This is a genomic window from Paenibacillus sp. alder61 (genome assembly GCF_020179875.1).
In the GTDB taxonomy this organism is placed as follows: Bacteria; Bacillota; Bacilli; order Paenibacillales; family Paenibacillaceae; genus Fontibacillus; species Fontibacillus faecis.
Map to the genome: position 1 here is coordinate 173015 of NZ_JAIUDG010000009.1, position 57671 is coordinate 230685.

The 57671-nt window shown below is 54.0% G+C and carries 53 protein-coding genes (2 of these 53 running past the window's edge); 36 read left to right on the forward strand and 17 right to left on the reverse strand.

Going from position 1 to position 57671, the window contains the following annotated elements:
- The 4 genes from LBW89_RS11560 to sigK form a co-directional block, all read left to right on the forward strand.
- Positions 1-2160, forward strand: partial view of a DEAD/DEAH box helicase gene (locus tag LBW89_RS11560; RefSeq protein ID WP_225039198.1) — the 3' portion only. 1149 nt of this gene lie to the left of the window's left edge; 2160 of the gene's 3309 nt are visible here — the last part of the coding sequence; the start codon falls outside the window, past its left edge; it ends in the stop codon at positions 2158-2160.
- Between the two features lie 118 nt (positions 2161-2278).
- Positions 2279-2545, forward strand: coding sequence for a hypothetical protein (locus LBW89_RS11565; RefSeq protein ID WP_225039199.1), 267 nt, complete (start codon positions 2279-2281; stop codon positions 2543-2545).
- Positions 2546-2828: 283 nt separating this feature from the next.
- Positions 2829-3407 (forward strand): alpha/beta hydrolase family protein, encoded by a 579-nt coding sequence (locus LBW89_RS11570; RefSeq protein ID WP_148451366.1) that lies wholly within the window; start codon positions 2829-2831, stop codon positions 3405-3407.
- Between the two features lie 221 nt (positions 3408-3628).
- A complete protein-coding gene (sigK, locus tag LBW89_RS11575) occupies positions 3629-4327 on the forward strand; it encodes an RNA polymerase sporulation sigma factor SigK (protein ID WP_148451367.1) in 699 nt (232 codons plus the stop codon).
- Between the two features lie 84 nt (positions 4328-4411).
- On the opposite strand, the gene LBW89_RS11580 is transcribed toward sigK, so the two are convergent.
- Positions 4412-4813: a VOC family protein gene (locus LBW89_RS11580; RefSeq protein WP_148451368.1), complete on the reverse strand. Its 402-nt coding sequence runs from the start codon at positions 4811-4813 to the stop codon at positions 4412-4414.
- Positions 4814-4989: 176 nt separating this feature from the next.
- Between LBW89_RS11580 and LBW89_RS11585 the strand changes: the two genes are divergently transcribed.
- The 4 genes from LBW89_RS11585 (at position 4990) to LBW89_RS11600 (ending at position 7919) form a co-directional block, all read left to right on the forward strand.
- A complete protein-coding gene (locus LBW89_RS11585) occupies positions 4990-5862 on the forward strand; it encodes a YitT family protein (protein WP_148451369.1) in 873 nt (290 codons plus the stop codon).
- A gap of 191 nt (positions 5863-6053) precedes the next feature.
- Positions 6054-6908, forward strand: a complete 855-nt coding sequence (locus LBW89_RS11590) for an ABC transporter ATP-binding protein (protein ID WP_148451370.1) — start codon at positions 6054-6056, stop codon at positions 6906-6908.
- Positions 6901-7557, forward strand: a complete 657-nt coding sequence (locus LBW89_RS11595; protein WP_148451371.1) for an ABC-2 transporter permease — start codon at positions 6901-6903, stop codon at positions 7555-7557. The genes LBW89_RS11590 and LBW89_RS11595 overlap by 8 nt, the downstream gene beginning before the upstream one ends.
- Positions 7558-7559: 2 nt before the next feature.
- Positions 7560-7919 (forward strand): GntR family transcriptional regulator, encoded by a 360-nt coding sequence (locus LBW89_RS11600; protein ID WP_148451372.1) that lies wholly within the window; start codon positions 7560-7562, stop codon positions 7917-7919.
- Between the two features lie 318 nt (positions 7920-8237).
- Here LBW89_RS11600 and LBW89_RS11605 read toward each other — a convergent pair whose 3' ends face one another.
- A complete protein-coding gene (locus LBW89_RS11605) occupies positions 8238-9101 on the reverse strand; it encodes an SDR family NAD(P)-dependent oxidoreductase (protein WP_148451373.1) in 864 nt (287 codons plus the stop codon).
- A 176-nt stretch (positions 9102-9277) separates the two neighbouring features.
- Here LBW89_RS11605 and LBW89_RS11610 point away from each other — a divergent pair, with 176 nt between their 5' ends.
- Positions 9278-9724: a MerR family transcriptional regulator gene (locus LBW89_RS11610; protein WP_148451374.1), complete on the forward strand. Its 447-nt coding sequence runs from the start codon at positions 9278-9280 to the stop codon at positions 9722-9724.
- A 347-nt stretch (positions 9725-10071) separates the two neighbouring features.
- Here LBW89_RS11610 and LBW89_RS11615 read toward each other — a convergent pair whose 3' ends face one another.
- Positions 10072-11562 (reverse strand): glycoside hydrolase family 43 protein, encoded by a 1491-nt coding sequence (locus LBW89_RS11615; RefSeq protein ID WP_148451375.1) that lies wholly within the window; start codon positions 11560-11562, stop codon positions 10072-10074.
- Between the two features lie 168 nt (positions 11563-11730).
- Between LBW89_RS11615 and LBW89_RS11620 the strand changes: the two genes are divergently transcribed.
- Positions 11731-12654 carry an ArsR/SmtB family transcription factor gene (locus LBW89_RS11620; RefSeq protein ID WP_148451376.1) on the forward strand — a complete coding sequence of 308 codons (924 nt, stop codon included), beginning with the start codon at positions 11731-11733 and terminating at the stop codon, positions 12652-12654.
- A gap of 35 nt (positions 12655-12689) precedes the next feature.
- Here LBW89_RS11620 and LBW89_RS11625 read toward each other — a convergent pair whose 3' ends face one another.
- Both LBW89_RS11625 and LBW89_RS11630 read right to left on the reverse strand, forming a co-directional pair.
- Positions 12690-13970 (reverse strand): glycoside hydrolase family 27 protein, encoded by a 1281-nt coding sequence (locus tag LBW89_RS11625; protein ID WP_148451377.1) that lies wholly within the window; start codon positions 13968-13970, stop codon positions 12690-12692.
- Positions 13971-14079: 109 nt separating this feature from the next.
- Complete coding sequence (locus LBW89_RS11630) at positions 14080-14961, reverse strand: helix-turn-helix domain-containing protein (protein WP_148451378.1); 882 nt, start codon at positions 14959-14961, stop codon at positions 14080-14082.
- Between the two features lie 308 nt (positions 14962-15269).
- On the opposite strand from LBW89_RS11630, the gene LBW89_RS11635 reads away from it, so the two are divergent.
- From LBW89_RS11635 to glpX, 7 genes are all read left to right on the forward strand, one after another.
- A complete protein-coding gene (locus LBW89_RS11635) occupies positions 15270-15989 on the forward strand; it encodes a response regulator transcription factor (RefSeq protein WP_148451379.1) in 720 nt (239 codons plus the stop codon).
- Positions 15986-17071, forward strand: coding sequence for a sensor histidine kinase (locus LBW89_RS11640; protein WP_148451380.1), 1086 nt, complete (start codon positions 15986-15988; stop codon positions 17069-17071). Before LBW89_RS11635 ends, LBW89_RS11640 begins: the two co-directional genes overlap by 4 nt.
- Before the next feature lie 93 nt (positions 17072-17164).
- Positions 17165-18037 (forward strand): ABC transporter ATP-binding protein, encoded by an 873-nt coding sequence (locus tag LBW89_RS11645; RefSeq protein WP_148451381.1) that lies wholly within the window; start codon positions 17165-17167, stop codon positions 18035-18037.
- A 1-nt stretch (position 18038) separates the two neighbouring features.
- Entirely contained in the window at positions 18039-19610 is a 1572-nt protein-coding gene (locus LBW89_RS11650) for a Tat pathway signal protein (protein ID WP_148451382.1), read from the forward strand.
- Between the two features lie 283 nt (positions 19611-19893).
- A complete protein-coding gene (locus LBW89_RS11655) occupies positions 19894-20511 on the forward strand; it encodes a helix-turn-helix transcriptional regulator (protein ID WP_148451383.1) in 618 nt (205 codons plus the stop codon).
- A 40-nt stretch (positions 20512-20551) separates the two neighbouring features.
- Positions 20552-21355: a pyruvate, water dikinase regulatory protein gene (locus LBW89_RS11660; protein ID WP_148451384.1), complete on the forward strand. Its 804-nt coding sequence runs from the start codon at positions 20552-20554 to the stop codon at positions 21353-21355.
- A 30-nt stretch (positions 21356-21385) separates the two neighbouring features.
- Positions 21386-22366, forward strand: a complete 981-nt coding sequence (gene glpX / locus LBW89_RS11665) for a class II fructose-bisphosphatase (protein ID WP_148451385.1) — start codon at positions 21386-21388, stop codon at positions 22364-22366.
- 472 nt (positions 22367-22838) lie between these two features.
- On the opposite strand, the gene LBW89_RS11670 is transcribed toward glpX, so the two are convergent.
- Positions 22839-24233 carry an MFS transporter gene (locus LBW89_RS11670; RefSeq protein WP_148451386.1) on the reverse strand — a complete coding sequence of 465 codons (1395 nt, stop codon included), beginning with the start codon at positions 24231-24233 and terminating at the stop codon, positions 22839-22841.
- A 116-nt stretch (positions 24234-24349) separates the two neighbouring features.
- Here LBW89_RS11670 and LBW89_RS11675 point away from each other — a divergent pair, with 116 nt between their 5' ends.
- A complete protein-coding gene (locus LBW89_RS11675; protein WP_148451387.1) occupies positions 24350-25240 on the forward strand; it encodes a LysR family transcriptional regulator in 891 nt (296 codons plus the stop codon).
- Between the two features lie 73 nt (positions 25241-25313).
- Here LBW89_RS11675 and LBW89_RS11680 read toward each other — a convergent pair whose 3' ends face one another.
- The 6 genes from LBW89_RS11680 to LBW89_RS11705 all read right to left on the reverse strand — a co-directional run bounded on the left by LBW89_RS11680 (position 25314) and on the right by LBW89_RS11705 (position 32811).
- Complete coding sequence (locus LBW89_RS11680) at positions 25314-26192, reverse strand: sugar phosphate isomerase/epimerase family protein (protein WP_148451388.1); 879 nt, start codon at positions 26190-26192, stop codon at positions 25314-25316.
- Positions 26189-26923: a rhamnogalacturonan acetylesterase gene (locus tag LBW89_RS11685; RefSeq protein WP_211373276.1), complete on the reverse strand. Its 735-nt coding sequence runs from the start codon at positions 26921-26923 to the stop codon at positions 26189-26191. Before LBW89_RS11685 ends, LBW89_RS11680 begins: the two co-directional genes overlap by 4 nt.
- A 31-nt stretch (positions 26924-26954) precedes the next feature.
- Complete coding sequence (uxaC, locus tag LBW89_RS11690; protein ID WP_148451390.1) at positions 26955-28343, reverse strand: glucuronate isomerase; 1389 nt, start codon at positions 28341-28343, stop codon at positions 26955-26957.
- A gap of 401 nt (positions 28344-28744) precedes the next feature.
- Positions 28745-30247 (reverse strand): UxaA family hydrolase, encoded by a 1503-nt coding sequence (locus LBW89_RS11695; protein ID WP_412067000.1) that lies wholly within the window; start codon positions 30245-30247, stop codon positions 28745-28747.
- Complete coding sequence (locus tag LBW89_RS11700; RefSeq protein WP_148451391.1) at positions 30235-31668, reverse strand: tagaturonate reductase; 1434 nt, start codon at positions 31666-31668, stop codon at positions 30235-30237. Before LBW89_RS11700 ends, LBW89_RS11695 begins: the two co-directional genes overlap by 13 nt.
- Before the next feature lie 144 nt (positions 31669-31812).
- Positions 31813-32811, reverse strand: a complete 999-nt coding sequence (locus LBW89_RS11705) for a LacI family DNA-binding transcriptional regulator (RefSeq protein ID WP_148451392.1) — start codon at positions 32809-32811, stop codon at positions 31813-31815.
- A 166-nt stretch (positions 32812-32977) separates the two neighbouring features.
- Between LBW89_RS11705 and LBW89_RS11710 the strand changes: the two genes are divergently transcribed.
- Positions 32978-35230, forward strand: coding sequence for an AraC family transcriptional regulator (locus tag LBW89_RS11710; RefSeq protein WP_148451393.1), 2253 nt, complete (start codon positions 32978-32980; stop codon positions 35228-35230).
- Positions 35231-35316: 86 nt separating this feature from the next.
- On the opposite strand, the gene LBW89_RS11715 is transcribed toward LBW89_RS11710, so the two are convergent.
- Positions 35317-36201 (reverse strand): carbohydrate ABC transporter permease, encoded by an 885-nt coding sequence (locus LBW89_RS11715; protein ID WP_148451394.1) that lies wholly within the window; start codon positions 36199-36201, stop codon positions 35317-35319.
- 354 nt (positions 36202-36555) lie between these two features.
- Here LBW89_RS11715 and LBW89_RS11720 point away from each other — a divergent pair, with 354 nt between their 5' ends.
- The 7 genes from LBW89_RS11720 (at position 36556) to LBW89_RS11750 (ending at position 45328) form a co-directional block, all read left to right on the forward strand.
- On the forward strand, positions 36556-37452 hold the full coding sequence (locus LBW89_RS11720; protein ID WP_412067001.1) for an ABC transporter permease: 897 nt from the start codon (positions 36556-36558) through the stop codon (positions 37450-37452).
- Between the two features lie 126 nt (positions 37453-37578).
- Entirely contained in the window at positions 37579-39123 is a 1545-nt protein-coding gene (locus tag LBW89_RS11725; RefSeq protein ID WP_148451395.1) for an extracellular solute-binding protein, read from the forward strand.
- A 79-nt stretch (positions 39124-39202) separates the two neighbouring features.
- Positions 39203-40375 carry a glycoside hydrolase family 105 protein gene (locus LBW89_RS11730; protein ID WP_148451396.1) on the forward strand — a complete coding sequence of 391 codons (1173 nt, stop codon included), beginning with the start codon at positions 39203-39205 and terminating at the stop codon, positions 40373-40375.
- A complete protein-coding gene (locus LBW89_RS11735) occupies positions 40362-41723 on the forward strand; it encodes a glycoside hydrolase family 28 protein (protein ID WP_148451397.1) in 1362 nt (453 codons plus the stop codon). Before LBW89_RS11730 ends, LBW89_RS11735 begins: the two co-directional genes overlap by 14 nt.
- Before the next feature lie 9 nt (positions 41724-41732).
- On the forward strand, positions 41733-43334 hold the full coding sequence (locus LBW89_RS11740; protein ID WP_148451398.1) for a glycoside hydrolase family 43 protein: 1602 nt from the start codon (positions 41733-41735) through the stop codon (positions 43332-43334).
- A 72-nt stretch (positions 43335-43406) separates the two neighbouring features.
- Positions 43407-44333, forward strand: coding sequence for a dienelactone hydrolase family protein (locus tag LBW89_RS11745; protein WP_148451399.1), 927 nt, complete (start codon positions 43407-43409; stop codon positions 44331-44333).
- Positions 44333-45328 carry a pectinesterase family protein gene (locus tag LBW89_RS11750; protein ID WP_148451400.1) on the forward strand — a complete coding sequence of 332 codons (996 nt, stop codon included), beginning with the start codon at positions 44333-44335 and terminating at the stop codon, positions 45326-45328. Before LBW89_RS11745 ends, LBW89_RS11750 begins: the two co-directional genes overlap by 1 nt.
- Before the next feature lie 601 nt (positions 45329-45929).
- Here the strand turns inward: LBW89_RS11750 and LBW89_RS11755 are convergent.
- The 3 genes from LBW89_RS11755 to LBW89_RS11765 form a co-directional block, all read right to left on the reverse strand.
- Positions 45930-46271, reverse strand: coding sequence for a hypothetical protein (locus LBW89_RS11755; RefSeq protein WP_148451401.1), 342 nt, complete (start codon positions 46269-46271; stop codon positions 45930-45932).
- A gap of 1 nt (position 46272) precedes the next feature.
- On the reverse strand, positions 46273-46872 hold the full coding sequence (locus LBW89_RS11760; protein ID WP_148451402.1) for an ImmA/IrrE family metallo-endopeptidase: 600 nt from the start codon (positions 46870-46872) through the stop codon (positions 46273-46275).
- 130 nt (positions 46873-47002) lie between these two features.
- Positions 47003-47365 (reverse strand): helix-turn-helix domain-containing protein, encoded by a 363-nt coding sequence (locus LBW89_RS11765; RefSeq protein WP_148451403.1) that lies wholly within the window; start codon positions 47363-47365, stop codon positions 47003-47005.
- A gap of 260 nt (positions 47366-47625) precedes the next feature.
- Here LBW89_RS11765 and LBW89_RS11770 point away from each other — a divergent pair, with 260 nt between their 5' ends.
- Positions 47626-48111 (forward strand): ArpU family phage packaging/lysis transcriptional regulator, encoded by a 486-nt coding sequence (locus LBW89_RS11770; protein WP_148451404.1) that lies wholly within the window; start codon positions 47626-47628, stop codon positions 48109-48111.
- A 44-nt stretch (positions 48112-48155) separates the two neighbouring features.
- Here the strand turns inward: LBW89_RS11770 and LBW89_RS11775 are convergent, their stop codons facing one another.
- Positions 48156-48641 (reverse strand): RNA polymerase sigma factor, encoded by a 486-nt coding sequence (locus tag LBW89_RS11775; RefSeq protein WP_170287064.1) that lies wholly within the window; start codon positions 48639-48641, stop codon positions 48156-48158.
- A 231-nt stretch (positions 48642-48872) separates the two neighbouring features.
- Here LBW89_RS11775 and LBW89_RS11780 point away from each other — a divergent pair, with 231 nt between their 5' ends.
- From LBW89_RS11780 to LBW89_RS11820, 9 genes are all read left to right on the forward strand, one after another.
- Positions 48873-49583 (forward strand): response regulator transcription factor, encoded by a 711-nt coding sequence (locus tag LBW89_RS11780; RefSeq protein ID WP_148451406.1) that lies wholly within the window; start codon positions 48873-48875, stop codon positions 49581-49583.
- Positions 49580-51049 carry a sensor histidine kinase gene (locus LBW89_RS11785; RefSeq protein WP_148451407.1) on the forward strand — a complete coding sequence of 490 codons (1470 nt, stop codon included), beginning with the start codon at positions 49580-49582 and terminating at the stop codon, positions 51047-51049. The genes LBW89_RS11780 and LBW89_RS11785 overlap by 4 nt, the downstream gene beginning before the upstream one ends.
- Positions 51036-52175 carry a hypothetical protein gene (locus tag LBW89_RS11790; RefSeq protein WP_148451408.1) on the forward strand — a complete coding sequence of 380 codons (1140 nt, stop codon included), beginning with the start codon at positions 51036-51038 and terminating at the stop codon, positions 52173-52175. The genes LBW89_RS11785 and LBW89_RS11790 overlap by 14 nt, the downstream gene beginning before the upstream one ends.
- A 709-nt stretch (positions 52176-52884) precedes the next feature.
- A complete protein-coding gene (locus tag LBW89_RS11795) occupies positions 52885-53604 on the forward strand; it encodes an ABC transporter ATP-binding protein (protein WP_148451409.1) in 720 nt (239 codons plus the stop codon).
- Positions 53601-54977: an ABC transporter permease gene (locus tag LBW89_RS11800; RefSeq protein ID WP_148451410.1), complete on the forward strand. Its 1377-nt coding sequence runs from the start codon at positions 53601-53603 to the stop codon at positions 54975-54977. Before LBW89_RS11795 ends, LBW89_RS11800 begins: the two co-directional genes overlap by 4 nt.
- Positions 54978-55019: 42 nt before the next feature.
- Positions 55020-56096, forward strand: coding sequence for an efflux RND transporter periplasmic adaptor subunit (locus tag LBW89_RS11805; RefSeq protein ID WP_170287065.1), 1077 nt, complete (start codon positions 55020-55022; stop codon positions 56094-56096).
- Positions 56097-56572: 476 nt separating this feature from the next.
- Positions 56573-56749, forward strand: a complete 177-nt coding sequence (locus LBW89_RS11810) for a hypothetical protein (protein WP_170287066.1) — start codon at positions 56573-56575, stop codon at positions 56747-56749.
- A gap of 8 nt (positions 56750-56757) precedes the next feature.
- A complete protein-coding gene (locus tag LBW89_RS11815) occupies positions 56758-57651 on the forward strand; it encodes a hypothetical protein (protein ID WP_148451412.1) in 894 nt (297 codons plus the stop codon).
- 18 nt (positions 57652-57669) lie between these two features.
- A protein-coding gene (locus tag LBW89_RS11820) for a hypothetical protein (RefSeq protein WP_225039200.1) crosses the window boundary here: on the forward strand, positions 57670-57671 show a 2-nt sliver of it. It continues 223 nt past the right edge of the window; a 2-nt sliver of its 225-nt coding sequence is all that appears in the window; the start codon is cut by the window's right edge — 2 of its three bases fall inside, at positions 57670-57671; its stop codon lies off the right edge, out of view.

Genomic DNA, 57671 nt, shown 5'->3' on the forward strand with positions numbered 1-57671 from the left:
CGCAAAATAGGCAACCTATCAATCGGAACTGACATCTCCGGGCGGATTGTTGAACCGAAGTTGTACCCGAAGCTGTATCTGGATATTCAGGATGAAGTACTGACCGCGCGTCTGGAGCTTGACTATGAGGGGACAATCATTGTCCCGGATCTGAAGGACAGCGTGCCGACCGGACAAGCTCTTGCAGAAAACACGGATCAGATTCTGATGAGGGACATCCAGGCGGAGCAGCGGCTGATCGGCATGCTGGATCAGTCCCCGCTCAAGCGGTCGGACAACAGCTGGTCCGCCGAAGGTGCGGATGTAATTTATGAAATGTTGTTCTATGTTCTGCCGCGACTGGAGGACGAGATGGAGATTTATTTGTCCTCGGCCGTCAAGTCGATGTTCACGGACCGGAAGAGCCGCCCGAGAATCAAGGCCGACCTTGGCAGCAATCTGGATTGGCTCGAAATTTCGTTCGAGCTGGACGGAGTCGATGAGAAGGAATTGCGCCGGATTATGCGGAGTATCGTGGAGAAGAAGAAATATTACCGGCTGAGCAGCGGCGCCTTTCTGTCCCTGGAGGAGGAAGAGTATGCCAGCTTCGGCCAAATGGCCGACCAGCTGGGTCTCGGCAAAACCGATCTGCGCGGCAACAAGATCAAGGTTCCGGCGGTTCGGGCTTTGCAATTGCCTGACCGCGGCGAATTGAACAAAAGCGTGAGCTGGGGCAAGGCTTTGCGCAAATTCCTCAACGATGTCCGCGACCCGGAACGGATGGAGTTCGAGGTGCCGGAGGAGCTCGGGAACGTGCTCCGCGACTATCAGGTACAGGGATTCCAGTGGCTGAAAATGCTGGCGCATTACCGCTTCGGCGGCATTTTGGCGGATGATATGGGACTGGGCAAAACGCTGCAGAGTATCGCCTATATTGTTTCCGAACGCCAAGAGGCTGCCGGGAAAGAACGGACTCAGACACTGATCGTGGCACCTTCCTCGCTGACCTATAATTGGGAGAATGAATTTGCCCGATTTGCTCCGGATTTACGTGTTCTGGTCGTAGCAGGGCTGAAGGCGGAGCGGAATGAGCTTCTGAAAGATATCGATGAAGCCGACGTTATCGTCACTTCCTATCCCTTGCTGCGAAGAGATATTGAGGTTTATCGGGATCGGACGTTTGCCAGCCTGATTCTGGATGAAGCACAGGCGATCAAAAATGCTGGCTCCCAGACGGCGCAAGCGGTCAAAGAACTCCAGGCGACCCGGAAATTTGCTTTGACGGGGACGCCGATTGAAAATTCGATGGATGAACTGTGGTCCATTTTTGATGCGGTATTTCCCGGTCTGTTTCCGAGTCAACCGTCTTTTCGCCAGCTGTCTTCCGAGCGGGTTTCGCGGATGGTGCGTCCGTTTATTTTGCGCCGGATGAAAAAAGATGTGCTGACCGAGCTGCCCGACAAGATTGAAACCGTGCAGCGTCCGGAATTGACGCCGGAGCAGAAGAAACTGTACGCGGCCTATCTGGCCAAGCTTCAGGAAGATACGGCCAAGGATTTGGCCGAGGAAGGCTTCCAGAAAAGCCGCATGAAAATTTTGGCCGGGATTACACGGCTGCGCCAGCTGTGCTGCCACCCCGCCTTGTTTGTCGAGGGCTATACGGGAGATTCCGGCAAGATGCAGCATTTGGAAGAAACCATCGGGGAATGCCTGTCTTCTGGAAAAAGGCTGCTTGTTTTCTCGCAATTTTCCAGCATGCTGCAACTGATTCGCGCAAGGCTGGAAGCGGCGGGCAGGAAGTTGTTTTATCTGGATGGACAGACCCCTGCGGCCGATCGGGTTGATATATGCCGGCGGTTTAATGAGGGGGAGGGAGACATTTTTCTCATTTCGCTGAAAGCGGGTGGAACCGGACTCAACCTCACCGGGGCGGATACGGTAATCCTGTATGATTTGTGGTGGAATCCGGCTGTGGAGGAACAAGCGATCGGCCGGGCACACCGGATGGGACAGAAGCATGTGGTGCAAGTCATTCGTCTCGTTACCGAAGGTACCATCGAAGAGAAGATGCTTGAGCTCCAAAAGCGCAAAAAAGATCTGATTGAGGAAGTTATCGAATCCAACAACAATACGGCGGGCACCCTGACGGAAGAGGATATCCGGGAACTGCTGATGGTGTAGGAAGACCGGAGACAAATGGACATCGATTCTCTTGCGAACGCCGGAGAATACCCCGTATGTCGCTACTCACGAATCGGGGCTCCATCACAACTATTATTTCGGGCGGAATGAGGCGGATTTGACGCCTTGGTTGGAGTTCTTTATTGATGGTTTGGCAGAGGTTTTTCAGGAAGCCGCGGCGATCGTAACGGAGAAATCTGTCCAAATGACGAAGATTGAACCCGATCTGATTCGTAGGTTAGATCCGCAACAAAGAATGGTGTTCGCCCAATTATCCTTTAAACAAGACACCCTGACGACAAGCGAGATGAGGGATCTTTCTTCGTTTGTCGGATCGTTCAATAAGAGAAAAGATAAGCCATTGGCGGGAAATGGGATTCATTGAGCCTCGCGATCAAGATGCCAAAAGAGTTCGTTCGATCAAGTTATCCGCGGAATACGAGAAGTTGGCACAAGATATCCGGAATGCGCCGGATAAGTTCGCCCATTTTCTTAAATGAATGGAGCACTGCGATCTCAACCTGAGATGCCGTAGTGTTTTTTTGCGGGAAAGGGAGGATTTTTTTTAGAAGTTAAAACTATGTACCCGAATTCTATTGAATCTACTGATATGAGAAGGATATGATAAATTGGTATATTCCGGTTGTGCGAGAAACAGAGCATTTCTTTTGATTCTCGTTATAATTATATGGATTGCAGCCACGTTATCCAGCTGTAAAGCAACTGATCCACCAGAGAGCGATATAGAGATTATCTCTAAAGAACTAATAGAAGTGCCTGGTCAAAATCCGAATATTGATATATACAAGTTATTTTATAAGAGTGATAACATCAAAGTCCTAACATATATGACGGTTCCCAAGGATGTAAATTTACGCTGGTTAGATGAGCATCCGGACGTAAATTCACCTGAAATTGTAGCGGAGAACAGGGAGACGGCAGGTTATGTAAGATATGGCTTAATTAATGTCAATCCCGAATCGAAAGGGGATTATTCGATACTGGATCGAGTTCCCGATATTCAGGCACCGGTGCTTCTGTTGCAAGGGACTGCCGATGAAAGTCTCATTTGGCAAACCGTTCAAGATTTTGCAGATGAAATGGAAGAAGCGGGTAAGACCGTGAAACTCGTTTTATACCCGGATGGTCGGCATGGGTTAGCGGACAAGTATCAAGACCAGAGGAACCAAGAAGTGATGCAATGGCTTCATAAGTATGGCGTACCCCAATCATTTGTCATGCAGTAGGAGTCCTGTTCGATTTGCTGGCTATTGTCTATCCAAATTATGCGTTTTAGAAAGGTTCGTGCTTGCCTAAAATACTGATGGAATACGCATCGGAAGATACGGAAGGGTCGATTTCTTTTCCCCGTACAGGCACGGTTGGGCCCCTGCCCACATACAATGAAATGATCCCACATGGAGATGGGTTGTTTTATTGTCATGAGATTCAGCAGGAGGTGTCTTCTTTGCCCGGATTGTTTACTGCCATAGCCTTATTTATCAAACAGCTGACTCTGCTTGTGTCGTACGTGAAAAATAATGCGTTCCCCCAGCCCCTCACAGAGGAAGAAGAGACGAGGCATCTGCAGCGGATGGCCGAAGGCGACGCGGTTTCCCGCAATTTGCTGATCGAGCATAACCTGCGGTTGGTGGCGCACATCGTCAAAAAATTCGATAACACCGGCGAGGACCTGGAGGATCTCATCTCCATCGGAACGATCGGGCTCATTAAGGCGATCGAAAGCTTTCGGCCGAATAAGGGCACGAAGCTGGCCACGTTCGCGGCCCGTTGTATCGAAAATGAAATCCTGATGCATTTGCGCAGCTTGAAGAAAACCCGCAAGGACGTGTCGCTGCACGATCCGATCGGAACGGATAAGGAAGGGAACGAAATCACGCTGATTGATATCCTGGGCACGGAGGCCGACGATGTCGTGGACCGGGTTCAGCTTAAAATGGAGAAAAGCAAGATTTACCGCAACCTTGACATTTTGGATGAACGCGAGCAGGAAGTGATCAAGGGACGGTTCGGCCTGGAGCATGGGGGCGAGGAGCGGACGCAGCGCGAAATTGCCAAGGAGCTCGGCATCAGCCGGAGTTATGTGTCACGGATTGAGAAAAGAGCGCTCATGAAGCTGTATCATGAGTTCTATAAGAAGAAATAGCAAGGGAAGTTGAGTTTCACGCTATAGGCACAATCGGATGGAAAGCAAAGGCGATGGAGAGATCCATCGCCTTTGCTTTCCATATTAGCGTTTCGGCATTTTGCTCTCATCCATGTACAGCAGGTTCCAGCGATGACCGTCCAGGTCGGCGAATCCTGCGCCATACATCCAGCCGTCCGTTTCACTCGGCTTGCCAAAAATACTTCCTCCGGCAAACTCAACTTTTCGGATAAAATCATCTACTTCTTCTCTGCTTCCGGCCCCAATGGAAAATATGACCTCCGCGCTATGGGAAGTATCTGCGGTTTTTGAACCTGTAAATTTCTCAAACGTTTCATCCGGGAACAGCAGAATCGTGGTTTGGCCTATGACCAGCTGGGCTCTCTCGCTTCCAACGCTCACCGCATGAAATCCGATTTCATTGAAAAATGCGGTTGACCTCACAACATCTTTGACCGGCAGGTTAATCCAGATTTCCTGTGACATGGCGGCAGCCTCCTGGAATGTATTTTCAACTACTCCTACTATAACTTACTTCCGGCAGCAGAAGCGAGCGAATCTTAAAATTGACAGCCCAGGCTTCCATTTGCTTTTTTTATGAAAAATATTATAGACTGTTTTTTAGCAGCTTTTGGTGTATTTATTCTGAAAGGGGAAGTAGCATGAATGCAAGCAGCAAACACAACTCGAATATTCTGAAAATCATATCAAGAGGATTATTGATCATCATAGGTGCTCTTGTAGCGGCGTACGGTCTGGAAGCCGTGTTGATACCCAATAAAGTATCGGATGGCGGTGTGACAGGCCTGAGTATCGTCGGTTCGAAGCAGTTTGGATTACCGTTAGGGCTGCTGATTGCTGTAATTAATATCCCTTTTGTATGGCTCGGTTATAAACAAATAGGTAAAAGCTTCGCCTTTTATTCCGTTCTCGGGATTGCTTCGTTGGCAATCGGCACGGTTGTTATGCATGATGTACCGACAATTATTCATGGCGATACATTATTGGTTACCGTTGTCGGCGGGATTATCATCGGCTTCGGAATGGGTTTGGCCTTGAGAAATGGCGGGGCGTTAGACGGGATCGATATGCTGGCTGTGTTGCTGTCGCGAAAGCTGCCTTTTGGGACAAGCGACTTGATTCTGTTCTTAAATGCGTTTGTTTTCATTGTGGTTTCGACCGTATTTGGCTTACAAGGGGCCATCCTTTCGGCACTCGCTTATTTTATTGCATCCAAAGTCATACATATTGTTGAAGAAGGCTTGAGCGGTTCCAAGACCTTCAAGATCATTACCACGCAACCCGAAAAAATGGTGGAAACGATACGTGACCGGTTAGGGCGCGGTTCGACCTATACGGATGCTTACGGCGGCTACTCCAATGAACAATACAAAGAGATCACTTGCGTTATTAACCGCCTGGAGGACAGCAAGATCAAACAAATCATTCAGGAAATCGACCCGAACGCTTTTGTGGTCGTCTATGATGTAGCCGAGGTGAAAGGCGGCAATTTCAGAAAGAAGAATATACACTAAAATTCAAAAGAGCCTGCTGCGAGCGGGCTTTTTTTATCATATGCAGCTCGACATTTATAACCTGCCGACTTTAAAGTCCGGCGGGTGTTTTTACATTTTTTAACCTGCTAGGTTCTAGTGGTATTGACGATGCCAACTTTTGGTGATATATTGTGCATGCACGGTATACACAATTTACGAGGGGGTACAGCATGCTGACGTTAGATGTGCGGAACATAAACAAGAAATATCCGAGCTTTGAGCTCAAAGATGTTTCGTTTCAACTGGAGAAGGGTTACATTATGGGTTTTATCGGTGTCAACGGTGCAGGTAAAACTACGACGATCAAGTCGATTTTGAATATGACACATATCGATAGCGGCGAGGTTCATATTCTGGGCAGAAGCATGGCCGAACATGAACTTGAATTGAAGCAGGAGATCGGATTCGCCTTCGGGGGCATCGATTTTTATACGCGCAGTAAAATGAAGACGTTGACCGAGACCATAAAGAAGTTCTATCGGAACTGGAATGATGAGACCTATTACCACTACCTGCGAAGATTCAAATTGGACGAGAACAAAAAAATCGCCGACCTGTCGACGGGCATGAAAGTAAAATACAGCCTGGCCCTGGCCTTATCCCACGGGGCTAAGCTTCTCGTCCTCGACGAGCCGACCAGCGGGCTTGATCCGGCCTCAAGGGACGATTTGCTGGATATTTTCCAGGAGCTTATCGTGGACGGCGAAGTTAGCATCCTTTTTTCGACCCATATTACCTCCGACTTGGAGAAGTGTGCGGATTTCATTACGTTTATCTCGGGTGGGCAAATTATTCGTAGCTGTGAGAAGGAAGAATTCAAAGCCTCTTATCTCCTGCTGAACGGTACCGCGCGCGAACTGGACCGGGTAAAGGACCGGTTGATTTCCTATAAAACGAATTCGTTCGGCTTTACGGGGCTGATTCACGCGAGCGACTTCGATTCATCCTATGGCATAAAAGCCGCCACGCCGAGCCTTGAGGAGATCTTGATTTTTTTTACGAAGAAGGAGGAAGTCCATGTATAACTTGGTGATGAAGGATATTAAATTAGGTGTGCACCCTCTGTTTTTTGCCATGCCTTTGTTGACCGGCGCTTTAATGCTTATTCCCGGCTGGATCTACTTCATTGTTCTACTGTATTTTTGCTGGATTACGGTACCGAATATGTTTAACCAATTCAGATCGCAGAACGATCTGATGTTTACCTCGATGATGCCCGTCACTAAACGCGACATCGTAAGAGCCAGGGTAACCGTAGTCGCCGGGCTGGAATTGCTGCATATCGGGATTGCCATGGTTTTTGGTCTGGTCACGTTGCGGATATATCCAAATTTTGATTACTATTTCTTCCCGCCCAATTTGGGTTTTTGGGGTCTGTGCTTTGTCATGTTAGCGATTTTTAACCTGATCTTTATTCCTATGTATTACAAGACCGCGTACAAAATCGGTGCGGCGATCCTCTATTCCATAACGGCTGCCATGCTGTTCGCCGGGGTTGTCCAGTGGATCGGAATCCAGAGCCCGGTTTTGTCTGGTATTTTCTATGGTACGGATGCCAACAGCAGGGTGATTCAAACCTGTATCCTGATTGCGGGGATCGCGATATTCTTTGCACTCACTGCCATTGCGTATCGCATTGGGGTCAAGCGATTCCTTCAAGTGGAGATCCAGTAAACATGGCGGTCTCGAACAACGCTGAAAAACCGATGTATCAGCAGCTTTTTGAGCAAATTAGCGCTCAAATTCTGAAAGGGGAACTGGAAAGCGGCTATTGTCTGCCGCCGATCCGGCAAGCCGCCCATGAAATGCGCGTTAGTGTCATCACCGTCAAGAAGGCATGGGAAGAACTCGAACGGTGCGGTTTGATCCACTCGGTACCAGGAAAAGGATGCTTCGTGGCCGATTTCCCGCCCGGCGAAATGCAACGAATACGCGATGAAATGATTACGAAACAAATGGCTGGCGAGGTGCCCTACTACAAGTCCTTTGGTCTCACCTTGGATGAGATGATCGAACTGTTGAAAAAGGTTTATTGACGTTGATTCCCTTGTATTTGAGGCCTTATTGTTATAAATGATCGCAGATGAGACAATATCTGCGATCATTTTATATAGAAAAAGGATATCAACGGAATTCTAGTAGTATCTCATCAGGCATCGTAGCAGGAAACTCCAAAAAGATGCAAATCTGCAGGCATTTCTAGCGATTTTAGAAAAGCGGGCCTGATTCGTCAAAAATTCCTGCAGATTTGCAGGAATTTTAAAATTTTTGTTCCGAACAAGAAAAAAACATGCATAAATGCAGGAATTCTGTTATCCAGGTGGTCTGATGGGACACTAGATTTAATAGCCATCTCATGAGCTAAAATTCCCCCGCAAAAATTCCTGCTCATAAATCGCTTGAATCCTGTCCAAAACGTTCCGCGCCTGTTCTTGAAATTTTAATTCCGCAACCCGACCTTTCACCAAAAACACGCCGGTTTTATTCTGATGTTCCCCAAGTGCTCCATCATACAACCTGTCGGCGCCGTGAGTAGGCGGGGAGAAAAACAGCTTCATGATTATTTTCACTAGAAGAGGCAATCCGGACCGTTTTCCTTTTCTCAGCGTATTGTTGGCGCCAGGGTCGACGCTGCGGATCTTGATGTCGTCCTTGGCAAGCTGCGCCGCGATGGCCTGGGTCCACAGCGAAAGTGCCAGCTTAGAGGTGGCGTAAGGACCGATCAGCTTACGGAAGGTTTTGGGGTGTTCCAGGATTTCGACGGAAAACGACTTTGTCGATCTAAAGGCTGATGATGAGGTGTTAATCACCGTTTTTAACCGACCGAGGGTTAAGAGTTCCTTCAACTCCATCAGAATAATATAAGGAACGACCGTCAACAGCTCATAATGCTTCTCGCGCCCTTGTTGCGAATAGCTCAGCTCGGGAAATGACCCTCCGGCGTTATTGAACAAAAGATCGATCCGCCGCTCCCTGCTTTTGATCTCTGTCAAAGCACGTCTCAAGCTGGCATAGTCGGCAAGATCCTCTGTTTTATAAATTCGAAGTGCTCCACTCTGGATCGCATTTTGGATGCTCGCATCTTCCCGGGGAAAGTCGGAACGATTTAATGCAACGACCTGCCAGTCCTCCGACAGCAATTTCCGGGTTAATTCCAATCCGATCCCGGCACTTGCTCCTGTAATCAATGCGATATGTTCACTTGGGCTCTTACTCATTGTGCATCTCCTCCTGATAACGGGATAATCTCTGATAGCGCACATTCTATAACTTGAAGCCGACTCCAAGTCAAGGCGCATAAAAAGAGATTTTCCCCTGCAAATAAGAGACTTGACTTGGAGTAAGCTCCAAGATGTATAATGCATGAAATACAATTCGTCCGGGAGGGAACAGGGTGAAGGATGAGCGAACCTTTACGATAAAACAAACCGCCGAGCAAACCGGAATGACTGAGGATACGATTCGATATTACGAAAAAATCGCGCTGCTGCCTCGTGCCGAGCGAAAGGACAACGGGCACCGCATCTACCGTCAGGAGGATATCCATACCCTCCGGCTGATCGCATGCCTGAAAAAAACGGGGATGCCGCTGGAGGAAATGCGGCCTTTTTTGGCGGTCTCCGCCGATACGGATCCCGGGGAATATCCCGAACTGGTGGAACTCCTAAAGAGTCACCGGGAAAATATCTCCAGACAAATCGCCGCGCTCCAGCAGGTCGTCGATTTTATCGACCTAAAGCTGGAGGAGGGGAGATACCGCCGCGACTGCCCGGATGAAAAGCCGGGGGGAAAGCGCGTCTCTCCGGCCGAGATGAGTTATTTTTCCGTGCCCGCCAGGTAAATAAAGGACTTTTACGCCGCTATTTTGTCGAATTTGGCTTGGCGGTGTGAAATAGCGGCTTTTTGGGGGCTTATTTTGGGAAAAAGCAGCCCATTTCCTGATTTTGGTGCCCGCAACAAGGAAATAAGCCCTTTTTTGACCGCTATTATCCCCGTGGAGCCCAAAAGGGCCGGAATAACGTCCCAAAAGGCCGCTATTGTAGCGGGCGGCTCGGGAAATTGCGAGGCGGGGGCGATTCAGCCTGCTTCGCCCGCCGAGGGTTCCCCCACTACATGGCTGACGGGGTACTAGCTAAGCCGGTTCCCAGGCTGCTCCTGAGGAACCGGCTATCTTTTTAACCGAGAGGGTTACATATATTCGCATTTAAACCTGGAGAATTCGGCCGAAGCGCCTTCTCCGACGGCATATAAACCGATGAGAACCCCCGTAAACCCACCCGCCACTTCAGAGGAAAGATATCTGGTTTGTGCCGTGCCTAGGAGGATGTCCTCGCCATTGACGTGAAGGAGAAAGCTATAACGTTCATGGGCTGCCCGGATCAGCAGAGTAGCATGATTGCCGCTTCCCAGGTCAACTTCATGCTCAACGGATTTAATATCACCGATATTCAGACGCTCAATAACTTTATATCCATTCCCATCTTTACGTACAGCTAAATCATAATGATGATGCTCGTCCATATAGAGCGTGATGCCGGCTTCTCCGCTTGCAAGCCGAACATCGCAGGAGATCTCGGCGCGGAAGTCCCTTTGACGCAGGCCTATAAAAGTAGGGGATGTGGGCGTATCCAGCGTTACGCCGGTTCCTCTTAATATCGCTTTGTCGGATTCCAACAGGTAGTTATCCGCGACAGGATGACGAAGATGGCACCAGTCCAGATTCCAGTCCGTGTTCTCAAACGTATACGTCTTTTTCTCCTGCTGAATGACCTGGCTTGAGATCCGGCCGGTCTCAAAACTCATGAGGGCGGTTCCGCTATGACCTGCCGTAAACCAGCCATCCCCGCCAAAGGTAACCGGCGTAAGAAAAACTTCGCGGCCCAGGTGATGGTAGGTCAGCCATTGGCCGGTTTGACGGAAGCCCAGATGGAGCATCCACCAATTTCCGTCGTGGTCTTGAATCAGATCGCCATGGCCCACTCCCTGCAGCTCATAGCCGCCCAGATTCCGGTTGGTCAGTACGGGATTGTTCGGATAGGCCTCGAACGGACCGGAAATCGTCTCACCCCGTGCATAAACCACCATATGGCCATACTCCGTTCCTCCTTCAGCCGCCATCAAATAATAACGCCCGTTAATTTTATACATATGCGGGCTCTCCAAATAGCGCCCGCCCGTTCCTTGCCAAATCGAGCGGCTTGGCGACAGCTTGCCGCCCGTCTCAATATCAATTTCGCACTGAACAATACCGCTAATCCCGTTATCGTCTTTGCCGTTGCTCATAAAGAAGACCTTGCCGTCTTCAAAATACAGATCGGGATCGATTCCCCCCTGATCCACATAGATCGGTTCCGACCACTCCCCGTAAATATCGTCGGTCCATACATAAAAGTTCTGATGCGTGGTGTCGTTGGTCGTAGTCATGTAAAATTTCCCGTTATGATGCCGTATCGTGGGAGCGAAGACGCCGCCCGAGCTGCTCACCTTGCCGAGCTGAATCTGGCTCTCCCGGGTTAAACAATGCCCGATTTGCTTCCAGTTTATCAGGTCTTTGCTCTCAAAAATCGGAACGCCGGGGAAGTACTGAAAGGAACTGCACACCAAATAATACGTATCCTCTACCTTACATACACTGGGGTCGGGATAAAATCCTTTGATGACGGGATTATTGTATTTCATAGTTTCGCCTCTTTCGTCATTTGTGAATTCACATAAACATAAATCTAAGGGACTCAGTAGTTAAGAAAATTAAACACCAATGTTTTACTTCTTACAATGGATGAGGCTTAACGATTTATGTTAAATTAATATATATATGAATTCAAAAGATGTAGATAGGAGCAAAGGATGATCATCAAAGCGAACGGGGAACCGAAATTTATACCTTTATACGAAGCGTTGTCCAGTGCAGTAAGGTGGAAAATCATGAGTCTCCTTGCCGATCAAGAGATGAATATGAAGGATATCGCGAATCGTTTGGAACTCAGCCCTTCGATCGTCACCATGCATATCCGAAAACTCGAACAGGCCGGGCTCGTTGGAAGTCACCGGGTTCGGTTAGGCGGAGGGACGCACAAAATGTGTTTCCTCAAACAAAAATCCGTCGAAATCGAACTGCCGACCGCCGGTCGCACGGCCAAGATCAGAGAGCAGAGCATTTCGGTGGGGCATTATACCGCTTTTGAGGTTCATCCTACCTGCGGCCTCGGGACGCGCGAGAAAGAAATCGGAGTTTGGGACGATCCGCGTTACTTCCTTGATCCCGAACGGGTCCAAGCCGCCATTCTATGGCTGGGGTGGGGCTATGTGGAATACAAAATGCCTAACTATTTGCTTGCCGATCAAACCGCGGAAGCCGTCGAAATTTCAATGGAGATCGCCTCCGAAGCTCCCGGGCTAAGAGATTATTGGCCTTCGGATATTGAATTCATCTTCAACGGAGTCTCGCTTGGCACCTGGACAAGTCCGGCCGATTTCGGAAGAGCCGCGCGGGGGAAATATACCCCCGAATGGTGGCATCGAAATGTGAACCAATACGGACTACTGAAGACGATCCGCATCGACGAATCGGGCACATTTATCGATGATGAGCGGATGTCGGAGGTGACCCTTGCGGATCTCAAGCTCGGAGAGCCGTTTTGGACGCTTCGTTTCGCGGTCGACGAACATGCCGTTAACGTAGGGGGATTGACGCTCTACGGATCGGGATTCGGCAATCACGATCAGGATATCATCGTGCGAGCTTATCTTAAAGACGATACGAAGATGTAAAGAGCTCTGCCTCATCCCGAGGCAGAGCTCTTTCTCTAGAGGAACCGATAAAGGCGTACCCCGTGCGGCGGCACATGGGTCCGCAGCATGCCGGCCGCAACCTCGGCCGGCGTTCCGCTCCACAGCTCGGTGCCTGCGGTCCAATCTGTCAGGCCGATCTGCGGGGCGGCCAGTTCCAGATCCATCGGGCTCTCGCCCACGTTGAATACGGCAGCGTAGCGGGGGCCTTCGCCGTCTTCGGCCGTCCAGACGATGAGGTCTCCCATGCGGAGCGTTTCCTTGGCTCCCCGGCTCTCCCGGTGCATGCGCAGAACCTCGCGGTTGGTCAGCAGAGAGAGCGTCCAGTCGTCGCAGTCCCGCAATTCACCGCCAAAAATGAGCGGCGAGCGGAAGATGCTCCAGAGCGACATCATCGTTAACTGCTCGTCGCGCGTGAACCGGGTCCAGCGGTCCGAACCGCCGCCATCCACGGAGCGAATGCCGATGTGACCGAGCGGCAGCATGTCGCAGTCCGGCCAGCAACCCGGCTGCGGCACGCCCTGCCAGGCCCGGCAGCGGTCGAACATATCGCGCAATAGCGGCCACTGGTCCCAGAAGTCGTCGGTGACGCGCCACATATTGGCATGCTCGGCGAAAAACGGCGCGTATTCCACCGGAGCGGGTCCGGGGGAGAGGCTTAGCACCATGGGCCGGCCGCAGCGTTCGATCGCTTGCGAGATCAGGGCGATCTCCGGTTGATGGGTGTCGTACAGCCGGGAGGCCGCGATATCGTCCACTTTTACCAGGTCGACGCCCCACTGCGCGTACAGTTCAAAGAGAGAATCGTAATAGCGCTGAGCCCCATCTTTGGAGGCGTCCACCCCGTACATATCCGTATTCCACGGACAAATCGAGTTCGTATGCGCAATATCGCGCGCCGTCGCGGACGTCCCCAGAATCGGAGTGGCGGCGTGGACGGCCTGCCTGGGAATGCCGCGCATGATATGAATCCCGAATTTTAATCCCAGGCTGTGCACCTCATCAGCTAACGGCTTGAAACCCCGGCCGCCCGCCGCGGAGGGAAACCGGTTTTCGGCCGGCATGAGCCGGGAATATTCATCCATTACGAGCGGAACGAACGGCCGATATTGTGAGGAATTCGCATGAGGCTCATACCACTGAATATCGACGGTAATGTAGTTCCAACCGTATGCCTTGAGATGCTTCGCCATGTATTCCGCATTGCCCCGAATCTCTTCTTCCGTGACGGCCGCGCCGTAGCAGTCCCAACTGTTCCAGCCAAGCGGCGGAGTAGGCGCTATAAGTTTATGATCCATTGCCAAGCTCCTTTACTGATTAATTATTGCTCTTGTTATGTTCATCATAATAAAGGGAGATTAGCAATATCTACAGTAATCTTGATAGCTCAATGGTACAATATTGCGGTTAATCGAAGAACAGCTTGCGATAGGCGAGGCTTTCGCCGCCGCTGCGAAATTCGCCCGGCGTCAGCCCGGTCAAGCCGCGGAACGCCTTGATAAAATAACTTCCGCTAGAGTAGCCGATCCGCTCGGCAATGGCCTCGATGCTAAGGGCGGTTCCCCGCAGCAGTTCCATCGCCTTCTCGATGCGGACGCGGGTCAGATACGCGCCGGGTGTAAGGCCCGTGCTGGCCGAAAACCGGCGGATCAAGTGGTACTTGGACAGGGAGACATGCTCGGAAAGCTGTTCGATGCTGGTCATCCGCGCATAATGGAGCTCTATAAATTCGGCTGCGCGCCTGACGTTCTGAGGCCAGTTCTCCCGATTGCGCAGGGATGCGACCTGCATTCTGGCGAGTTCCGTCACGAATTGATAGACGCAGGACGAAGCGATCAGGGGGTCGGAGATCCGGCCGGCGGCCGCGTCGACCACAATCATTCGCGACAAGCGGACCGGCGCACTGTCTAAGGGAAGATGAGGAACTTCCCCCGCTTCGCGCCGGAACTTGCGCCAATGGGGCAAAATAAGCTGGGGGCGGAACAGCAGGAACAGAAACTCCCAAGGCTCTTTGGATTCCGGGTGATAATAATAGCGATGGGGTCCCGGAATTTCGGCAAGAAAAGCTTGTCCGGCGGTGACACGGTGAATTTGGTTCTCCGACTCATAGACGCCTTCCCCCGAGAAAGTGTACTGGAACAGCAGAAGCGGCCCGTCGGTCCGCTCCAGCCCGTCCCAGCGATAAGTAGGGGTGGTGATAGAATCACAGCCGGCCGCAAATAAGACGCAAAGCTGGAGCTCCGGATCTTCGGCGAACCGAAAGCCGTAGGTGCCTTTGGGGATGTCCATAACTAATCCTCCTTATAGTAAAGCTTAAGTGGCGAGAGCTCTTACAGGTTGTCTTGCCGGTAGCCTTCACCTCATACATATAACCAATCATACGACTTAGCCATGACTTACGCTATGTACTTGGCGAAAGAGGGCCTTTCCGTAACGGTTTTGAGCGAGGGACCTTCGTTGGAGAATGGATTGCTCGCAACCGCAAGCCCGCCCATGCGGGCTTCTTTCTATTGACAAATCTCGTTGACCAAATCGGAAATTACTGTCATATTTTTAAAGTCAACTCAACTAAATATCGCAAGAAGGTAGTGGCTTTAATGAGACAAGAACATCTATTGTTGGTAGATGACGAAAAAGGAATTTTAACCATGATCCAAAAATTGCTCCAAAAAGAAGGCTTTCAGCGGATCGCTACCGCAGCCTCGGCGGGCGAGGCCCTTCGCTTGATGGAGCTTCATGATTTCGATCTCGCCGTATTGGATGTGATGCTTCCGGATATGGACGGGTTCGAGTTGTGCCGGGAAATTCGCAGCAGGACGAATATGCCGATTATTTTCGTTACAGCCAGGTCAGGGGACTTGGATAAAGTGATGGGACTCGGATTCGGCGGAGACGACTATGTGACCAAGCCTTTTAACCCTTTGGAACTGGTGGCCCGGATTCAGGCTCATTTGCGAAGAGAGCGGTTCTACAAAAATCAACCGGCCGTCAAAAGCAAAGCTATGAATTTCGGCTGCTTCCGCATCGATAAAAGCACGGGCCAGCTCTTCATCAACGGTCGGGAGACGCCTTGTCCGGCCAAGGAGTTCGAACTGTTGACGTTTCTGTGCGAACACCCGAATCAGGTTTTTACCGCCCTGCAGCTTTACGACCAGGTATGGGGGACGGCGTTTACAGGGGATGAAAAGACGGTAGTCATCCATATCTCCAGATTGCGAAAAAAACTGGAATCCAACCCTTCGAATCCCCAAATCATCATTAATATGCGCGGAATCGGCTACCGCTTTATCCCTCCCGAAATGGGCGCATCGGTATGAGGCTGAGCATTAGATTTTTTTTGCGGCTCACCGTTCACTTCTTGGTCAGTCTGGCGCTGCTTGTCGCCTGTATCAGTCTCGGCTTGGCGGTGGTCGATGTCCTGATTCCCGAGGGAGGCGCGCGCCAGGATAACGGGGTCATACTGTGCGTGGCGATTCTTATTGCGATATACGTTCTCGTCAGCGGCTGGTATTTCGGGCTCCCGCTAATTTATGTCATCGGCAAAATTCAACGTTTGGCGGACGGGATTTACCGGGACCCGGAGAAATATCGGTCACTGAACACCGGCGAGGGGAAGAAAATCAAGGCGCCGTACAGCCTTTTGAAGGAATTGATTCTGCAACTGCAAACCCTCGCGGAAGCTTTGGAGAGAAGCGAACGGGAGCGGAGCCGGTTGGATGAGCTGCAAAAAGAGTGGATAGCCGGCATTTCCCATGACTTGAAAACTCCGCTGACCTACATCAAAGGATACGCCGATATGCTCCTTTCTCCGCACGAATGGACGTTACGGGAGCAGGCGGAGTTTATCACCGAAATCCAGACGAAGGCCAGCCATATGGAGGAACTCATCGGGGATTTGAGCCTGACCTTTCGGTTGGAAGGGCAGGAGATGCCTTTGCAACTGGTCAAAAGAGAGCTTGTCGAGTACGTGCGGCGTATCGTGGCCGATGTGGCCAATGATCCCCGGGCCGCTCATTATTATCTTGGGTTCGAATCCGCTGTTTCCAAAGTTAATGTGCCGATTGACGAGAAGCTGCTGCAGCGCTCGCTGCACAATCTTATTATTAATGCTGTACTGCATAATCCGCCCGGGACCCGGGTACAGATTGAACTGCTGAAGCAGGCTTCGACGCTGGCAATTCGGATTGCCGATGACGGATCGGGCATGAGTGAAGAAACGGTAGAACGTCTATTTAATAAATATTACCGGGGGACCACCACGGAAAGATACTCGGAGGGAACGGGACTTGGCATGGCGATTGCCGATTCGATCATGCGGGCTCATAAGGGAGGCATTGAGGTTACCAGCAGCGAAGGGGCAGGCACGATCGTGACAGTCACACTTCCCTTAGGGAAATAATTAGGATACAAGTTGCTTTTTGTTTACCTCGATTTTATTTCCATGCTCTAGAATGCTTTGTGAGACAGGGAGAAATTGGGGAGGACATTCAAGATGTTAGAACTGCACAATGTAAGCAAACGCTATAAACAAGGGAAATGGGCGTTGCAAAAAGTAAGCATGACGCTGCGGCCGGGTATAACCGGCCTGCTCGGACCGAATGGAGCCGGGAAATCGACGCTGATGCGCATGCTGGCCACGATCTCGCGGCCGACAGCGGGGACCATTACCTGGGATGGAGACAGCATAAGCAAACGAGCCGATGCTTTTCGTGCCCAAATGGGCTATTTGCCGCAGGATGTCGGGGTGTATCCCCAACTGAATGCGGTCGAGTTTTTGCAATATGCCGGTGCCTTGAAAGGACTTGGCGGACCGAAACTCAAAAAACGGATATTAGAGCTTCTTGAACTCTTGAACTTGCATGAAGTCCGCCAGCGTCCGCTCGGCAGCTTCTCGGGCGGGATGCGTCAACGCATCGGCATCGCCCAAGCTTTACTGAATGACCCGCGGCTACTGATTCTCGACGAGCCTACGGTCGGATTGGATCCGGAGGAGCGGGTCCGGTTTCGAAGTCTGCTGACGGATTTGTCCGGGGAGAGAATCGTTCTCCTATCCACCCATATCGTTTCGGATATCGAAGCCACCGCCGATCAAATCGCCATCCTTTCCAAGGGGAGCCTGTTGATGAAGACAGATCCGAGCGAGGCGCTGCGCACGGTGCAGGGAAAAGTATGGTCGCTGCTGATTCCGGAGCACAAGCTTCAGGAGGCCCGGGCGGCCTGGACGATTAACGGCACGATAAGGAGAATGGAGGGACTGGAGCTTCGCATCATTTCGGAGTCACCGCCCGATGTTCTGGCGTCCCCGTTGACGCCCAGCCTGGAAGATGCTTATCTTTACGCCAGGATGTGCGGGGGAGGGGAATAGAATGCGGGGGGTTGCCACGATTTATTGTATTGCCCGCGCCGACCTGCGGGAACGGACAAGGCATTTTTCTTTTTTGGCCACACTCGGCTTAGCGATGATGGCCGCTTATTTTTGCGTTCCTCCTGCGGATGCAGGCTATGTAACGGTGCATCTGGGCGGTGTATACCGCGGTGTATATAATTCCGCCTGGGTTGGGGCGTCCGTTGCCATTTCAAGCTTGTTTTTTCTCAGCTTGTTTGGTTTTTACTTGGTCAAAAACAGCATTCAACGTGATGAGCGTACCCGCGTAGGTGAAATTATCGCATCCGCCCCGGTGAAAAAGCTCTACTACCTCACGGGCAAGGCAATGAGTAATTTTGCCGTTTTATCCATCATTGCGACTGCCGTTATGGGAGTGTCCGCCGTGATGCAGTGGAGCCGTGGAGAGGTCCGGCGGATTGAAGTTTGGGATCTAGTGTCTCCTTTCCTTTTCATGGTGCTGCCGATATTGTCGGTCGTTGCGGTATTGGCGGTGCTGTTTGAGACCTGGAAGCTGCTTCGGGGCGGACTCGGAAATGCCGTGTATTTCGTGCTGTTTATCTTGTTCGCCACAATGATCGATTCGTTCCCCTTTGGGGTTTCCGTATTTACCTCGGATATGATGCGGGAATTGCGCGAAATCGATCCCGCCTTTTCGGACAACTACGGTATCGGAATCTTATTTCCGCATGCCCCAATCCAGCGGTTCGAGTATCAAGGTGTGGCCTGGACAGGCCACCTGATTTTACAGCAACTCATCCCATTGGCGGTGGCTGCGGCATTCCTCCTGATCGCTGCGCTTCTGTTCCGGGGCTTTAAAGAACCGGTGCGGGCAGGAGCAATCGAAATGGCTTCTGAGGAGATCTCCGGAGCGGACTGCGAGGCGGTTCGAAGCGAGCCAGCGGCTGTGCGTGCCGCTGAGCTTACGTCTGTGCCTGTTGTGGGGGCGTTTTGGCCGCTGCTTGCCGGGGAATTGCGGCTCCTGAGGAAGGGGGCTTCTTTGGGTTGGCTCATCGTTACTCTCCTGCTATCGCTCTTGTGTCTGTTTCTGCCGACCGAGGTTTCGCGTACATGGTTGATTTGGCCGCTCGTCTGGATCTGGCCGCTGACGATGTGGTCCGGCATCGGGAGCCGGGAAGCACGCTACCATACGGAATCCATGGCCTTGTCCAGCCCTTATTTTGCGACTCGTCAACTTTTGGCGGTTTGGCTTTCCGGCGTTCTTGCGACTTTGTTTGCGGGAGGCGGAATGCTGATTCGGTTAATGCTGGAAAAGGATATCGCGCATTTGATTTATGCCGGCTCGGCGGTCCTGCTCATTCCGTCCTTGAGTCTGGTTTGCGGTGTATTGACGCGTACTAATCGTACCTTTGAAGTGCTGTACATGCTGATCTGGTACCTGGGTCCGTTTAATAAAACCCCGTATCTCGATTTTTTAGGGGGGACTCCTACGGATTGGACCGCTGTGCAAGCGGGTGGAATCTATATTCTTTTGAGCCTGGGAATGACGGGTACGGCTTATTTGGCAAGAAGCGGGTTGAAAAACCATTTCTAAGGAGTAACTCTCTGCGTGAACCCTAAATGGCCTTGGCCGCTGGGGCTCACGCTTTTTTGCTGTCAAAAAGCAGCCTCAGTATCACTTAGCCGAGCCATGCCGGCTGGCAAATAGAACACCTCAATAAAATATAGTGTGTATTATATATTGATTGTTTTTTATATATGACGTACTATATATTCAATAAAACCTTCCAAGCGAGAGGAGGAACCCCAATTCGCCCGGCGATCGGGCAGAACGAAAAAAAGCGGAGGGATCCACTATCAAACTGACATCCCGTCAAATGGAAATTGTAGATATCGTAAAAAAACATGCCCCCATCACCGGGGAGCAAATTGCGGAAATGCTCAACTTGACCCGGCCGACCATCCGTTCGGATCTCTCGGTGCTGGTCATGCTCGATTATATCGACGCCAAACCGAAGGTCGGCTATTTTCTCGGAAAACGGGCGCTTTCGGAAAATGAGAACAGGCTTAAGCTGCTGGATATGAAGGTCGGCGACGTCCATGGGGTCCCGGTGGTCGTGCGGGAAACGACGACGATCCACGATGCGGTCGTGACGCTGTTTCTCGAAAACGTCGGCCATCTGATCGTCACCGACGAAGAGGGCAGGCTGGCCGGCATCGTCTCGAGAAAGGATCTGCTGAAGGTGACACTGGGCAATGCTTCGGCTTCGACCATGCCGGTGAGCTTCATCATGACCCGCCGGCCGAACGTGATCACCGTGTCCCCCGAGGATACGGTTCTGGAAGCGGCCCGCATCATCATCGCCCACCAGGTCGACAGCCTGCCGGTGGTCGTGCCGGCCGCATCCGGCGGAGAAGGGGAATTGAACGTCGTCGGGCGAATTTCCAAAACGAACATCATTAAGATGCTGCTCGACACGCTGGAAGAAAAATAAAGAAATAAGATCAAATCAACGGATATCTGGGAGGAATGGGATGAACCAGGGGCAGGCACACTTCATAGCTATTTGCTCGGACTCGATCGGCGAAACCGCCGAAGCGGTCGTCCGGGCGACACTGCGGCAGTTTGAACTGCCGAACACGGAAATCAAACGCATCATGAATGTCCGCTCCGAAGACGAGGTCAGCGCGGTCATGGAAGAGGTGGCCAGCCGGGGAGGCTTCGTCGCTTATACGCTGGTGCAGCCGGAGCTTCGGGAGGCGATCAGGGAGGAGGCGGTTCGGCTCAACGTCCGCGCCGTCGATATCATGGGACCGATGATGCAGGCGTTCATCGATACGTTTAACGATACGCCGAAGCGCACGCCCGGCCTGCTGCACCGGCTGGACGAGGATTACTTCAAGCGGGTGGAGGCCGTGGAATTCGCCGTCAACAACGACGACGGAAAGGACGTCGGCGCCATTTTGAAGGCGGACTTGATTCTATTAGGGGCTTCCAGGGTGTCGAAGACGCCGCTGTCGATATTTTTGGCGCACAAAGGTTTGAAGGTGATGAATTATCCGGTGGTACCGGAGCTTACGCCCCCAACTCAGCTGCGGGAGGTTCATCCGGGCAAGATCGTCGGACTGACGGTAAACCCGGAGCATTTGGTGAAAATCCGCTCGGCGCGCCTGCAATCGATGGGGCTGCCGGACGACGCCCACTATGCCTCCATGCAGCGGGTCCAGGACGAACTGAAATATGCGCAGGAATTGTTCGCCGACTTGGGCTGTCCCGTGATTGACGTCACGGATAAGGCGATTGAAGAAACCGCCGCTTTGATCATGAAGCAATTATAGAGAACGGGAAACCGAAACGGAGGGAAAATCATGGAACGTCATATGGCATTGGAATTGGCGCGTATTACAGAAGCGGCCGCACTGGAAGCGGCCCGATGGACGGGAAGGGGAGACAAGCACAGCGCGGACGAGGCGGCAACGGTCGCGATCCGCAGCTTGTTCCATTCCGTCGATATGGATGGCACCGTCGTGATCGGCGAAGGGGAAATGGACGAAGCCCCGATGCTCTATATTGGTGAAAAAGTCGGCAACCGTCGCGGCCCGAAGGTGGATATCGCCGTCGATCCTTTGGAAGGCACCGAAACGGTGGCAAACGGCCTGAACAATGCGATTTCCGTGATCGCCGCCGCGCCTCAGGGAAATCTCCTGCATGCGCCGGACATTTACATGGCGAAGCTGGCGGTCGGACCGGCGCTGGCCGGGAAGCTGTCGCTGGACGACCCGATCGGCGTTACGCTGGCGAAGGCTTCCGGCATTCTGAGAAAGCCGCTGCAGGACATGACTGTGTCCATCCTGGACCGGGAACGCCATCAGGAGATGATTCAGGCCCTGCGCACCGCAGGGGTGCGGATCAAGCTGCTGGGCCACGGCGATGTCATGGGGGCGATCGAGGCCGCCACCGAGGGCGGCGTAGATCTTCACGTCGGCTCCGGCGGCGCCCCGGAAGGCGTGCTGGCGGCCGCCGCCCTTCGCTGCCTCGGCGGGGAGCTGCAGGGCCGGCTGCTGCCGGGAACCCCCGAGGAAGCCGCGCGCTGCCGGGCGATGGGGCTCGGCGATCCGCGGCGGCTTCTGACGATGGAGGACATGGTCGGCGACGGCAACGTGTTGTTTGTGGCCACGGGTGTGACCCCGGGAGATTTGCTGAGCGGGGTTCGATATCTGCCGAACCAGAAAGCCGAGACCCATTCCGTGATTATGCATTCCTCCAACCGGACGGTCAGTTATTTGCGGACCATCCATCATCTCGCCGGACGAGGGCGGATGGATTTGCTTGCGGAACAAGCGATTTAAACGGCGAGCGGAGAGTAACCTTTGTTTCGTCTCTTGATGGACCGGCCCTGGGGCCGGTCTTTTTCGGTTGGCCCGTTCGAAAGCGCGCTTACCGGTTCGGAAGCGCACTTACCAGTTCGTAAGCGCCCTTATAGGTAGGACAAGTGCATGAGAGACCGGGATTAGTGCCCCCCCCATCTGACAATCTTCATTAAACGTAAAATTCCTGCAAATCTGCAGGAATTTTTCCGATTCTGAACCCAAATTTCGAAATGCCTGCAAATCTGCAGGAATTTTCAGCGAAGTCGGCTCGTTCCTCTCAAATCGCCAGAAATACCTGCAGATTTGCATTTTTTTTCGCAAAATGCTCGTGAACCGGCTTAAATTCCTGCAGATTTGCATCTTTTTGGAGCTGGGGGTGTCGGGAACTCGTCTGGCACTTTGATCGCCCGGTGCTTAATACGATTTAGGTTCCCTTCTGGTCAGGCCCTAATCACGAGCGACCGGATGTCTCTTGTACAAGGCGCGCGCGAGAAGTCCCGCCGCCGAAATGCCGGGAAAACAGCAGCATCGCGCAAATTTGCACGGCGGCAAGCACCAAGTAGATGTTGCTGTAAGTCGCCGAAGCCGGAAACGCATTGATCGGGTTCCAGGCCTGCGAAGTTCCGAGGTCTACGATTCGGCTGTAAGTCGCCGAAGCCGCCGCGCCGGCCAGGAAATTAAGCATCGACAACAGCCCCATGCCGACCCCGGTCTGTTCCTTGGGGAGCGACAGCGAAATCGTTTTGGTCATGGAAATCTGCAGGAACATCTGCCCGACATTGCCCAATATTAAAAAAGCGGCGATCCCGATCGGCGTTATCCCGGCGAACGAGGATAACAGGACGAAACAGAGCAAATTCAGCAAGACGGCGACGCGAAAAAGAACGGCTGTCCCCCGGCTGTCCGCCAGTTTGCCGCCGGTGCTTCCGAGCATCGCCGTAGCAAGGGCTCCGGGTACCATCGTAAATCCGATCCATCCCGGTTCCAACCGGTTCAGGTCGGCCAACAGGTACGGAGTCAAAAAGGGCAGCGAATAGCTGGTCCCCATCGACACTACGGCCAGGACAAGGCCCCAAACATAGCTTTTGTTTGAGAACAGACGAGGCGGTAGGAAGGGATCGGCGGCCATCCGGATGCGCAGGATAAACAAAATCAGAAAGGCCAGACTTGCCAGCCCCGAAAACCATCCACCGCTTTGGGTGACCGCCAAGAGAAAGAGCGCCACCGCTCCCGCCAGCAGTCCGCCTCCCGGCCAATCGATGCGTCCTTTGGCCACGGGCTCGTCGCGCAGCAGTTTCCGGTACATGGGCAGGGTCAACAAAATAAGCAGGGGAATCATAAACAGCCATCGCCAATGGAACACGCTGACCAACAGGGAGGATACGACAGGGCCTACCGCACTCCCGATGGCCAGCCCCGTGGCGGTAATGCCAAGGGCTCGGCCGCGGCGTTCCGCGGGAAAATAGCGGACCGGGATGATCATCGCCATCGCCGGAATGACGGCGGCCCCCATGGCTTGCAGGATGCGGGCGAGGAGGACCATCCAGTACGCGGATGAGATGAGCCCGATCATGGAGCCGACGAAGAAAACGAGCAGGCCGAAGGTGAGCAGGTTTTTAGGCTTGAACCGATCGGACACTTTTCCATAGATGACGGACCCGATGGCGTATATGAGCAAATAGATCGAAGTTACCCAGCTTACTTGGGCAAAAGTCAGTTGAAATTGCTTGCTGATTTCAGGCAGTACGATGTTGAACATCGTCGCGCTCATCGACGAGAGCACCATCGTAAATGCCAGGACGCGGATCAGCCGATCCGCCGCCGACAGGTTGCGGTCGAAACTCATAACAATCACCCCTTTGATGTTTTCAAGCAATATCTTATAATTCATTTATAATAAATAAAAATATATATTTTGTTATGAATTGATATACTCGAGGTTATGAATGGAGAGAGAAGGATATGGAGCTGCTTCAACTGCATTATTTTCAAACGGTGGCGCGAATGGAACATATGACCAATGCCGCGAAGAAACTGCAAATCGCCCAGCCTGCGTTGAGCAAAACGATCGCCCGCTTGGAGGAAGAATTGGGAGTTCCGCTGTTCGACAGGCAGAATCGGCAAATCCGGCTCAATCCGTTCGGAAAGGCGTTCCTAAACAGCGTCGAGACGGCCTTGTCGGTGCTGGAAGAGGGGAGAAGGGAAGTTACCGATCTCGCCGGGATCGAGCGGGGGACGATTCGGATTGCCACCACGACATTGAATCGTCTGTCCAAAGCGCTGGGCGCGTTTCGCGAACAATACCCGGAGGTGAACTTCCGGATTGTCCAGGTGGCCCCCGGTTCCATGGCGGAAATGGTCCGCATGTTGGAGAACGGAGAGGTCGACTTATGCTTTGGGGCGGCCTCCTTGGACCATCCCCGCATCAAGGAGGCGGACGTGCTGCATGCCGAGGTGCGTCTCGCGGTACCGCACGGACACCGGCTCGAGGAACGAGAGCGGATTCATCTGCGGGAAGCCCGGGGCGAGGCTTTTATCGAATATAAGGAGGGCCACCCGTTTCGGCGTATGAACGATGCTTTTTGCGAGTCCGCGGGGATTCAAAGGGAAGTGGTGTGCGAGGTGGAGGAGCCGTCGGCTCTTTCCGGTTTGGTGGCCGCCGGGTTGGGCGTTGCCTTCATGCCCACTTGCAAAGGGGATGAGGAAACGCAGGCATACACGCTGATCCCGATCGCATCTCCGGATTGCCACCGGGCCTTTTCGCTCGCCTGGCTGGAATCCAGATATTTGCCGCAAGCGGCCAGCCGGTTCCGGGAATTTCTCGCGGAGTACTTCAAGGAAAGCCGGGCATAACGGGGTAATCAGAGCCTGCTCTGGACATGGAAAAAACCGGCCCGGGCCAAGCCCGGCAGCCGGCCATAGCTGTTCATAATTGTTCATACAGCCGCTTCAAATAAGCAACGCTCGCCTCCATGTCTTCTTCCGGCGTGCTTTCGAGCAGGCCCTGGATGTGGGGGCGCTTGTACTTCATATAATGCAGTAAGGGACGGAATTGCATGTCCCCCTGACCGACGGGAACGATCTCCAGGCGTCCTTGTTCAACCCTGAAGTCTTTCAGATGGAGGACGGCGATGCGGTCGCCGAGCAGATCCAGAGCTTCGGCGATAATGTCTTCCTGCCGCAGGTAGTTGTCCGGCGACAGCAGGTTGGCACAATCCAGGATGACCTGGAGATTCCGTGACGGAACTTCCTCCAGAAGCCGGCGGGTCAGCCCTGCCGTATAAAGCGGATGATTGAGGCCGGCCTCGATCCCTACCGTTACGCCAAAACGCTCGGCTTCGGCCACCATCCACCGGACCGATTCCACCACGCGCTGAAACGCCTCTTCCGTGAAATTATCCGGCGTGTAGCCATTCCCTACGCTCCCGGTTTCGGTTCCGACGAGACTGGCGCCGAAATCCCGGGCCAACCGAAGGTGAACGGCAAAGTCGGACAGCGCCCGGTTCCGCTCGGCCGGGTCGGAGGCGACGATGTTGACGTAGCATCCCAGCACGGCGAGGTGAATGCCGGCTTGGCGGAAGGCGCCGCCGAAATAGGCGGCCGTGCCGGGACTCAATGCGGAGAAGTCGGGAACGCTGTCCGGGAACGATTTTTTCACCGCAAACTGAACGCAAGTAAAGGAATGCTGCCGGATTTTGGCAATCAACGCGTCCAATGGGACCTGACCGAAATCATGGGCCCTTACCCCAAGATTAAGCGGAGGATAGGGGGAGGCGGTTGCCGCTGCTTCTTCGTTTGTATTCATGGGCGCTGCACCGCCTTCCCGGGAAAGAGGCTCTCTGCCGGCGTACTCTTGAGGCAGGTCCGAAGCTCGGCCAGTTCAGGCGATTGCCGGATCGCCTGGGCGACCAGCCGGGCCACCTGACGGGCGCCGACATCGGAGAAATGCGTGTCGTCCCGGAGGCCTTCCGGATAATTGGGATGAGCTCCCGGCGGCAGATGCATCACAAGGTGCCTGGAGCCCGTGTCGCCGAGCGCCCGGAAGAGCTGCTGCGACGCCGCAAAAATATCGAGCAGCGGCGTCCCCGTGTCCGCCGCGACCTGCCGCATCGCGTCAGGGTAGGGGCCGACCGCCTCCGGATCGGGCGTTCCGTCCGGCAGAAAGCGGCGGCGGCTGACCGGCGTCAACAGCACCGGCGTCGCGCCCGCCCGCCGGGCGGCCTCCGCGAACTGCCGGAGATTGTCTTGGTAAGCCCGCTCGGGATCGGCGTAGCGGGCCGGATCCTCCTGTTTCCCGTCGTTATGGCCGAATTGGATGAAAAGATAGTCGCCGGCCTGGAGATCCCGCTCGATATGCGCCAGCCGGCCTTCGGCCAAAAACGATTTGGTGCTGCGTCCGTTCACCGCCCGGTTGTCGACCTCTACCGCTGAACCGAAATGCTCCGGCAAATATTCGCCCCAACCGGTCATCGGTTTTTCCGCCGCTCCCTTCAGCGCCGCCGTGGAATCCCCCGCTATAAACAGCTTGAAAGACATCGCTGATTTCGCTCCTTCCCCGTTGAAATAGTCAAAATCCGAAGTACGACGCCGCGTTGTTGTAGGAGATGTCTTCGACGATCCCCCCGAGGAAAGCCGCGTCATCCGGCGCCTCGCCGCGGGCGGCCCATTCGCCGAGCAGCTCGCACAGCACGCGGCGGAAATACTCGTGCCGCGTATACGAGAGGAAGCTGCGCGAGTCCGTCAGCATGCCGACGAATCCGGACAGCAGGCTGTGCTCCGCAAACAGGGAGAGCTGCTGGCGCATCCCGCTGCGCGTATCGTTGTACCACCAGCCCGAGCCGAGCTGAAGCTTGCCGGGCACTTCTTTTTGATAGCAGCCCATCAAGGTCAGCAGCACGGGGTAGTCGTTCGGGTTCAGCGAGTACAGAATCGTCTTCGGCAGCCCGGCTCCGAGCTCGGCCCGGTCCAGAAGCTGCGAGAGCGGTCCGGCAAGGGGCAGATCGTTCAGAGCGTCGTAACCGGTATCGGGCCCGAGCCGCCGGAACATCGGCGTATTATTGTTGCGCAAAGCGTGGATATGAAGCTGCATCGTCCAGTTGTTCTCCCGGTACATGCCGATCAGCGCCGACAGCAGTTCGGTGCGGTACACCGTAATCTCGTCCGGAGTCAGGGATTCGCCGGCGAGCCGCTTGGCGAAGATGGCCTCGACTTCGGCGGCGTCACCGGCCCGGTACTTCAGCACATCGAGCGCGTGGTCCGACAGGCGGCAGCCTTGTTCATGGAAGAAGTCCACGCGTTCTTTAAGCGCTTTCAGCAAGGCCGCATAGGAATCCACCTTTCGTCCGGCCGCTTCCTCGAGCCGTTTTATCCAATCGGGAAACCCGGGCGCGTCCAGGTTCAGCGCTTTGTCCGGACGGAAGGTCGGCAGGACGCGGAAGTCTTGCTCTTCTTCCCGCAGCAATCGGTGGTATTCCAGCGTGTCGGCGGGATCATCCGTCGTGCAGACGAGCTTCACCCCGGCATGCTTGATGATGTTCCGCCGTTTGAAACGCTCGCTAGCCAGTTGGGCGTTGACTTCGTCCCAGATTCGCGGCGCCGTTTCTTCGTTCAGCAGCTCCCGAATCCCAAAGAATCGGCGCAGCTCGAGGTGCGTCCAGCTGTACAGCGGATTGCCCACGGTTCTCGGCACGGTTCTCGCCCAGGCGAGGAACTTGTCGTAATCGGAGGCGTCCCCCGTAATATGGGATTCCGGCACTCCGTTAGCACGCATCAGCCGCCATTTGTAATGGTCACCGGCAAGCCAGGCTTCGGTCAGGTTGCGAAAAGGCTGATTTTCGTAGATTTCCTTCGGGTCGAGGTGGCAGTGATAATCGATGATCGGCATATTGGCGGCGTGTTCGTGGTAGAGCGTCTTGGCCATATCGGTGGATAACAAAAAATCGTCGTTTAGAAACATGGGATATGCTCCTTTATATGGTTTAGGATTCTGGTTTAGGATTCCTATGGGAATGAATATAATCGAAAAGATGCAAATCTGCAGGTATTTAGCTCGATTCCCGAGCGGATGCGAAAAAAGATGCAAATCTGCAGGCATTTTTAGCGATTCTAGAGAAACGAGCCGGTTTCGTCGAAAATTCCTGCAGATTTGCAGGAATTTTGAAATTTTTGTTCCGTACAAGAAAAAAACATGCACATATGCAGGAATTCACTGTTATCCCGGTTGTCTGACGGGGCACCAGACAACTGCCGAAGCAAATAGCCGGGAAACTTCCCGCTAATTTGCCGGAAACGGCGGCGTAGATCCGCTGATGGCCGCAAAATAGACGGGATTTTCCCCAGCTAACCAGCTAAACCGGTCTACAACGTAACTCCCGTTTTAAAGATCGCCAGCTCCCGCACCTCGTTTTGCTCGTTCCGCGTCTTTTGCCCGCTGGCTACGGCGATGATGTACTCGATAAACTCCTCCAGCACCTCGCTCATCGGGGTTTCCAGCAGCGGTCCCGCGTTGAAGTCCATCCAGTGCTTCTTGTTGTTGTACAGCTCGTTGTTTGTGGCGACTTTGACGGTCGGGACGAAGCTGCCGAACGGCGTGCCGCGCCCCGTGGTAAACAGGACGAGCTGGCAGTCGGCCGCCGCCAGGGCGGAGGAGGCGACCAGATCGTTGCCCGGGGCCTGCAGAAGGCTCAGGCCTTTTTTGCGCAGCTTCTCGCCGTATTGCAGGACGTCGACGACCGGTGCGGTGCCCGCTTTTTGGGTGCAGCCGAGCGATTTGTCCTCCAGGGTGCTGATGCCGCCCGCCTTGTTGCCGGGGGACGGATTCTCGTAGACCGGCTCGCCGTAGGACAGGAAGTACTGCTTGAAATCGTTGATCAGGGCGACGATTTGCTCGAAGACTTCCCGGTTCTCCGCGCGGGCCATCAGCATTTTCTCGGCGCCGAACATCTCGGGCACCTCCGTTAACACGGTCGTTCCGCCTTGGGAGATGAGAAAGTCGGAAAAAGCGCCCAGGAGAGGGTTGGCGGTGATTCCCGAGAAACCGTCCGACCCGCCGCACTTCAGCCCCACGTTAAGCTCGCTGATCGGCACGGGCTCGCGCCGGTCTTCGCGGGCCGCTTCAAAAATCTCTTCCAACAGCGCCAGCCCCGCCTCGACCTCATTGCCGACCTCTTGGGCGACGAGAAATTTGATTCGGCTTTCGTCATACTCGCCGAGGAGGCCGCGAAACTCGGAAACGATGTTGTTCTCGCAGCCGAGGCCGAAGACGAGCACCCCGCCGGCATTGGGGTGGGTGACGGCATCCAGCAGGATACTGCGGGTCATCCGATGATCGTCGCCGAGCTGCGAACAGCCGTAAGGGTGCTTCAGCACCGTCACGTTGTCGAAGCTTCCGAGGTCGGGATGCTTCGCCTTAAACTCGGCGATCATCATTTCGGCGACTCCGTTCACGCAGCCGACGGTCGGGACGATAAACAGGTCGTTGCGGATGCCGACCTTGCCGTTCTTGCGCCGATAGCCTTGGAAGGTCAACTGGCGGCGCGGATAGACGACGGGATGGAGATCCGGTTCGTACGTATAAGTTTCCTCTCCGGCCAGGTTGGTCTTCAGGTTATGGGTGTGCACCCATTCGCCTTCCTCGATCTCGGCCGTCGCGTGCCCGATAGGGTAGCCGTATTTGGTGACGACATCCCCCGCCCGGAACCCGGTCAGCGCGATTTTATGGCCTTGCGGAACGGGCTGTTTTGCCGTGTATACCCGGTCCTCCACGGTGATTTGCTCCCCGGCTTCGATCGGGCGCAGGGCGACCGCGACCGTGTCCCGGGCGTTCATTTTCATCACATCCATCTTCATCACTCGCTGCATACGATTTCGCCTCCTAAACTTTGCTCAAGGGCCGCGCGGCTTCCCGAGGCTTCGAGCAGCTTCAGCATGGAAGACAGCTTCGCCTCAAGGCCGGGCACGGCAGTAAGATCCTGTCCCCAAAACTCCGATTTGCGAAGAATCGCGGTTATAAACTCATCCGGCCGGCTCCACGCTTCCCGGAAGGCGTCCAGTACTTCCGGGCTGTCCTGCGGCTTCAAACGATCCGCCCGATACCCGAGAAGCAGCGCGGCAAAAGCCAGCGTCATCAGCGGCGGCAATTCTCCCCGTTCCCGAACGTAGCGAAGGAGGACCGGCAGAAGGCGCGTCTTGAATTTGGAGATGCTGTTCAGGTATATGGAGGTCAGTTCATGGCGGATAAACGGGTTTTTGAACCGTTCCAACACCGATTCGGCATAGGACTCCAGCTCCGGCCGCGGCAGATCCAGCATCGGGATCAGTTCGTCCTGGAGCAGGCGGTCGACGAATGCAGAGAACACTTCGTCGTTCATGACATCCTCGACGGTTTCAAGCCCGGCCAGCAAGCCCAGCGATACCATCGCCGTGTGCGGCCCGTTGAGCAGGTGAACCTTGCGCTCACGGTAAGGGGTCATATCCTCCGTGACGACGACGTTCAAACCGGCGGCGGCAAGGGGGAGGCGGTCGGCGAGCCAGGCCGGCCCTTCGATGACCCAGAACAAGAACGGTTCCGCGGTTACCATAAGGCTGTCGCGATAGCCCAGTTCCTGTTCCAGCTCCGCCGCTTTGTCGCGCGGATAGCCGGGCACGATGCGGTCGACCAGACTGCAGCAGAACGTATTCTCTTGCTCAAGCCAACGGATGAAGTCCTCGCCGAGGTTCCAGTCCTCCGCATACTTGTGCACGATTTCCTTCAGCTTTTCGCCGTTTCGGTCAATCAGTTCGCAAGGGATGAGCACAAAGCCTTTTTTGCCAAGCTGAAATCTCCGGTATAAAAGCGCTGTCAATTTGCCCGGAAAGCTGACCTGCGGCCCGCCGTCCAGCGTATCTTCGGGGCGGTAAGCGATGCCGGCTTCCGTCGTATTCGAAGTGATGAATTCCAATCGGTCGTCTTCGGCTAGGGCGAGAAAGGCTTCATAATCCGTATAAGGGTTGATCAGGCGGCTGACGCTGGTGACGATTTCGCGGTCATTGACCGTTTTCCGATCATGGATGCCGTTCAAGAGCACGGTGTAAAGATAGTCCTGCTCGGCCAGCATGCCTCCCAGGCCGTTCTCCAGCGGCTGAATCAGCACCGCGCTCCCTTGAAACAATCCCTGCTTGTTCATTTGCTGCAGCTGCCAATCCACAAAGGCGCGCATGAAGTTGCCTTCGCCGAACTGGATCATCTTTTCGGGGTAACGGGGCAGATCAGGATAAGCGGTGCGGGATAGTCGTTGTGTCATGGGTTATGTTTCGCTCCTTTTTGAAATAGAATAGATTATGCACACGTGAACATTTTTATTTAAAAAAAGAGGAAAACCTCTTTCTTTAAATCGATATGCGGTCTCTTTCCGCTTCATCCCACCGTTTCGAGTCCAACGTGAGATTTAAATTTGCGCCACCGAGTGGCGGACCATTAACGCGGTATTCACCAGAATCTGTTCGGGAGCCGTCGTTTGCGGTTGCTGGATCAGCTCGATCAGCTTCTTCGTGCCCCATTCGCTGATATCGACGACCGGTCTGCGGACCGTCGTTAAGGACGGGTTGGTATATTGGGCGAATACGATATCGTCAAACCCGATCAGCGACATCTGCCGCGGAATCTGGATTTCGGCGGCGAAGCAGGCGTTCATGGCTCCGATAGCCATGTCGTCGTTGGAGCAAAACACGAACGTCGGGGGCTCGGGAAGCGTTAGCAGCTCCGTCATCCGCCGAAAACCGCTTTCGATGCTGTAATCCCCGCCGACGAAATAATCGGCACGGGGGGAAAGTCCATGAGCCAGCATGCTGTCTAGGAAGCCCTGCTTCCGTTCCGAGGTCGACTTGAACCCCGCTCTGCCTTCAATCATGGCCAGGCGGCGGTGCCCCCGGGCGATGGCGTAGTCGATCGCCTCCCGTACACCGTCCCGGTCATTGGCGACGACGTTCATGATCCCCGGATCCTCGAGATGCCGGTTCAGCACGACAAACGGGATGCCCGCTTTCTTCACGTGGTAGATGAAATCGTTATCCGCGTCGCTCTGGCTCATGACCAGAATCCCGTCGAACCGCCGGGCGGAGATGCCGTCCAGATGCCGGATATTATCGATTCCGTGCACGGTCAGGCTGTAGTTCTCATCCAGGATATGATGGATGCCTTTGATAACGTCGACCAAAAAACTGGCCGAAGTCCCTTGGTCAATACTGGAAAAAAACAAGCCGATCGTATACGATTTCTTCATGACGAGACTTTTGGCGCTGAAGTTGGGGACATAATTCAATTCCGACGCGATTCTCTCGATGCGGTCCCGCGTTTCCTTCTTGATGAGCGGATTTCCGTTTAGCGCCCGGGATACCGTCGTATGGGAAACCCCGGCGACTTTTGCAATGTCTTTAATCGTGACCATAGGACCCTCTGTTTTCCGGATATGTTAGTTTCACGTTTTCATTATAGTTTTTATATCCTGTTTAAATCAAGGAAAATATATCATGCACACGTTAAAATAATCATTGTCAGGGAATTCATGTAAGCGCTATAATAACACATACCATACGGTCAAAGGAGCAGCGCCAATGAACAAAGGGAGCATGTTTTACAAAATTTTTATCCCCATTCTCGTGCTTGGAGTTGGCCTTGTAGCCAGTTTTGGAAGTTACATCTATTTCAGCACCGTAAACTCCGTCCATGAGCGGATCGCCGACAGCAAGCAGAATTTCATCACCCAGACGAAAAATAACCTGGAGAACAAAATCCAATCCATTGAATACGCGTTCGATACCTACAGCACGACCACTTCGTTCCGCGATACGGTGACCCATCCGATTACGGAAGAGGACTTTATCGCTTACCGGAACGTCAATTCCCAACTGAATTATATCGCGACCATGGGCATGGAAGGGACGGAATATTCGCTGATCAGCCTAGAGCAGGACTGGCAAATTTCCAACGGCAAACTGTCGAAGCTGACCGCCGAGGAACGCGAGGCTTTGGTCCGGGCTTATATTGAAAATAAAGATCAGAGCCTGTTCTGGATCAAGACGGATAAAGGCATACGTTTCGTCAACACACTGCCGGTCTTCTCCAAGAACAAACAGGCGATCGCCCTTTCGGACATTTCGCTCCGCTCCCTGGATCAAACGATTCGAACGGAGGATCACAGCGATGTGTTTATCCTTAATCGGCAGGGGGATCTGATGTACCAGACCAACCCGGAGCAGGATTTGCTACAAGCCGCGGACCTGAAGAACATCGCCTTAAAGATGGAGGGGGCGAAACCGACGGGCATGCTGACGCTGGACAGAGCCGGTCATTCGTCCGTGCCCGTGAAGGTCATTTACGCCAAGTCGGAGTACAACAATTGGATTTATCTCACACTGCTCGACCGGTCGGAAATCGCCGATGCCCTCAAGCTGACGCGGTTCGGACTCATGACGATGGGAGCCGTGCTGATGCTTCTCATTGTGGTCGTGGCTTATGTCTTCTCCGTCTACTTTACGAGACCGATTCAGCGCATCAAGCGAAGTCTGCCCGATGACGGACCCGCCGCGTCCGCGAATGAGGTGGAGTGGATCCTCCGCTCCATCGACACGATCATTACGGAAAAAGAAAGCCTGAAGAACCTGATGGAGGCGGAAAAACCGCAACTGGAGACGCAACTGATCCTCAATTTGTTCCGAAACCGGGTCACCCCGGAGGAACTGGCATGGAAACTGCCTCGTCTCGGGTACCGGGAAACGGACGACAAGCTGTACGTGGCGATGCTGACCCAACTCGACAGCCTGGGCGAGCGCGAAGCTTCCGACAAGGATGTGCTCCTCCTGGCGATCAACAAGTTGGCCGAAGAGCAGATTCCGCCGGAGTGCCGCATGCTGCCGATCATTCTGAACGATAAGACGCAGGCGACCATCCTGGTGTTCGACAATAGCATGAGCGAGCAGGACATCCGCAAACGGACGCTGGATCTAGCCACCAACTTAATGAAGCGTGTTCGGGAATATCTAAAGATATCCGTCAGCATCGGCATCAGCCATTCGTACGGCAGCCTGCTGGAAAGCAAGGAAGCCTGCGAGATGAGCAAGCTGGCGCTGCATCACCGGCTGAATCTGGGCAAGGAATCCATCATCTTCTATGAAGACATCTCGAACGTGGTTTCCGGTCCGGTGCTGCTTCATTATCCCGTGGAGCTGGAGTCCAAGCTGTTCGACGCGATCCGCCTCGGGGATGAGGAACAGGTCAGCCGGACCCTATACCTGCTATTGGCCGAGATGATGCGGAAGAACAAATATTCGATGAATTTCGAAGTGGCCCTGGTCCGGTTCGTCAACAACCTGATCCAGCTGGAGCAGGTGCTCGGGATTGAGGTCCTGCTGACGCAGGACAATTACGCGCTGTATCACGTCCTGCTCGATACCCGCAATCCGGAAGAAATCGAACGGATGCTGGTCGAGGAAGTTATTTTCCCGATGGTCCGGAGCATGAAGCACAAAACGAACCAGCAGTTCCGCTGTTTGTCGGAAGAGATCGCGGCTATCGTCAGAGCCGAGTACGACCAGGAACTGTCGCTCGATATGATCGCCGAACGCTTACATTATAATCCGAACTACTTAAGCAGCATTTTCAAAAAAGAGTACGGCACGACCTTCACCGAGTATTTGATGAGCTACCGGCTGGATATGGCCAAGAAATGGTTGACCGAAACGGACATGACCATCAAAGAGATCGCCGAACGGCTGCAGTACCATAACCCGCAAAATTTCATCCGCTCGTTCCGCAAGCGGGAGCAGGTTACGCCGGGATCGTACCGGAAGATGAAGCAGGCGAACTAGGGCCGGGTTAAAAGGGAAACGGAGAAGAAGTCTTGCTACCCTCCACGATGGGGACAACACAGACTTCTTCTTTTTATGCCGTGCCGTCAGCCTTTGACCGAGCCGAGCAGCGCCCCTTTGACAAAATGCCGCTGTACAAACGGATAAGCGATCAGCATCGGCACGGTGGCGATGACGATGACGGCCATCTTGATCGTTTGCGCCGGCGGAATGATATCCACGGAGCCGCTGTCACCCTGCATTCCGCTGGAGACGATAACGATTTGGCGCAGCAGGACTTGAATCGGCCACTTGAGCGAGTCGTTAATGTAGAGAATGGCGTTCATATACGTGTTCCAATAAGCTACGCCGTAAAACAGGGAAATGGTCGCGATCGACGGCAGCGCCAGCGGCAGCATGATTTTGAAGAAGACGCCGAAATCCGTGCATCCGTCGATTTTGGCCGATTCCTCCAGGCTCTCCGGCAGCGCCTGAAAGAAATTTCGCATGATGATCAGATTGAACGCATTGATGGCCACGGGGACGATCATGGAGGCATAGGTGTCGATTAGATGAAGGCTTTTGACCACCAGAAAGGTTGGGATCATCCCGCCGCTGAACAGCATGGAGAAGACGACGATAAAATTGATCGTATTTCGGCCGAGCAGATATTTCCGGGATAACCCGTACGCCATCAGCGAGGTCAATGCCATGCTCAGGACCGTCCCGGCGATGGTGACTCCAATCGATACGCCCAATCCTTTAAAGATGGTCGGTGTCGAGAAGATATACTTATAGGCATCCAGCGAAAACGTAGTGGGGAACAGGATGAACTTCTTGGCTACCATTTCCTGCGTGGAGGCGAAGGAGCTGGCAATGACATTCACAAAAGGCAAAAGACAGACGAGAGCGAGCAGAGCTAGCAGGGTCGTATTGACCGTCGTAAAAATGATGCTTCCAATAGAACGTTTTTTTCGTAATGTTTGCGCCACGTGATTATCCTCCTCGAAATCGTTTACAATTCAACCTTAGCAAGGAGTCCGGATTTCGTATATAATCCAGATCTGAGATGATCATGTATAATGAGGAAAGGTTTGGAACACGGCCGATGCTCATTAGATTAGGGCGTAATCATTAAGTTAGTAGTCGAGGCCGGGAAGGCCTGCTGTACTTGAGTTTTGTAACCGCTATCATGTAATGATTATTTGCGGAATGGGATGAATCGCTTACGCTGGAAGGGTAAATAGGATAGCGCCAAGGAGGTTGCCCCAGTGAAAGCGTCAAATGCCGCACCGTTGGATATGAGAATGGAGCCCGGGCTCCAGAGCAAGAAAAAAACGTCTTCGATGCTCAACCAGTTAAAGCGCAACAGGCTGTTGTACCTCATGATTTTTCCCGGACTGATTTACTTCATCGTATTTAAGTATTTGCCCATGGGAGGGCTCGTGATCGCCTTTCAGGATTACCAGTCTTTTCTGGGAATCACCGGCAGCCCGTGGGTAGGCTTCAAGCATTTTGCCCGGCTGTTTACGGAGCCTACCTTTTTTATGCTGCTGAAGAACACGCTCATTCTGTTTGCCATGAATCTGATTTTCTTCTTTCCGCTGCCGATTATTGTGGCGCTGATGCTCAATGAAGTCAGGGTCAAATGGTTCAAGAACGCGGTACAAACCATCATCTACATTCCGCATTTTATGTCCTGGGTCATCATCGTCTCCATCAGCTATGTATTCCTGAATGTGGACGGCGGGGTGCTGAATGAACTGCTCGCCGCGCTTGGATTTCAAAAAATCAGCTTCCTGACCTCCCCCGAATGGCTTCGGACCGTGTATATCGGCCAGATCATCTGGAAGGAGCTGGGTTGGTCGACGATCATTTATTTGGCGGCGATTACGGTCGTGGATACGCAGCTTTACGAAGCGGCGGAAATGGACGGTGCCGGCCGCTTGAGAAAGACGTGGCATGTCACCCTGCCGGCGATTCGCCCGGTCATCATTACGCTTCTGATTCTCAAAATCGGCAGTACCCTGGATTTGGGCTTCGAGCATATGTACTTGCTGCTCAATTCCTTGAACCGCGAAGTGGCCGAGATTTTCGATACATTTATTTATACGGCGGGGCTAAAGAACGGGCAGTTGAGCTTCAGTACCACCGTCGGCCTGTTTAAGGGGCTGGTCGGTTTGCTGCTCGTCATGGCTTCCAACCGGTTGGCCAAAAAATTCGGGGAAGACGGCGTGTATTGATTTACCTGAGTCTTAAATTCTTGCTTTCGCCATTGCCGGCGGGAGAGGAAGATACAGAAGTTGAATCGGACGGCGGAAAACCGTTCGACCGATGCAATTCATCTTAATGAAAAAGGGGTAGAAAAGATGAGTCCAAAGTTCAAGTCATGGGGAGTCCTGATGTTAGCCGGTGTCTTATTGCTGTCCGCCTGCGGCGGAGGTAAAGGCGGGGAAGGAGCCGCGGGCACCGGCGGAAACGCCCAGAGCAGCGGAGCGGGTTCGGGCGCCGAAGGGCCGGCGAATATCAGCTGGCTGAACATTCTGCACACGCCATCCACGCCGACGGGGCCGGTTCTTCCCAAAATCGAGGAGATCACGAATACGAAACTCAAAATTTCCTGGATTCCCGATGCTTCCAAGGAAGAACGGATCAATACGGCTCTCGCCTCCGATTCGTTGGCCGATATCGTGACGCTGACGATCCTGGACAATTCCTCCGTGCGCAATGCCATCAAAAACGGCATGTTCTGGGATGTGGAGCCTTATCTGGACGAGTTCCCGAATCTGGCGTCCATCCCGGAGGACACCCGGCGATCCGCCTCCATCGGCGGCAAGCTGTACGGGATTCCTTTCCAAAAGGACTTGGCCCGCAACGGCGTTGTCATCCGCAAGGACTGGCTGGATAAGTTGGGGCTTCCCGTTCCCAAAACGACGGATGAGCTGATGAATGTCGCCAAGGCGTTCACCGAGCAGGATCCGGACGGAAACGGCGTTAAAGACACGACCGGCTTCGTCGACCGGAGCGATCTGATCTACGGAGCTTTCAAAACGTTAAGTTCCTACTTCGGTACGCCGAACAACTGGAGAGTCAGCGAGGACGGAAAAATGACTCCGGAGTTCGACACCGAGGAATACATTAAAACGATGGATTACATGAAAACGCTTTATGACAACGGCTATATCAACAAGGATTTCGCCGTCACGGCCAAAAACGACCAGCAGCAGGCCTTCGCCCAAGGCAAGGCGGGCATTTACGTGGGCGCGTTGTTCGATGCCAAGAACCTTTTGATTCTGTCCAAAGGGATCCAGGACAATATGGAATTGGCCCTGGTGAACAACATCACGCCGACCGGTAAAGAAGAGGAACGCGCTATTTGGGCGGCCAACAACGGAATCGGCGGACTGCTCGCCTTCCCTCGTTCGGAAGTCAAGGACGAGGCGGAGTTGAAACGGATTTTGAAATTCGTCAACGACCTGATGGATGAGGAAATTTTCACGCTGATGACCTATGGCGTGGAAGGCGTCCATTTTACAGCCGACGCGCAAAAAGCGGTGACCATCAAGGATTCCGATGTTTGGAAACAAGAGGTTCAGCCGTTCGCTTCCTCCCGTCCGAAGGAGTTCGGCTATGAAATTCACGATGCCGACCCGCTCAAGGTGGAATCCACCAAGCTGATCGCCGAGAACGCCAAGTATGCCGTTTTGAATCCGGCGTATTCGCTGGAATCCGAGACGTATACGACGCAGGGATCCGAACTGCAAAAAATCGTGATTGACGCCACCTACCAGTACATTCTCGGCAAGATCGATTTGAACGGGTTCAAAGCGGCCGTGGAGAATTGGAAAAAATCGGGCGGTGCGCAGATCATCAGCGAGTACGAAGCCGCCTATAAGGCGGTAAGCTCGAAGTAATCCGGCAAATTTCAAAGGGTCCTTTCCATGTACCGTGGTAAGGACCGTATTTTTTCAAAGACGGGGAGGAGTGTTCGGAATGAATCGGATCGGTTGGGCGCAAAAAACGGCGGAATCCGTGATGGAGCGGACGCCGAAATTATATGAAGATAAAGGCTACGGCGGAAAGTGGTCCTATGATTACGGCGTTGTGCTGAAAGGCTTCGCGCTGCTGTGGAGCCAGACGGGCGAGCGGAAGTATTTCGATTTTATCCGCGACAATATGGATCATTTCATCCTGGAGGACGGAAGTATCCGGGGATATGCGCCTGAAGAGTACAATATCGATCATATCAATACAGGGAAGCTCTTGTTCCCGCTTTACCGGGAAACCGGGCAGGACAATTATCGGCAGGCCGCAAGCCTGCTGAGGAGCCAGCTCGCTTCGCATCCGCGGACTTCGGAAGGGGCGTTCTGGCATAAACAGATTTATCCGTATCAAATTTGGCTGGACGGTTTGTATATGGGCGCTCCGTTTTATTTGGAATATCTGCTGACGTTTGAAGACGGGGCCGGGTTGGAGGATGTAACGAAGCAGTTTATCGTGTGCGAACGGCATACGCGGGATGCCGGGACGGGCCTCCTGTACCACGCATGGGACGAGAAAAAAGTACAGCCCTGGTGCGATCCGGCAACCGGACTTTCGCCGAATTTCTGGGGCCGCTCGCTGGGGTGGTTCGCCATGGCCCTGGTCGATGTCCTTGAGCTGCTGCCGAAAGAACAAACGGATTATCCGAAGCTTGCCCGGATGCTCCAAGATTTGATGCGTGCGCTGAAGAAAGTCCAGGATACGGACAGCGGCGTTTGGTATCAAGTCATAAATAGGGGAGGGGAAAAAGGAAATTATCTGGAAGCTTCCGCATCGAGCATGATCGTGTACGCGATGGCCAAGGGAATCCGCCTTGGACTGCTGGACGGGGAGTGGTTCGGCACGCTGGATCGGGCCTATGAAGGGTTGATTCGGGAGTTTGTGCTGGAGACGAAAGAAGGCTGGGTCAACCTGATCAAGAACTGCCAAGTGGCCGGATTGGGCGGGGCGGACCGGCGGGACGGCACGTACGCTTATTATCTCAGCGAGCCGATCGTGACGAATGACCAAAAGGGAGTCGGCGCGTTCCTGCAGGCTTGCGGCGAGTATGAGCGGCTGCGGAGCGGTTCAGGTTCCGGTTCCGAAGACGGGCAAGGGAGGAAGAACATCGATGCGGCTGTATGATATTAGTGACTACGGAGCCGTCCCAGGCGCCGGGGAGCTTGCGACCGCGGCGATTCAGTCGGCGATCGATGCGGCCGGAGCGGCCGGGGGCGGGACGGTGTTCGTGCCGGCCGGCACGTTCCGCTCCGGCGCCCTGATGATGAGAAGCCATGTCGAGCTTCGATTAAGCCCGGGCGCCGAGTTGTCTTTCGACCCTGATCCCGCCTTGTATCCGGTCGTGAAGTCGAGATGGGAGGGCGTGCTGCGGGAGGTTCACGCCTCCTGCATCTTTGGCCAGGACCTCGTGAACGTCTCGATTACGGGAAGCGGCATGCTCAACGGGAACGGACAGCCGTGGTGGGACAAGAAAAGGAACGCGCCGGAGGAACTGGAATTCCCCCGCCCGAAGCTGATCAGCTTTGACGGCTGCCGGCGGGTGACGCTCCGAGATTTGAATCTGATCAACTCCCCGAGCTGGACGGTGAATCCGATTCAATGCTCCGACGTTACGATCGATAACTTGTCGATTCTGAATCCCGCCGACTCGCCGAATACGGACGGCATTAATCCGGAATCGTGCCGGAACGTGCGGATCAGCAACTGCCATATCGATGTCGGGGACGACTGCATCGCGATCAAAGCGGGGACCGAGGATACCGCGGAGCGAATTCCTTGCGAGAACATCACGATTGCGAACTGCACGATGGTTCACGGACATGGAGGCGTTGTCCTGGGCAGTGAAATGAGCGGCGATATCCGCAATGTTACGATCACCGGCTGTGTATTTCAGCATACCGACCGCGGTATTCGCCTAAAATCACGGCGCGGCCGCGGAGGCATCGTCGAGGATATCCGCATCAGCAATATCGTGATGGATAACGTGATCTGTCCGTTTATCCTGAATCTCTACTACTTCTGCGGTCCGCGTGGGAAAGACAAATACGTATGGGACAAAAATCCGTATCCCGTCACGGAAGAGACGCCGTGTTTTCGGCGCATCCACTTCGCCAACATTACCGCCCGACGGGTTCATGCCGCGGCAGGTTTTTTATACGGCTTGGCCGAGCAATATATTTCCGAAATTACGTTCGACCATATCGATATTTCCATGGCGGAGGACGCGGTTCCGGGAGTTCCGGCCATGATGGCGGGAATCGGCGAGATGGCAGGCAGGGGCTTTTTCCTCGGAAACGTGAGGCAGGTAAGGTTTCATCATGTCACGGTCGAGAACCATGAGGGACCCGCTTTTTATGTGGAAAACGGAGAACAGGTTACGGTCGAGCATTGCGAATCCAGAAATACGAAGCATCCCGAGAAGCTGTTGGAACAGGTGGAGGTTCCGCCGGAACAACAGAATGCGGGAGTTTAGGGGGACATCATGACGACGAACGAAATAACGGCTGGCGCAGGAGTTATTCAAAACCCCATACTGCCGGGGTTCAATCCCGATCCTTGCCTGTTTAGGGCGGGGGATCTTTACTACATCGCGGTTTCCTCGTTTGAATGGCTCCCCGGCGTTCGGGTATACGTATCGTCCAACCTGGCCGAGTGGGAGCATTGCACGGATATTTTGACCCATCAGGTGGATTTGAGGGGGAATCCGAAGAACTGCAGCATCTGGGCCCCGCAGCTCAGCTATCATGATGGATTGTTTTATCTGTTGTATACCGATGTAAAAAGCACGAAACGTCCTTTTAAAGACTGCCACAATTATCTAATTTCGGCCCCGTCGATCCACGGTCCGTGGTCGGAGCCGATCTACCTGAACAGCAGCGGTTTCGATCCGTCCCTGTTCCACGATGACGATGGCCGCAAATGGCTGCTGAACTGCCTGTGGGATTACCGGATTACCGAAGGCAATAAATCGAGCGGGATCGTGATCCAGGAGTTTGATCCGCGTTTGGGCCGCCTGGTCGGCGAACCGCGGAAATTGTTTGACGGCACGTCGTTGAAAAAGACGGAGGCCCCGCACATTTACAAGCACAACGGCTACTATTATCTCATCACGGCAGAAGGCGGGACCGGCAGCGGGCATGCCGTTACGGTTGCCCGTTCCAAAGAATTGCCGGGCCCCTACGAAGTCGATCCGTTGAACCCGATGCTGACCTCGCGACATGATCCGGAGCTTCCGCTGCAGTGCGCCGGTCACGGCAGCCTGGTCCAAACGCCCGGCGGCGAATGGTATATGGCGCATTTGTGTACGCGTCCGGTCGACGGGCAATATGCCATATTGGGGAGAGAAACCGCCCTGCAGCAGGTATATTGGGATGAGCACGGCTGGCTTCGTCTGAGCGCGGGCGGCAATGTCCCGCAGTTGAAAGTGCCGCTGCCCGGGGACGTTTCGGTGACGACGAAAGGAATGTCGACGGATTTTGAAGATGATTTCGCGGGACCGGGGCTGAAGAAAAACTGGAACACGCTGCGGATTCCCGCGGACGAAAGCTGGTGTTCGCTGGCCGCGCGTAAGGGATATTTGCGGATTCAAGCGGGTGAGTCGGTCCAGAGCTTGTTCCGCCATCATGTTTTGGCGATTCGTCAGACGGACAAATCGTTCCGCGCGGAAACGAGGGTGGAGTTCAGTCCGGTTTCTTATTTACAGATGGCCGGGCTCATGCTCTACCTCAACGAGGATAACTACCGGTACGCCTGCGTCAGCCATGAGGAGGGCCGGGGGAAGGTGCTGCGGCTAATGTGCTGTGAGAGAGACGAATTCGAGCTTGAGCTGAACGCGGTTGAGCTAAGGGGGACCGGGGCGGTTGACCTGGCCGTGGACGTCCATGGGACAGACGGCCGGTTCTTCTACCGCGAGGACGATGAAGAAACGTGGCGCCCTCTGGGCATGACCCGTAACATGGGGTTCTTGTCCGGCGGGTTTACCGGCAATTTTATCGGCATCGCGGCTCACGATATGAACCGGTTTGGCGGTTGTTATGCCGACTTCGCTTATTTCCGGTACCAAGGCAGGGACCGGCAAAGTTGAAGTTGGGAACGGCACCCCGCCATACCCGTGCCTGTCGGGCACTTTTCAAATCGGTAAAGGGGGAAGGAAAATATGCATCGGAACCGGGGAGCGGACCGTGCGCGGGAACAACTGCTCGGCCTGCTCGGCGATCTTCCGGAAGACGGGCCTTTGGACGCCGAATTGCTGAAGTGGGAGGAGCGGGAAGGGTTTCTCCTGGAGACGCTGCTCCTGGACTTGAACGGCATCGAGCCGGTCCCGGCCTATGTCGCGAAACCGCGGGAAGGGGACGGCCCCTTCCCTCTGGTCATATTCAACCATTCCCATGGCGGGAACTATGCGAATGGCCGGAAGGAACTGCTCCACAGCGGCACTTATCTGCAGGAGCCTTCTTTTGCCAAAGTGTTGACCGATATGGGGTGTGCGGTTTGCTGCATCGATATGTGGGCGTTCAACGAACGCGCCGGCAAAACCGAGAGCGAGCTCGTCAAGGAGATGCTGTGGAACGGCCGGGTCATGTGGGGGATGATGCTGTACGACAACCGCCGCCTGATCGATTATATGCTCGGCCGCGACGATATCGACGGCTCCCGGGTCGGCACGATCGGGATGTCCATGGGCGGCTTGATGGCCTGGTGGCTGGCGGCGCTTGATGAACGCGTCAAGGTGACGATCGACATATGCGGCCAGGTGGACGCCGCGACGCTGATCGCCAAGCGGGGTCTGGACCATCATGGCTTCTACTCCTATGTCCCGGGGCTGCTCAAGCACTTCAGCACGTTGGACATTCAGAAGCTGATCGTGCCCCGTCCCCGGATGAGCCTGACCGGCCGGAACGACCGGCTGTGCCCGCCGGAAGGCGTGGAGCTGTTGGCGGCGGGGCTCGCCGAAGCGTACGCCGCCGCCGGCGTGCCGGAGCATTGGCAGCCGCGGATCGGGGGCGGCGGACATATGGAGACGGCGGAGATGCGGGCGGCCTGGCAGTCGTTCTTGCGCCGGCACCTCATGGAGGAAGAATAATGCTGGAATGGCTGGTCGGACCGGAAGCGTATTGTGATTTCGCCACGGTTCAGGGAGCGGTGGAGGCCGCCGAACGCGTTCCCGGAGAAGAACCGGTGCGGATATCTATTCTATCCGGCGTTTACCGGGAGACGGTGCGGATTTATCGTTCCCGTCTCCGGCTCATCGGAATCGGCCCGGTGGAAATTACGATGGACCGTTGTGCCAAAGACCTGGATGAACGCGGGCGAGAAATCGGCACGTTCGCCACTCCCACGTTGTTCCTGGGCGGAAGCGAACTCATCCTTGAAAATTTGACCGTTTCCAATACGGCGGGGCAGGGGGACGATGTGGGCCAGGCGCTCGCCGTCTATGCCCACTGCGACAAAACCTTGTTTCTGAATTGCACCTTTAAGGGCCATCAGGACACCTTGTGCACGGGGCCGCTGCCGCCCGCGCAAAAAAACGGCGAACCGTTCGGCGGTATCCCGCTGAGAAACCGCCGGGCCCTTTGCCGGCAGCTGTACCGGCAGTGCCGGATTGAAGGCACGGTCGATTTTATTTTCGGCGGGGCGGCCGCTTTGTTTGAACGCTGCGAGATTCGCAGCCTTTCGCATGCGAAGGCGGGCCGGCCCGGATACATCACCGCCGCCTCCACTCCGGAGGGCCAGCGGCACGGCTTCGTGTTCCGGGATTGCTGGCTGACCGCCGCTCCGGGGGTTCCCGAAGCATCGGTGTACCTGGGGCGGCCGTGGCGAAAACATGCCCGAACGGTGTTCGTGAATTGCCGGACGGGCGGGCATATACATCCCCAAGGATGGGATAACTGGGGCGATCCCGCCAATGAGCCGACGGTATATTACGGCGAGTTCGGCGTAAACGATGCGGAAAGGCTGCGTAAGCAGCGGGTGTCCTGGGCGGTCTGCTCCGGAGAAGACGAAGCGGTCGGGAGCAACGATGACCTGGCTCGCTTTTTCGAAGAAATGACGGCGATTGATCGTTCCCTTTTACTATAATGCAGGTGCAGGGCAGGGGGAGTAAGCTTGCAACGAGCTTTGTCGGCGAGCCTCGCTCCCCCGTATAATTAACAGGAAAAACCCCTGTTAATTTTATTGTTCGGCCTTTTGGAGCAGAAATAGCTGGATAAGTTCCAGCTATTTCGCGTCCTAACCTCGAATCTCCTCATTTCAACGGGATTTAACGGGAAGTATTCCAGTTAATCCACCTTTTCTGCGGAGATAGGTAAGCATTAACGGGAGATATTCCCGATATTTGGCCTTCCCGTGGTTCGGGTCCCGAAATCAGGTTTCGGCCCGCTTTTCCCAAAAATAAGGCCCCAAAGGACCTCTATTTCACACGGAAAGGACGATTTCGAAAAAATCGCGCCTCAAATAGCCCTTATTTACCCGTCCGGCTCAAAGGGAGGCTGTTACAGCCGTTAGTCCCCTCGGATTAATGCAACGCTAGTGGTCAAAAGCCGCTTCGACAAAATCGTGGCTTAAACAGCTTTTATCACGATTCACCATATTCCCGAGGATCGGTTAAATCCCTCCATAACGGATCAACATATGGCCAAATACAAACTTGGGACAGGGTGAGAGATACGAAGAAAGACCGCTACTCAAGTAGTCGGTCTCCCCACTTATACCCCAAAACTTCCTCCGCGTCGGCAATCTGTACGACGAGCATCGTTATGTCGGCCCCCGGGTGGCGGCGGGCGAGATTAGGCAGCAGAATGCCGAGTTCCTCGTCGCCGCTACGCCTGAGGACGAGGTCCTCCAGGAGAACGGAGGCGACAATCCGGTCCCCGAAGTTCTCGGGCTCAAACGGCTCGAACGGACCCTGAAGCGGCAAATACAACACGCCGCTCCAGTCCGGCTCTCCCGGGCCGAACCGGATCACCAGTTGCAAAGGCCGGATCTCTTCCGATATAAAGTCGCAATAGAGGGCGAGCTTCATCTTAATTCCCTCCGGGGTTGCCGCCGAGCTGCCGCTCCAACTGAGCCATGATCCGCTTCGTTTCCCCGGACCACCCGCAGGCGGATTGTCTCTGGCGGTCCGCCTCTTTGGCGGCGGCGATCAGGCTGCCGTGCAGCACCCGCCGCTGGATCTGGTCCAGGCGATGCTCCGCGAGCCCGTAAGGGACGCGGAAGGTCTCCGCGAGATAAGCGACCGCTTCGGAGCGCTGATCCGGCACCGGCAGCCGGGTGAACATATAAAAGGGAATGGCCGCGTACAGCACGAACTGTTCCGCTTCGGTTTCCTGGGCGCTTCTGAACATGGCGGGCATGATTCGCTGATCCCCGGCATGCCTGAGGACATGGCATAACTCATGGAAAAAAATCACCCGGGCGGTCACATCGTCCGCATGCTTGTTCAGAAAAATCACCCGCTCTTCATTATCGGAGAAAGACGGACATTCCTCGTACACGAGATCGACACCAAAGGCGTATGCGATGTGCTCAATATCGTGCTCCGCCGGGCCGAGGATCCCATGGGCTAAATATTTGCCGCTGATCCATTGCTCCAACTCGGTTTCCCTATAGTAGGAGAATAACATAAAATCACCTCAAAAGAGAATGTATGTTCGGTATGTATCGGAAAAGAAGGGCCCTTATCCAAAAAGGGCCTGATTCTTGTTGTGTGGATTTGTCTGAAGCTACTTATTCGACGCTTCGTCATTAAATCCTTTAATTTTTTGGATTTTCGCTGCCGCCGTCGAGCAATTTTTTCTTCTGTTCCCGGTAAGCTTTGAGCGCGGCTTCCATCATCGCGATTTCGTCCGAAGTGTAGGCTTCGGGTCCGCCGTAAAAAGACAGGCTTGCGCCTTTGTCGTACGACTCCGAAGGTGCCTCGGTCCGGCCGAGCAGGTAGTCCGCGCTGCTGTCCAGGGCGTCGGCGATCCCGCGCAAAGCCTCGGGATCCGGCTTCCGGTCGCCGGTTTCGTACCGGGACAGTTGAACGACGGTTAACCCCGCTGCGGCAGCGAGATCCTTTTGCGTCATATTCTTTTTCTCCCTAAGGAATTTGATCCGATCCCCAAGACTCTGCATAGGAACTCCCCGTTTTTATGGTTTCTTCTATTATATCATGAGGTTGCCATTTTGGTAAATAAAGCTCGATAAAATCATTGGGAATTATTTGACATTGCCAAAATGGTAATGTAAAATAGGGTTAAAGTTACCGTATTGGTAATATAAAATTGATAATTTAGATTTTTGGGAGGAAATACGAGTTTTTAGACAAGAGACACAAAAGATGATGTTACCAAATTGGCAAGTTGTTGGTGGAAATATCTTCAGGAGGGATCGCCGTGGGAAGAAGACGTACACATCCGTTTATAACCGTGTTTGACACCTTGTCCATCGATTATTCCGCTACGCGGGCAGCAGTAGAAAAGCGGCTGGAGGAGGTGCGGCAGTTCCGGCAAATCGGTTTCGTCCGTCAGCAGGCCGGGATGACGGTCAACTACGAACCGAGGTTCCATGGAGCCACGCATGTGATCAGCAAGCCGGCGGAGCGAACGGCCATCCGGAACGTTGACCGGGAAGCCGAGCTGATCCGCAAGTCGGAGCTGCTGGACCAGGCGATGGAGCGCCTCACGAAGATGCAGCGGGAAGTGATCGAACGGAGCTATCTCGATGACGAGGGCGAGTATGATTTTATCAGCTGCGGGGAAATGGGGATCAGCGACCGTACCTACCGCCGCATCAAAGCCGACGCGATCCGCATCCTCGCGCTGGCTATGAAGCTGGAGGTATACGTGAACGATAGAGTGCCTGAGGCGTGTAAGGGATAGGAGCAGGAGCCGGCGGGAACGCCGGTTTTTTTGTGAACGGTATTTCAAGAAATGACTTTAAGGTTAGCCCTTATTCGTTTGACGGCGGAATGGACCGAAGATTTGATCTTACTTTCGCTGCAGTCCATCAGCTGTGCCGTTTCTTTAATGGTGTATCCATGGATGATGCGCAGTTCCACAATCCGCCGGTGTTGTTGGTTGCCGATCAGGGAAACCATTTCGCGGACGCCTTCCTCGATTTCCAGCTCCGAGGTATCCTGGCAGAAGCGGGGGGAGTTTAGGCGGCTGTCCCGTTTCGCGGTCCTGATTTTCTTTCTGAACACGTCGGTGGCCATATTTCGGGCGATCACTTTTAAATAGTAAGGGATACGGGATTCCTCAAGCTTCGCTTGCACCGTCATCAGCCGGATAAAGCAATCCTGCACGAGATCCTCCACATCTTGCGGATGACGCAATATTCGGGATAAATACCTCACTAGTTCCGCTCTATATCGAACATAAGCTTCATTAAGTTGTCTTTCGTCCAGCATAACCGCGAATTCCCCTTTAAACATGAATTTCCAGTATTCAGCTTCATACATGACTTGGCTGTTACACAGTATAATGGGCTTATGTATCCAAAGCTTGGATAGTTGTATCCGATTTGTAACATTTCCGCGGTTTTTCTGTTCAAACCGGTTTCTTGCCTTCAAAATATGGACAGATCGGTGAAACAGAAACGCATCCATGTTTTAGGAAAAGGGAAAGAGGATGACATCAAGATGTCGAAAAGAATTTTGATTATCGAGGACGAGGACTCCATTCGGGATATTTTGTCTTATTCCTTAACCAAGGAGGGGTTCATCATCCATCAGGCCGCTAGCGGCTCGGAAGGATTGCGCTTGATGGAACGGGAACGGCCGGATCTGGTGCTGCTGGACCTGATGCTGCCCGATATGAGCGGCTTTGATATCTGCAAAAGGCTGTCCGTGCAGTGGAAGGTGCCGGTGATGATGATCACGGCCAAATCGGATATGCTGGACAAGGTGCTGGGGATGGAGCTGGGAGCCGACGATTATATCACCAAGCCTTTTGATATCCGGGAGGTTGTCGTACGCATCCGCGCGATTTTTCGCCGCATCGATCTGATCAGCGAGACGGTGGAGAAAAGGGCGTTCGATGTCGTCCGGCTGGGCCGCCATATCGAAATCCGCAAGGATGAGCGGGAGGTATTACGGAACGGTGAGCGGGCGGGGCTGACGAATAAAGAATACGATCTGCTGCTGTTTCTGGCCACCAACCCTCATAAAGTGTTTACCCGGTCCGAACTGCTGGACAAAGTTTGGGGATTTGAATTTGCGGGAGATACGCGTACGGTGGATATTCATGTGCAGCGTATCCGAAAAAAATTGGATCAGAGCGATTCGGAAATGTCCATTATCGAGACGGTTTTCGGAGTGGGCTACAAAATGAACGCGCCGGTGCAGCCATGAAATGGACGATCCAGTTCAAGCTGGTGCTCTTATTCTCGGTTATTGTGTTTCTGGGGTTTACCCTGCTGATTATTCTGTCCGGCAAAGTCGGGGTGGACAACCTGTACGGCGAGGTGGACGAGGATATGGGGCATTTCAAAAAGAACCTCGATATCGCGGTGAACCAATACTTCCTGATCCATAATCTTCGAATGAGCGAGAAAACGCTGGCGTTGGAAAATGCCGAGCTTGCCGGCCAAATCGGCAGCGCCGTCGGCGGGAAGGTGACCTTATACCGTCCGGACGGAACTCCTTTTCGCAAAGAGGAGGCGGGTGAAGCGGCGCCGGGATCCCCATTGGATTATCATACAACGGCTGCCGAACAGAAGGTGGTTTATACCACCTATGTGGAGAATAACCGCATGATCGCGCGGCTGGCCTTTCCCCTGACGGCTCGGGGTGCGGTTATCGGGCTGCTTCAATTCGACAAGGATTACAGCGATTTGTACCAACGTCACGTCCGGTATCAGGAGACGATTAAAAATTTCGCCGCTCTGATCTTTGGGTTTGTGTTCCTGGCTTCCGTGCTGATTTCCCGAAAAATCACGAACCCGATTCGCGTGCTCACGCGGCGTTCAGCCGAAGTGGCGCAGGGAAATCTCGTCGCGGATATCCGCATCACCACCCGGGACGAAATCGGCGAACTGGCGACCAGCTTTGCCGCGATGATCCGGAGAATTCGGGAGCAGATCGACGTCATCGAACGCGAGCGGGATGAGGTGAAACAGGTGCAGGCGCGCAGCAAAGCTTTTTTTGACAATGTGACGCATGAATTGAAGACCCCGTTGACCACTATTTTGGGCTATGCGCAAATTCTTAAAGACAACGGTTTTTCCGACCGGATGTATTTTGACAAGGGGCTGGATTATATCATCAAGGAGAGCCGGCGGTTGAACGGGATGGTTGCCGATATTCTGGAGGTCTCCGTGGCGTCCGGTCCATTGCCGGCCTACCGGTTCGAAGCGATCGATGCCGCCAAGGTCGTCCGGGAAGCCTGCGAAGATATGTCTATAAAAGCGAGCAAATACAATATGCGGATCCAATACAACGTGGAAGAGCGGCTTGAGGTCCGGGGAGATCGCCACAAACTGAAGGAGGTCTTCCTGAATGTGTTGGATAACGCGATCAAGTACGGCTACGTGAACTCTTCCGTTCATATCGAAGCTTCTCGGGAGGATGCCATGGTGGCGGTCCGGATCACCGATCAGGGGGAGGGTATTTCGCCTGAAGCGCTGAAGCTTGTATTTGAACCGTTCTACCGGGAAGGCGAGAAACACCGGAGCGAAAAAGGCAGTGCGGGTCTGGGCTTGTCCATCGTAAAACAAACGGTGGAAGCTCATGGGGGCCGGGTGGAAATAGACAGCGAATTGCAAAAAGGGACGCGGGTCACGATCCTGTTGCCGGAGGATAAACATGGAGCGACGTAATTTTTGGGCGGCTTTCCGGAATAAACTGATCCTTGCCGGAATTCTGATGGCCGGAGTCGGGGGCATTTACGGTTTGGAACATTTGTTCAACCTGATCTATATCCACCCCCGTACAATCGAACTGTCCGGCAGCCAGTTCGACAACAGCCTCCCCCTCAAGCCGGGCAATGCCTTCTCGACGGAGTCGGCGACGAAGCTGCCGAATAATTTTGCCGTCTATAACTTTGAGGCCCTCGATCATAACACACTGGTCCTAAATCGAACCGACGCTTCCTACACGGGAATGAAGCTATCCCTGCTCCACCTGGACGACAACCGGGTGAAGGATCTCGATTCCAGTGTTCTGTACGACACGTTTTCCTTTTGGAACGGCACGCTGATCTATTCGCGGTACCGTTCGAATCAAACGCAGGAGACGTACGCTTACGATCTTGCATCGGGTCAAAAAAAGCTGCTTTTCTCCGACAAGTCCTTTTACTTGAGGCAGGCGGGGAACGAAGCGCTTATCGGCTTTGATGGAACGACCTACCGGTTATATCACCCGAAGACGGAGAAGAAGGAAATGCTGTACACCTACAAACAGCTGCAGGAACGGATCGCGAAGCCTGCCGGGATTAACGCTCGGGATGTGTTTCCGTTTGATTTGTCCGGCACGAACGATCAACAAACATATATACTGGCGCAGTTGGGCGAGCACTCGGGGATTTACCGCCACCCTTTAAAAGGGGAAGCGGACGGAACTCTGATGCTCAAGGCCGATGAAATTCACGATTTTCGGGTGCTGAAAAACGGAGATCTGCTGGTGCTGGGAACGGTGGCCCATGTGCAGGGATTGTATCGCTTCCATTCGGAATCGGGAACTTATGAGCTTCTGAAGCAAGGGGCGATCTGGGGATTTGGGATCGATGAGGAACAATTTCGTCTCGCTTACCTGCTTGGAACGGACAAGCGGACGAATGAGGTGCATGTCGCCTATCTTCAAGAGACAGGCCTTGATTCGGATACGGTCGTCTACCGGAACATCGACCAGTTTCTCAAGTTAAGCTGGAAGGGAGACGATCTGTTCGTTCTGGGCAGCTCCGTGGACAACAGTGAAATTTACCGCTTTACCTTCAGACCGTGGTGATCATCGACCCTCTGCCGGGTACAAATTAATTAGAAGTTTTGCCTCTGAGAGACCGGAGTACAGCCGAAATTGTGCCCGGGTCTTTCGGGGGTATTTTTATTTGGGGCTTTAGCCAGTTGAGCTCGCGAAGCGTGCGAAACAACAAACCACCTGATGGGTTCGTGATCATAGGGGTGTTTAAGCTACTATGTATAACGAAAGGAAAGGTGGCTTAATAGCTAATCGAAGGGATATGTCACTACAAAGAGGCGTCTAGTGTGCTTCAAAGCTTCGAACTCCAAAAAGATGCAAATCTGCAGGTATTTAGGCCTGATTCCCGAGGGAATGCGAAAAAAGATGCAAATCTGCAGGCATTTCCAGCGATTTTAGAGAAACGAGCCGGTTTCATCGAAAATTCCTGCAGATTTGCAGGTATTTAGAAATTTTGAGTCCAAACAGGAAAAAAGCATGCAGATATGCAGGGATTTTATGTTATCTGGCAATGGCCTAGCAGCTTGAACGTAGTGAAAGCTAGCGCCTTTTGACGCGAGCCGGTAATAAAGGCTTATAGCCTTAGAGCAAACCACCCGTTCACACGGGTGGTTTTTATGCCTATTAAAAGTTACAACCTGTATACAACTCGGCTGAAGTCCGATACAACCGGCTCCTATAATGAAGGGATGGAGGCGGCAAGAGTACATACTTTGCATGAAAAAACAGGAGGGATAACATGTTGCGCGTAGACCAGGTCAGCCATACCTTCCGCAGCCCCCAAGGAGTCGTCCCCGTATTGGACGGAATCAATATGACCGTGGACAAGGGGGAGATGGTCGCTCTACTGGGCAGCTCGGGCTCGGGCAAATCGACCCTGCTCAACTTGATGGCCGGCTTGATGAAGCCGGATCAAGGGAGCATCTGGATTGCCGGCACGGACATCGTGCGGCTGGGGGAGAACAAGTTGGCCGAATTTCGCCGCCAGCATATCGGATTTATTTTTCAGGCTTATGAACTGATGTCCAATTTGACGGTAAGGGAGAATGTGGAGCTTCCGCTGGTCTTTATGGGCATGCGGCCCGCCCTGCGGCGGAAAAAGGCCGAAGCGCTTTTGGAACAGGTCGGGTTGGCCGGGAAGGCGGGACTCTTCCCATCGCAGCTCTCGGGTGGCCAACAGCAGCGGGTCAGTATCGCGCGCTCGCTGGTTACGGAGCCATCCGTCATTTTTGCGGACGAGCCGACCGGAAATCTCGATACGGAGACCGAGGAAGAGATTCTGGCCATTATCCAGCGGTTGAACCAGCAGATGCAGACCACTTTTATTATCGTTACCCATGAAGCGGAGGTGGCTGACCAGATGCAGAAGGTCATTACGCTGAAGAACGGAAGACTGATTCGGGAGACGACGAATGAGCCGCTGAATGAACTTGAGATGGAAAAAGGAGAAGCGTTGTGAGAACTGTTGATGTGTTGCGCATGGCCTGGGGGCAGATCATTCGCAGAAAAGTGGTCACTTTGCTGTGTATGGCCGGTTTGGCTATCGGCTGTGCGGCCCTGATTATTGCCTTGAACGTCGGGAAATCGGTCCAGACGTATACCGAGAAGACCTTAAACGAGAATTACCGCATGGACGAAATTACCGTATCGCCGAACGAGGGGATATCGAGTGGCGTCGAAGGGCGAAAAACCGGAGCCTCGAGCTCGGGCTTTGACCGCGGCGCCCTCACCCCGCGCAAGCTGGAAGTCATCCGCAATTTGCCGCATGTGGTCTCGGTGGCTCCCATGCTCAAACTCGATTATATGGAAATGGTGACGTCCGACGGACGCTCCTCCGGTGTGGAGGTCATAGGAACGGAACTGGCTTCGTTACGCGATTTCGGCTTTCGCTTCGCACAAGGGGCCCCTTCGGAAATGAACGGCGCGGCCGTCGTCAATTATGGGGCCACGTACGGATTGGTGGACCCCAAGGTCATACAGCAGATGCAGGAGAAGCTGTCCGAGGACCCGTATAATGACGAATTGCTGCAACAATTTATGGAATTAATGTCGGCTCCCGCCGACTTATATCAGAACCAGATCCAATTCAAGAGCCCCGATCCGGCCGATATGACGAAGATGCGGACAAGCACGTCCCTTCGGGTGATGGGCGTATTAAAGCTACAGGAAGGAACGAATGCGAACAATGCGATGTACGACAAAAAAGTTTACGTCTCCCTGGATACCGCCCGTATGCTCAAGGATCAGCTGCAAAACAGCGAGACGGGTCCCGCCGGAAGCGGCCGTCTTAACTCCGCGCTCGTAAAAGTGGAAGACAAAAAATACGTGGCCCAGGTGGAACAGCAAATCCAGCGGCTGACGCTGCGGACGGAAAGCAATTTGTTTCAGGAGAAGGCCATGAGCGAACAGTTGGACTTGTACCGGAAAGCGGCGATGGGCATCGGCCTATTTGTTATGATGCTGGCCTCGCTGTCCATCATTGTGGCGATGATTATGTCAACCCATCAACGGCGCAAGCAGATCGGCGTCATGAAAGTGCTGGGAGCCAATCTGTGGCAGATCCGGGAGATGTTTATCGTCGAGGCCGCTTTACTGGGACTCCTCGGGGGGACGGTCGGAATCGTGATTGCGTTCCTGGCCGTCGACCAGGTGAACGGGCTTCTCGCCAGTCAGATGATGTCGCAGGAAGGAGGCCCCATGACGGTGGTGATCGAGTTGTCCACGCTTCCCGCCGGCATGGTTTTTGCCGTGGTGGTAGGGGTGCTTGCGGGCATCTACCCGGCGATCAGCGCCTCCAGGACAAATGCCCTGCGCGTGATCAAGTCGGCATAACGGGTTTAAACGGCAGAAATGATCAGGAAAGGGATTATAGAGATGAAGACATGGATAAAAGGGATTCTCGCCATCGCGATTGTGGCCGGTGCGGGGTACTGGATTTATCAAAAGTACAAGCCGGAGCCGGAGCTTCCGGCGGAGACGCCAGTTCCGATTACATTTCAGGTCACTCAGGCGACATTGGCTCAGAAAGTGCAGGTTAAAGGCAAATCCGCCTATGCCGAGCAAACCGAAGTGTTCGCGCCTTTTTCGGCAAAGATCCGGGAGTGGCGGGTGAAGAACGGCCAGCAAGTTCAAAAAGGCGATCTTTTGTTCACACTCGATACCCAGACCCTGGAGAGCGAAGCGAAGCAACTGGAGAGTGAGATCGAGAAGACCAAGGTGGAACTGGACCTGAACAAGCTGACCTTGAATGCGGCGGAGGATACGGAACCGCCTGGGGCAACCGAGGAGGAGCGGAAAAAGGCCTATGCCGACCGGGAAACCAAACGCCAAGCCCAAACGTTGAATGAAAAAGCGCTGGCATTGAAAATGAAGGAGCTGCAAGCCAAAAAGGCGATTATCGGCAACGCGGCGGTTCATGCCGGGACGGCGGGCGTATTCGTTCTGTACGACACGGAGAACAAGACCCGTATGGCTTCGGAAGGGCAGGTCCTGGGAACGATCGTGAATACGGACAAGCTCCAATTTCTCGCTTCGATTTCCGAGGCGGACATGTTTCGCGTCAAACCGGGAATGAGTGTGAGCGTGAAGGCGACCGGCAATCCCGACTTGAAGCTGTCGGGCAAGGTCAGACAAATCTCCAAGTTTGCCCAAAAAGGAGCGAACACGGATCCGAAGCTGCCGTCCCAATTCGATATGGTGATTGATCTGGAGCCGAGCCCCGGGCTGATCGGAGGCCTTAGTCTGGAGGGGACGATTGAGACGCTGCGGAAAGAGAATGTGATCGCCGTGCCGTCTCTGGGCATCCTGCGCGACAAAGATACCCCGTACGTTATGCTGGACAAGGGGAATGGACAGCCGGAAAAACGCGTCATCCGGACAGGACTCGAAGTGGACGATTTAACGGAAGTGCTGGAAGGGTTGAAACCGGGGGATGCGGTGCTTATTCCGTAAGATTTCTTGGATGCTGGATGCGGGCTGGGCGGAGAGCGTCCGATTAACGGGAAAAACTCCCGTTAATCAGGCGCGGGGACGGCCGCGGCAGGCGAATAACTGGAAAAACTCCAGTTATTTGGCGGCCGGAAGGCCGATTCGCGCCGGAGGGGCAAATTTAGCTGGAGAAATTCCAGCTAAAGCGCAAGATGGCGCAATGAGCGCGGAATTAACGGGAGGATATCCCGTTAATTCCGCGGCGGGGAAAGCAGTGGACGCAAAAACCGAACAAAACAAGAACATGTGTTCCTGTTTTTGTCCGGTTTTTGCCCAGTGCGTGTCCATTCGCTCGACTTTAGGCATGGTAAATTTATATTGTGGAAATCGAGTGGTCAGGCGGCGAAATAGTCGAAATCCTTCATCTCCTGAGCACTCTTCATAAAAAACATGAAAGCCGCTGACCCGTTCAGCGGCTTTTCTTATGGGAGGGAAGCGATTTGCGAAACCGCAGCAGCAACAATAAAAATCCGCCGAATCATCGGATCGCGGCGGAAGCGGACTGGACTCAGCCGGAGCGCTGCGTCCGCTGCGTTTGGGGACGCCTTGAAGGAAACCGGCAGTTTTGCAGCCTGCCGAGATGCGTCGCGGCGGGAAGCCCGGCGGAAGGGAGGTGAGTTGGATCATGCTTGATTCCATGATGAGAACGACCTATGACAAGCTTCGAAGCTCTGTCCCGGAATTGCGGGAAGTCTATCTCCATGCCCCGCCCGCCGGAGCGGAGGCGCCGAAGCCCTACGCTGTATTGGCCGCGGGAAAAGACAGCGGGGAAAGTCCCGGTTCCGGCCTCTGGAAAGGCTTCCGGTATCTGATGAACATCGAGATGTACGGTTCTCAGGCTTCCCCGGCACAGTCATCGTCATCGGATCCCTTGCAGGCGCTGACCGCCGCTTTGAACGAGGCGCTGGACAAGCAACTGCTGGAGGACGATACGATTGGAAAGTTCACCTTGCTCTCCCTTGGCCCTTCCGGCCCCGATTGGGTGGACGAGGAGCGCCAAGCCGCGGTAAGGACGCTGCAATACGCCTTGGTGTCGCCTCAACCTTTAGCCGAGCCGACGCCGATCGTCAGCGACCCCTGGCTTATTGCGCTGGCGGATTGGACCCAAAAGCGGCTGGGCCGCGAGTGGTCCGTATACACCGGGAACTGGCCGGTGGGAGCGGGCTCCCCCGCGATTTTATGGCGCGTCGTCGAGATGAGCGCCGTTCCCCAGGGGACGAAGGCGGTTGAGGTGCGGAAGCGGGCGAGCGCTTTTTTCCGTGCCGCGGATGCCGATCAGGAGCATGCCGCATTACTGCGGCTGCTCGAAGGTCTGGGCTTGTCCGCGAAACTTCCGCTAGCAGCGGAAGAGAAAACCTACATGAGGGCAACCGGGGTCCAGGTAAACACCAAAACGGTGGCGGACGGCTACTCCCCGTCAGGGGAAGGGCCGTTAAGCGTTACCTTAAGCCGGAGAGTAGCGGAGGCATCCGCGGACGCCCCGCTCATGCAGTTCGTTTATTATCAATCCCATATTTGAGTGTTGAGGTGAGTTATCGT

What these genes read in the sequence shown, in the direction of transcription:
- LBW89_RS11580 (WP_148451368.1), bottom strand. Translation starts at nt 4,813, where the DNA reads ATGTCACAGGAAATCTGGATTAACCTGCCGGTCAAAGATGTTGTGAGG.
- LBW89_RS11585 (WP_148451369.1), top strand. Translation starts at nt 4,990, where the DNA reads ATGAATGCAAGCAGCAAACACAACTCGAATATTCTGAAAATCATATCA.
- LBW89_RS11590 (WP_148451370.1), top strand. Translation starts at nt 6,054, where the DNA reads ATGCTGACGTTAGATGTGCGGAACATAAACAAGAAATATCCGAGCTTT.
- LBW89_RS11595 (WP_148451371.1), top strand. Translation starts at nt 6,901, where the DNA reads ATGTATAACTTGGTGATGAAGGATATTAAATTAGGTGTGCACCCTCTG.
- LBW89_RS11600 (WP_148451372.1), top strand. Translation starts at nt 7,560, where the DNA reads ATGGCGGTCTCGAACAACGCTGAAAAACCGATGTATCAGCAGCTTTTT.
- LBW89_RS11605 (WP_148451373.1), bottom strand. Translation starts at nt 9,101, where the DNA reads ATGAGTAAGAGCCCAAGTGAACATATCGCATTGATTACAGGAGCAAGT.
- LBW89_RS11615 (WP_148451375.1), bottom strand. Translation starts at nt 11,562, where the DNA reads ATGAAATACAATAATCCCGTCATCAAAGGATTTTATCCCGACCCCAGT.
- LBW89_RS11620 (WP_148451376.1), top strand. Translation starts at nt 11,731, where the DNA reads ATGATCATCAAAGCGAACGGGGAACCGAAATTTATACCTTTATACGAA.
- LBW89_RS11625 (WP_148451377.1), bottom strand. Translation starts at nt 13,970, where the DNA reads ATGGATCATAAACTTATAGCGCCTACTCCGCCGCTTGGCTGGAACAGT.
- LBW89_RS11630 (WP_148451378.1), bottom strand. Translation starts at nt 14,961, where the DNA reads ATGGACATCCCCAAAGGCACCTACGGCTTTCGGTTCGCCGAAGATCCG.
- LBW89_RS11635 (WP_148451379.1), top strand. Translation starts at nt 15,270, where the DNA reads ATGAGACAAGAACATCTATTGTTGGTAGATGACGAAAAAGGAATTTTA.
- LBW89_RS11640 (WP_148451380.1), top strand. Translation starts at nt 15,986, where the DNA reads ATGAGGCTGAGCATTAGATTTTTTTTGCGGCTCACCGTTCACTTCTTG.
- LBW89_RS11645 (WP_148451381.1), top strand. Translation starts at nt 17,165, where the DNA reads ATGTTAGAACTGCACAATGTAAGCAAACGCTATAAACAAGGGAAATGG.
- LBW89_RS11650 (WP_148451382.1), top strand. Translation starts at nt 18,039, where the DNA reads ATGCGGGGGGTTGCCACGATTTATTGTATTGCCCGCGCCGACCTGCGG.
- LBW89_RS11655 (WP_148451383.1), top strand. Translation starts at nt 19,894, where the DNA reads ATGGAAATTGTAGATATCGTAAAAAAACATGCCCCCATCACCGGGGAG.
- LBW89_RS11660 (WP_148451384.1), top strand. Translation starts at nt 20,552, where the DNA reads ATGAACCAGGGGCAGGCACACTTCATAGCTATTTGCTCGGACTCGATC.
- glpX (WP_148451385.1), top strand. Translation starts at nt 21,386, where the DNA reads ATGGAACGTCATATGGCATTGGAATTGGCGCGTATTACAGAAGCGGCC.
- LBW89_RS11670 (WP_148451386.1), bottom strand. Translation starts at nt 24,233, where the DNA reads ATGAGTTTCGACCGCAACCTGTCGGCGGCGGATCGGCTGATCCGCGTC.
- LBW89_RS11675 (WP_148451387.1), top strand. Translation starts at nt 24,350, where the DNA reads ATGGAGCTGCTTCAACTGCATTATTTTCAAACGGTGGCGCGAATGGAA.
- LBW89_RS11680 (WP_148451388.1), bottom strand. Translation starts at nt 26,192, where the DNA reads ATGAATACAAACGAAGAAGCAGCGGCAACCGCCTCCCCCTATCCTCCG.
- LBW89_RS11685 (WP_211373276.1), bottom strand. Translation starts at nt 26,923, where the DNA reads ATGTCTTTCAAGCTGTTTATAGCGGGGGATTCCACGGCGGCGCTGAAG.
- uxaC (WP_148451390.1), bottom strand. Translation starts at nt 28,343, where the DNA reads ATGTTTCTAAACGACGATTTTTTGTTATCCACCGATATGGCCAAGACG.
- LBW89_RS11695 (WP_412067000.1), bottom strand. Translation starts at nt 30,247, where the DNA reads ATGCAGCGAGTGATGAAGATGGATGTGATGAAAATGAACGCCCGGGAC.
- LBW89_RS11700 (WP_148451391.1), bottom strand. Translation starts at nt 31,668, where the DNA reads ATGACACAACGACTATCCCGCACCGCTTATCCTGATCTGCCCCGTTAC.
- LBW89_RS11705 (WP_148451392.1), bottom strand. Translation starts at nt 32,811, where the DNA reads ATGGTCACGATTAAAGACATTGCAAAAGTCGCCGGGGTTTCCCATACG.
- LBW89_RS11710 (WP_148451393.1), top strand. Translation starts at nt 32,978, where the DNA reads ATGAACAAAGGGAGCATGTTTTACAAAATTTTTATCCCCATTCTCGTG.
- LBW89_RS11720 (WP_412067001.1), top strand. Translation starts at nt 36,556, where the DNA reads ATGCTCAACCAGTTAAAGCGCAACAGGCTGTTGTACCTCATGATTTTT.
- LBW89_RS11725 (WP_148451395.1), top strand. Translation starts at nt 37,579, where the DNA reads ATGAGTCCAAAGTTCAAGTCATGGGGAGTCCTGATGTTAGCCGGTGTC.
- LBW89_RS11730 (WP_148451396.1), top strand. Translation starts at nt 39,203, where the DNA reads ATGAATCGGATCGGTTGGGCGCAAAAAACGGCGGAATCCGTGATGGAG.
- LBW89_RS11735 (WP_148451397.1), top strand. Translation starts at nt 40,362, where the DNA reads ATGCGGCTGTATGATATTAGTGACTACGGAGCCGTCCCAGGCGCCGGG.
- LBW89_RS11740 (WP_148451398.1), top strand. Translation starts at nt 41,733, where the DNA reads ATGACGACGAACGAAATAACGGCTGGCGCAGGAGTTATTCAAAACCCC.
- LBW89_RS11745 (WP_148451399.1), top strand. Translation starts at nt 43,407, where the DNA reads ATGCATCGGAACCGGGGAGCGGACCGTGCGCGGGAACAACTGCTCGGC.
- LBW89_RS11750 (WP_148451400.1), top strand. Translation starts at nt 44,333, where the DNA reads ATGCTGGAATGGCTGGTCGGACCGGAAGCGTATTGTGATTTCGCCACG.
- LBW89_RS11755 (WP_148451401.1), bottom strand. Translation starts at nt 46,271, where the DNA reads ATGAAGCTCGCCCTCTATTGCGACTTTATATCGGAAGAGATCCGGCCT.
- LBW89_RS11760 (WP_148451402.1), bottom strand. Translation starts at nt 46,872, where the DNA reads ATGTTATTCTCCTACTATAGGGAAACCGAGTTGGAGCAATGGATCAGC.
- LBW89_RS11765 (WP_148451403.1), bottom strand. Translation starts at nt 47,365, where the DNA reads ATGCAGAGTCTTGGGGATCGGATCAAATTCCTTAGGGAGAAAAAGAAT.
- LBW89_RS11775 (WP_170287064.1), bottom strand. Translation starts at nt 48,641, where the DNA reads ATGCTGGACGAAAGACAACTTAATGAAGCTTATGTTCGATATAGAGCG.
- LBW89_RS11780 (WP_148451406.1), top strand. Translation starts at nt 48,873, where the DNA reads ATGTCGAAAAGAATTTTGATTATCGAGGACGAGGACTCCATTCGGGAT.
- LBW89_RS11785 (WP_148451407.1), top strand. Translation starts at nt 49,580, where the DNA reads ATGAAATGGACGATCCAGTTCAAGCTGGTGCTCTTATTCTCGGTTATT.
- LBW89_RS11790 (WP_148451408.1), top strand. Translation starts at nt 51,036, where the DNA reads ATGGAGCGACGTAATTTTTGGGCGGCTTTCCGGAATAAACTGATCCTT.
- LBW89_RS11795 (WP_148451409.1), top strand. Translation starts at nt 52,885, where the DNA reads ATGTTGCGCGTAGACCAGGTCAGCCATACCTTCCGCAGCCCCCAAGGA.
- LBW89_RS11805 (WP_170287065.1), top strand. Translation starts at nt 55,020, where the DNA reads ATGAAGACATGGATAAAAGGGATTCTCGCCATCGCGATTGTGGCCGGT.
- LBW89_RS11815 (WP_148451412.1), top strand. Translation starts at nt 56,758, where the DNA reads ATGCTTGATTCCATGATGAGAACGACCTATGACAAGCTTCGAAGCTCT.